This is a genomic window from Streptomyces sp. P3, assembly GCF_003032475.1.
Classification (GTDB): domain Bacteria; phylum Actinomycetota; class Actinomycetes; order Streptomycetales; family Streptomycetaceae; genus Streptomyces.
The window spans coordinates 2,521,479-2,576,584 of sequence record NZ_CP028369.1 but is presented as its reverse complement, the minus strand read 5'-3'; the positions used below and the strand labels follow the sequence as shown (position 1 = coordinate 2,576,584).

At 71.4% G+C, this 55,106-nt stretch carries 54 protein-coding genes, 1 tRNA gene and 3 pseudogenes (2 of these 58 cut by a window edge); 29 read left to right on the top strand and 29 right to left on the bottom strand.

Annotated elements, in window-relative coordinates; translation table 11 throughout:
- On the bottom strand, positions 1–78 hold the start of the coding sequence (locus C6376_RS11630) for an extracellular solute-binding protein (protein ID WP_254076365.1). It extends 1,119 nt beyond the left edge of the window; only the first 78 of its 1,197 coding nucleotides appear in the window; the start codon lies at positions 76–78; the stop codon falls past the left edge of the window.
- 255 nt (positions 79–333) lie between these two features.
- On the opposite strand from C6376_RS11630, the gene C6376_RS11625 reads away from it, so the two are divergent.
- Complete coding sequence (locus C6376_RS11625; RefSeq protein WP_107443343.1) at positions 334–1,293, top strand: ROK family protein; 960 nt, start codon at positions 334–336, stop codon at positions 1,291–1,293.
- Positions 1,293–2,501 (top strand): N-acetylglucosamine-6-phosphate deacetylase, encoded by a 1,209-nt coding sequence (nagA, locus tag C6376_RS11620; protein ID WP_107443342.1) that lies wholly within the window; start codon positions 1,293–1,295, stop codon positions 2,499–2,501. The genes C6376_RS11625 and nagA overlap by 1 nt, the downstream gene beginning before the upstream one ends.
- Positions 2,502–2,803: 302 nt before the next feature.
- Here nagA and C6376_RS11615 read toward each other — a convergent pair whose 3' ends face one another.
- Both C6376_RS11615 and cdgB read right to left on the bottom strand, forming a co-directional pair.
- Complete coding sequence (locus C6376_RS11615) at positions 2,804–3,757, bottom strand: CBM35 domain-containing protein (RefSeq protein ID WP_107443341.1); 954 nt, start codon at positions 3,755–3,757, stop codon at positions 2,804–2,806.
- A gap of 147 nt (positions 3,758–3,904) precedes the next feature.
- Positions 3,905–5,572 (bottom strand): diguanylate cyclase CdgB, encoded by a 1,668-nt coding sequence (cdgB, locus tag C6376_RS11610; RefSeq protein WP_107443340.1) that lies wholly within the window; start codon positions 5,570–5,572, stop codon positions 3,905–3,907.
- Positions 5,573–5,932: 360 nt separating this feature from the next.
- On the opposite strand from cdgB, the gene C6376_RS11605 reads away from it, so the two are divergent.
- The gene (locus C6376_RS11605; protein ID WP_107443339.1) at positions 5,933–6,496 is read left to right on the top strand and encodes a flavin reductase family protein; all 564 of its coding nucleotides are present in this window, start codon (positions 5,933–5,935) and stop codon (positions 6,494–6,496) included.
- A 74-nt stretch (positions 6,497–6,570) separates the two neighbouring features.
- On the top strand, positions 6,571–7,152 hold the full coding sequence (locus C6376_RS11600) for a GNAT family N-acetyltransferase (RefSeq protein ID WP_107448908.1): 582 nt from the start codon (positions 6,571–6,573) through the stop codon (positions 7,150–7,152).
- A 183-nt stretch (positions 7,153–7,335) separates the two neighbouring features.
- On the opposite strand, the gene C6376_RS11595 is transcribed toward C6376_RS11600, so the two are convergent.
- Positions 7,336–8,220: a sigma-70 family RNA polymerase sigma factor gene (locus C6376_RS11595; RefSeq protein WP_107443338.1), complete on the bottom strand. Its 885-nt coding sequence runs from the start codon at positions 8,218–8,220 to the stop codon at positions 7,336–7,338.
- Between the two features lie 208 nt (positions 8,221–8,428).
- Entirely contained in the window at positions 8,429–8,866 is a 438-nt protein-coding gene (gene arfB / locus C6376_RS11590; RefSeq protein ID WP_107443337.1) for an alternative ribosome rescue aminoacyl-tRNA hydrolase ArfB, read from the bottom strand.
- 177 nt (positions 8,867–9,043) lie between these two features.
- Here arfB and C6376_RS11585 point away from each other — a divergent pair, with 177 nt between their 5' ends.
- The 3 genes from C6376_RS11585 to C6376_RS11575 all read left to right on the top strand — a co-directional run bounded on the left by C6376_RS11585 (position 9,044) and on the right by C6376_RS11575 (position 12,460).
- A complete protein-coding gene (locus tag C6376_RS11585) occupies positions 9,044–9,619 on the top strand; it encodes a TerD family protein (protein ID WP_057579155.1) in 576 nt (191 codons plus the stop codon).
- A 257-nt stretch (positions 9,620–9,876) separates the two neighbouring features.
- Positions 9,877–11,472, top strand: coding sequence for a N,N-dimethylformamidase beta subunit family domain-containing protein (locus tag C6376_RS11580; protein ID WP_107443336.1), 1,596 nt, complete (start codon positions 9,877–9,879; stop codon positions 11,470–11,472).
- A 28-nt stretch (positions 11,473–11,500) separates the two neighbouring features.
- A complete protein-coding gene (locus C6376_RS11575; protein ID WP_107443335.1) occupies positions 11,501–12,460 on the top strand; it encodes a bifunctional GNAT family N-acetyltransferase/NUDIX hydrolase in 960 nt (319 codons plus the stop codon).
- A 98-nt stretch (positions 12,461–12,558) separates the two neighbouring features.
- Here the strand turns inward: C6376_RS11575 and C6376_RS11570 are convergent, their stop codons facing one another.
- Positions 12,559–13,965 carry a M1 family metallopeptidase gene (locus C6376_RS11570; RefSeq protein WP_107443334.1) on the bottom strand — a complete coding sequence of 469 codons (1,407 nt, stop codon included), beginning with the start codon at positions 13,963–13,965 and terminating at the stop codon, positions 12,559–12,561.
- Between the two features lie 58 nt (positions 13,966–14,023).
- Here C6376_RS11570 and C6376_RS11565 point away from each other — a divergent pair, with 58 nt between their 5' ends.
- The gene (locus C6376_RS11565) at positions 14,024–14,524 is read left to right on the top strand and encodes a hypothetical protein (RefSeq protein WP_107448907.1); all 501 of its coding nucleotides are present in this window, start codon (positions 14,024–14,026) and stop codon (positions 14,522–14,524) included.
- Between the two features lie 6 nt (positions 14,525–14,530).
- On the opposite strand, the gene C6376_RS11560 is transcribed toward C6376_RS11565, so the two are convergent.
- Positions 14,531–15,262: a pentapeptide repeat-containing protein gene (locus tag C6376_RS11560; RefSeq protein ID WP_107443333.1), complete on the bottom strand. Its 732-nt coding sequence runs from the start codon at positions 15,260–15,262 to the stop codon at positions 14,531–14,533.
- Between the two features lie 125 nt (positions 15,263–15,387).
- Positions 15,388–16,053: a rhomboid-like protein gene (locus C6376_RS11555; RefSeq protein ID WP_107443332.1), complete on the bottom strand. Its 666-nt coding sequence runs from the start codon at positions 16,051–16,053 to the stop codon at positions 15,388–15,390.
- Between the two features lie 21 nt (positions 16,054–16,074).
- Here C6376_RS11555 and C6376_RS11550 point away from each other — a divergent pair, with 21 nt between their 5' ends.
- Positions 16,075–16,986, top strand: coding sequence for an aminoglycoside phosphotransferase family protein (locus tag C6376_RS11550; RefSeq protein ID WP_107443331.1), 912 nt, complete (start codon positions 16,075–16,077; stop codon positions 16,984–16,986).
- Positions 16,987–17,024: 38 nt separating this feature from the next.
- Here C6376_RS11550 and C6376_RS11545 read toward each other — a convergent pair.
- Positions 17,025–17,098 (bottom strand) — tRNA-Thr (locus tag C6376_RS11545).
- Between the two features lie 379 nt (positions 17,099–17,477).
- Between C6376_RS11545 and C6376_RS11540 the strand changes: the two genes are divergently transcribed.
- The 3 genes from C6376_RS11540 to C6376_RS11530 all read left to right on the top strand — a co-directional run bounded on the left by C6376_RS11540 (position 17,478) and on the right by C6376_RS11530 (position 20,121).
- Positions 17,478–18,563 (top strand): ABC transporter ATP-binding protein, encoded by a 1,086-nt coding sequence (locus C6376_RS11540; protein ID WP_107443330.1) that lies wholly within the window; start codon positions 17,478–17,480, stop codon positions 18,561–18,563.
- 256 nt (positions 18,564–18,819) lie between these two features.
- Positions 18,820–19,290 (top strand): hypothetical protein, encoded by a 471-nt coding sequence (locus tag C6376_RS11535; protein ID WP_107443329.1) that lies wholly within the window; start codon positions 18,820–18,822, stop codon positions 19,288–19,290.
- A 99-nt stretch (positions 19,291–19,389) separates the two neighbouring features.
- Positions 19,390–20,121: a nucleotidyltransferase family protein gene (locus C6376_RS11530; protein WP_107443328.1), complete on the top strand. Its 732-nt coding sequence runs from the start codon at positions 19,390–19,392 to the stop codon at positions 20,119–20,121.
- A gap of 310 nt (positions 20,122–20,431) precedes the next feature.
- On the opposite strand, the gene C6376_RS11525 is transcribed toward C6376_RS11530, so the two are convergent.
- From C6376_RS11525 to C6376_RS11500, 6 genes are all read right to left on the bottom strand, one after another.
- Positions 20,432–22,099: a DoxX family membrane protein gene (locus C6376_RS11525; RefSeq protein WP_107443327.1), complete on the bottom strand. Its 1,668-nt coding sequence runs from the start codon at positions 22,097–22,099 to the stop codon at positions 20,432–20,434.
- 196 nt (positions 22,100–22,295) lie between these two features.
- Positions 22,296–23,237 (bottom strand): 23S rRNA (guanosine(2251)-2'-O)-methyltransferase RlmB, encoded by a 942-nt coding sequence (rlmB, locus tag C6376_RS11520; protein WP_107443326.1) that lies wholly within the window; start codon positions 23,235–23,237, stop codon positions 22,296–22,298.
- A 113-nt stretch (positions 23,238–23,350) separates the two neighbouring features.
- Positions 23,351–24,751 carry a cysteine--tRNA ligase gene (gene cysS / locus C6376_RS11515; RefSeq protein WP_107448906.1) on the bottom strand — a complete coding sequence of 467 codons (1,401 nt, stop codon included), beginning with the start codon at positions 24,749–24,751 and terminating at the stop codon, positions 23,351–23,353.
- A 193-nt stretch (positions 24,752–24,944) separates the two neighbouring features.
- Positions 24,945–25,451 carry a 2-C-methyl-D-erythritol 2,4-cyclodiphosphate synthase gene (ispF, locus tag C6376_RS11510; protein WP_107443325.1) on the bottom strand — a complete coding sequence of 169 codons (507 nt, stop codon included), beginning with the start codon at positions 25,449–25,451 and terminating at the stop codon, positions 24,945–24,947.
- Positions 25,441–26,193 carry a 2-C-methyl-D-erythritol 4-phosphate cytidylyltransferase gene (gene ispD / locus C6376_RS11505; protein ID WP_107443324.1) on the bottom strand — a complete coding sequence of 251 codons (753 nt, stop codon included), beginning with the start codon at positions 26,191–26,193 and terminating at the stop codon, positions 25,441–25,443. Before ispD ends, ispF begins: the two co-directional genes overlap by 11 nt.
- Before the next feature lie 331 nt (positions 26,194–26,524).
- Positions 26,525–27,007: a CarD family transcriptional regulator gene (locus tag C6376_RS11500; protein ID WP_003953493.1), complete on the bottom strand. Its 483-nt coding sequence runs from the start codon at positions 27,005–27,007 to the stop codon at positions 26,525–26,527.
- 673 nt (positions 27,008–27,680) lie between these two features.
- Between C6376_RS11500 and C6376_RS11490 the strand changes: the two genes are divergently transcribed.
- The gene (locus tag C6376_RS11490; protein WP_107443323.1) at positions 27,681–28,334 is read left to right on the top strand and encodes a DUF461 domain-containing protein; all 654 of its coding nucleotides are present in this window, start codon (positions 27,681–27,683) and stop codon (positions 28,332–28,334) included.
- Between the two features lie 97 nt (positions 28,335–28,431).
- Here the strand turns inward: C6376_RS11490 and C6376_RS11485 are convergent, their stop codons facing one another.
- Together C6376_RS11485 and C6376_RS11480 are read right to left on the bottom strand one after the other, a co-directional pair.
- Positions 28,432–29,112 (bottom strand): response regulator transcription factor, encoded by a 681-nt coding sequence (locus tag C6376_RS11485; protein WP_015659563.1) that lies wholly within the window; start codon positions 29,110–29,112, stop codon positions 28,432–28,434.
- Positions 29,109–30,476, bottom strand: coding sequence for a cell wall metabolism sensor histidine kinase WalK (locus tag C6376_RS11480; RefSeq protein ID WP_107443322.1), 1,368 nt, complete (start codon positions 30,474–30,476; stop codon positions 29,109–29,111). The genes C6376_RS11485 and C6376_RS11480 overlap by 4 nt, the downstream gene beginning before the upstream one ends.
- Before the next feature lie 255 nt (positions 30,477–30,731).
- On the opposite strand from C6376_RS11480, the gene phoU reads away from it, so the two are divergent.
- The 3 genes from phoU (at position 30,732) to C6376_RS11465 (ending at position 32,269) form a co-directional block, all read left to right on the top strand.
- Positions 30,732–31,442, top strand: a complete 711-nt coding sequence (gene phoU / locus C6376_RS11475) for a phosphate signaling complex protein PhoU (protein ID WP_107443321.1) — start codon at positions 30,732–30,734, stop codon at positions 31,440–31,442.
- A gap of 193 nt (positions 31,443–31,635) precedes the next feature.
- Positions 31,636–31,794 (top strand): hypothetical protein, encoded by a 159-nt coding sequence (locus C6376_RS44420; RefSeq protein WP_173985627.1) that lies wholly within the window; start codon positions 31,636–31,638, stop codon positions 31,792–31,794.
- Positions 31,795–32,020: 226 nt separating this feature from the next.
- Positions 32,021–32,269 carry an SCO4226 family nickel-binding protein gene (locus C6376_RS11465; RefSeq protein WP_107443319.1) on the top strand — a complete coding sequence of 83 codons (249 nt, stop codon included), beginning with the start codon at positions 32,021–32,023 and terminating at the stop codon, positions 32,267–32,269.
- Between the two features lie 13 nt (positions 32,270–32,282).
- Here the strand turns inward: C6376_RS11465 and C6376_RS11460 are convergent, their stop codons facing one another.
- Positions 32,283–33,125, bottom strand: a complete 843-nt coding sequence (locus C6376_RS11460; protein WP_367881041.1) for a DUF4232 domain-containing protein — start codon at positions 33,123–33,125, stop codon at positions 32,283–32,285.
- A gap of 230 nt (positions 33,126–33,355) precedes the next feature.
- Between C6376_RS11460 and C6376_RS11455 the strand changes: the two genes are divergently transcribed.
- The 3 genes from C6376_RS11455 (at position 33,356) to C6376_RS11445 (ending at position 36,773) form a co-directional block, all read left to right on the top strand.
- Positions 33,356–35,131 carry an FAD-dependent monooxygenase gene (locus C6376_RS11455; protein WP_107443318.1) on the top strand — a complete coding sequence of 592 codons (1,776 nt, stop codon included), beginning with the start codon at positions 33,356–33,358 and terminating at the stop codon, positions 35,129–35,131.
- A gap of 30 nt (positions 35,132–35,161) precedes the next feature.
- The gene (locus tag C6376_RS11450; protein WP_107443317.1) at positions 35,162–35,632 is read left to right on the top strand and encodes a hypothetical protein; all 471 of its coding nucleotides are present in this window, start codon (positions 35,162–35,164) and stop codon (positions 35,630–35,632) included.
- 535 nt (positions 35,633–36,167) lie between these two features.
- Entirely contained in the window at positions 36,168–36,773 is a 606-nt protein-coding gene (locus C6376_RS11445) for a dihydrofolate reductase family protein (protein WP_107443316.1), read from the top strand.
- Between the two features lie 372 nt (positions 36,774–37,145).
- Here C6376_RS11445 and C6376_RS11440 read toward each other — a convergent pair whose 3' ends face one another.
- Complete coding sequence (locus tag C6376_RS11440) at positions 37,146–37,601, bottom strand: helicase-associated domain-containing protein (protein ID WP_107443315.1); 456 nt, start codon at positions 37,599–37,601, stop codon at positions 37,146–37,148.
- 73 nt (positions 37,602–37,674) lie between these two features.
- Between C6376_RS11440 and C6376_RS44700 the strand changes: the two genes are divergently transcribed.
- From C6376_RS44700 to C6376_RS11425, 3 genes are all read left to right on the top strand, one after another.
- Positions 37,675–37,878 carry a hypothetical protein gene (locus tag C6376_RS44700; RefSeq protein ID WP_216825585.1) on the top strand — a complete coding sequence of 68 codons (204 nt, stop codon included), beginning with the start codon at positions 37,675–37,677 and terminating at the stop codon, positions 37,876–37,878.
- Positions 37,879–38,210: 332 nt separating this feature from the next.
- On the top strand, positions 38,211–38,516 hold the full coding sequence (locus C6376_RS11430) for a type II toxin-antitoxin system Phd/YefM family antitoxin (protein WP_216825584.1): 306 nt from the start codon (positions 38,211–38,213) through the stop codon (positions 38,514–38,516).
- A gap of 4 nt (positions 38,517–38,520) precedes the next feature.
- Positions 38,521–38,802, top strand: coding sequence for a type II toxin-antitoxin system RelE/ParE family toxin (locus tag C6376_RS11425; protein WP_107443313.1), 282 nt, complete (start codon positions 38,521–38,523; stop codon positions 38,800–38,802).
- Between the two features lie 470 nt (positions 38,803–39,272).
- Here the strand turns inward: C6376_RS11425 and C6376_RS11420 are convergent, their stop codons facing one another.
- Positions 39,273–39,680 (bottom strand): NUDIX domain-containing protein, encoded by a 408-nt coding sequence (locus tag C6376_RS11420; RefSeq protein ID WP_107443312.1) that lies wholly within the window; start codon positions 39,678–39,680, stop codon positions 39,273–39,275.
- Positions 39,681–41,548: 1,868 nt separating this feature from the next.
- Between C6376_RS11420 and C6376_RS45135 the strand changes: the two are divergent.
- A pseudogene (locus C6376_RS45135) lies at positions 41,549–41,695 on the top strand (site-specific integrase); the annotation flags it as partial.
- 110 nt (positions 41,696–41,805) lie between these two features.
- Here C6376_RS45135 and C6376_RS11395 read toward each other — a convergent pair.
- On the bottom strand, positions 41,806–42,567 hold the full coding sequence (locus tag C6376_RS11395; RefSeq protein WP_107443310.1) for a phosphoglyceromutase: 762 nt from the start codon (positions 42,565–42,567) through the stop codon (positions 41,806–41,808).
- A 173-nt stretch (positions 42,568–42,740) separates the two neighbouring features.
- Here C6376_RS11395 and C6376_RS11390 point away from each other — a divergent pair, with 173 nt between their 5' ends.
- On the top strand, positions 42,741–44,096 hold the full coding sequence (locus tag C6376_RS11390; protein WP_107443309.1) for an MFS transporter: 1,356 nt from the start codon (positions 42,741–42,743) through the stop codon (positions 44,094–44,096).
- Between the two features lie 64 nt (positions 44,097–44,160).
- Here the strand turns inward: C6376_RS11390 and C6376_RS11385 are convergent.
- From C6376_RS11385 to mshA, 3 genes and pseudogenes are all read right to left on the bottom strand, one after another.
- Positions 44,161–44,445, bottom strand: a pseudogene (locus C6376_RS11385) (DUF2000 family protein); the annotation flags it as partial.
- A 112-nt stretch (positions 44,446–44,557) separates the two neighbouring features.
- Entirely contained in the window at positions 44,558–45,073 is a 516-nt protein-coding gene (locus tag C6376_RS11380) for a YbjN domain-containing protein (RefSeq protein ID WP_107448903.1), read from the bottom strand.
- Entirely contained in the window at positions 45,066–46,400 is a 1,335-nt protein-coding gene (gene mshA, locus C6376_RS11375; protein WP_107443307.1) for a D-inositol-3-phosphate glycosyltransferase, read from the bottom strand. The genes C6376_RS11380 and mshA overlap by 8 nt, the downstream gene beginning before the upstream one ends.
- Positions 46,401–46,606: 206 nt before the next feature.
- Between mshA and C6376_RS11370 the strand changes: the two genes are divergently transcribed.
- From C6376_RS11370 to C6376_RS11360, 3 genes are all read left to right on the top strand, one after another.
- Positions 46,607–47,425, top strand: coding sequence for an SAM-dependent methyltransferase (locus C6376_RS11370; protein WP_107443306.1), 819 nt, complete (start codon positions 46,607–46,609; stop codon positions 47,423–47,425).
- A 306-nt stretch (positions 47,426–47,731) separates the two neighbouring features.
- Positions 47,732–48,829 (top strand): C40 family peptidase, encoded by a 1,098-nt coding sequence (locus C6376_RS11365; RefSeq protein ID WP_107443305.1) that lies wholly within the window; start codon positions 47,732–47,734, stop codon positions 48,827–48,829.
- Positions 48,830–49,136: 307 nt separating this feature from the next.
- Positions 49,137–50,696, top strand: a complete 1,560-nt coding sequence (locus tag C6376_RS11360) for a PP2C family protein-serine/threonine phosphatase (RefSeq protein WP_107448902.1) — start codon at positions 49,137–49,139, stop codon at positions 50,694–50,696.
- 123 nt (positions 50,697–50,819) lie between these two features.
- Here the strand turns inward: C6376_RS11360 and C6376_RS11355 are convergent, their stop codons facing one another.
- From C6376_RS11355 to C6376_RS11335, 5 genes and pseudogenes are all read right to left on the bottom strand, one after another.
- On the bottom strand, positions 50,820–51,161 hold the full coding sequence (locus C6376_RS11355) for a DUF2516 family protein (RefSeq protein WP_107443304.1): 342 nt from the start codon (positions 51,159–51,161) through the stop codon (positions 50,820–50,822).
- Positions 51,162–51,336: 175 nt separating this feature from the next.
- The gene (locus C6376_RS11350) at positions 51,337–52,035 is read right to left on the bottom strand and encodes a hypothetical protein (RefSeq protein ID WP_107443303.1); all 699 of its coding nucleotides are present in this window, start codon (positions 52,033–52,035) and stop codon (positions 51,337–51,339) included.
- A gap of 132 nt (positions 52,036–52,167) precedes the next feature.
- Positions 52,168–52,596: a helix-turn-helix domain-containing protein gene (locus tag C6376_RS11345; RefSeq protein ID WP_107443302.1), complete on the bottom strand. Its 429-nt coding sequence runs from the start codon at positions 52,594–52,596 to the stop codon at positions 52,168–52,170.
- 314 nt (positions 52,597–52,910) lie between these two features.
- Positions 52,911–53,015 (bottom strand): annotated as a pseudogene (locus C6376_RS11340) (VOC family protein); the annotation flags it as partial.
- A gap of 90 nt (positions 53,016–53,105) precedes the next feature.
- Positions 53,106–54,224: an NAD(P)/FAD-dependent oxidoreductase gene (locus tag C6376_RS11335; protein ID WP_107443301.1), complete on the bottom strand. Its 1,119-nt coding sequence runs from the start codon at positions 54,222–54,224 to the stop codon at positions 53,106–53,108.
- A 53-nt stretch (positions 54,225–54,277) separates the two neighbouring features.
- Here C6376_RS11335 and C6376_RS11330 point away from each other — a divergent pair, with 53 nt between their 5' ends.
- Positions 54,278–54,970, top strand: coding sequence for a TetR/AcrR family transcriptional regulator (locus C6376_RS11330; RefSeq protein WP_107443300.1), 693 nt, complete (start codon positions 54,278–54,280; stop codon positions 54,968–54,970).
- A 106-nt stretch (positions 54,971–55,076) separates the two neighbouring features.
- Positions 55,077–55,106, top strand: the 5' end (the start) of a protein-coding gene (locus C6376_RS46375) for an SRPBCC family protein (protein WP_319594720.1). 948 nt of this gene lie beyond the right edge of the window; only the first 30 of its 978 coding nucleotides appear in the window; the start codon lies at positions 55,077–55,079; the stop codon falls past the right edge of the window.

Genomic DNA, 55,106 nt, shown 5'->3' with positions numbered 1-55,106 from the left:
CTTCGAGCTGTTGGCGCTGCTGTCGCCGTAGTCGGCGGCGACGAGTCTGAGAGTGACGTCGCCGGAACCCGAGGCCAGTCCTCAGCCGGTGAGGACCGCGGCCAGGCCGAGGGCGGTCACCCCCGCCACGGTCGCCGTGATCGTTGCTGACTTCCGTGCCCGCCGCTGCACCGCACTGCTCCCAACTGATTGCTCATACCAATGGACCGATATTCGGATCAAGGTCTACACCACCCATGCGGACCGGACCTCTCCGGCCCCGGGTCCGGCACGCTACCCCCACAACCAGAAGTGGACTAGACCTCTCGCGGGTACTCGGTCCACACTGTCCCCGTGAGACATGTCATCGCCCTCGATGTGGGCGGCACCGGGATGAAGGCCGCCCTGATCGGCGCTGGGGGTCCCCCCTCCGGGGGAGGCACACTGCTGCACCGGGCCCTGCGGACCACCGGCCGCGAGCGCGGACCCGACGCCGTGGTCGCCGGCATCCTGGAGTTCGCCGCCGACCTGCGCGAGCACGGCGCCCGGGAGTACGGCGAGCCCGCCGCCGCGGCCGGCGTCGCCGTGCCCGGCATCGTCGACGAGACCGGCGGCGTCGCCGTCTACTCGGCCAACCTGGGCTGGCGGGACGTCCCGCTGCGCGCCCTGCTCGCCGAACGCCTCGGCGTCCCGGTCGCCCTCGGCCACGACGTGCGCGCCGGCGGTCTCGCCGAGGGCCGGATCGGCGCCGGCCGGGGCGCCGACCGCTTCCTGTTCGTGGCGCTGGGCACCGGCATCGCGGGCGCGATCGGCGTCGACGGCCGCGTCGAAGCGGGCGCGCACGGTTTCGCGGGCGAGATCGGCCACATCGTCGTCCGGCCCGGCGGCGCCCCCTGTCCGTGCGGGCAGCGCGGCTGCCTGGAACGGTTCGCGTCCGCGGCGGCGGTCGGCGAGGCGTGGGCGGCGGCCGTCGGGGACCCCGCGGCGGACGCCGCGGACTGCGCGAAGGCCTTCGCGTCCGGCGACCTGGAAGCCGTCCGCGTCTGGCAGGGCGCCGTGGACGCCCTGGCCGACGGCCTGGTCACCGCCCTCACCCTGCTGGACCCGCGCACCCTCGTCATCGGTGGCGGCCTGGCCGAGGCGGGGGAAGCCTTGTTCACACCGCTGCGGGACGCCGTCCGGCGGCGGGTGACCTTCCAGAAGCTGCCGGACATCGTCCCGGCGGCCCTGGGCGACAGCGCCGGATGCCTCGGCGCCGGCCTGTTGGCCCGGGATCTCCTCGACACGACCGACGGCATGGAGGTAACACCCTGATGGCCACCCCCCTAGGGGCGCGGGGAACTGCGCAGTCGACCACATCCCACTCGCAGGTACTGACCGGCGCCAAGGTGGTGCTGCCGACGGGTACGGTCCCCGACGGCCGCATCACCGTCATCGGCACGAAGATCGCGGCCGAAGCCCCGCACGGAACTCCGCGGGGCGCCGCCGACATGATCGACGTGCTCGACGTGTCCGGCCACTGGCTGGTGCCCGGCTTCGTCGACCTGCACAACCACGGCGGCGGCGGCGCCTCCTTCTGCGGCTCGGCCGAGGACGTTCTGAAAGCCGTCCGCACCCACCGTGCGCACGGCACCACCACACTCGTCGCCTCCACCGTCACCGACGACATGGACGTCCTGGTCCGCCAGGCCGGCCTGCTGAGCGAACTCGCCGAACAGGGCGACCTCGCCGGCATCCACTTCGAAGGCCCGTTCATCTCGCCCTGCCGCAAGGGCGCGCACTCCGAGGCGCTGCTGCGCCACCCCGACCCGGCGGAGGTGCGCAAGCTGGTGGACGCGGCGCGCGGCCACGCCAGAATGGTCACCCTGGCGACCGAACTGCCGGGCGGCCTGGACTCCGTACGGCTGCTGGCCGAGCACGGCGTGATCGCGGCCGTCGGCCACACCGACGCCACCTACGAGCAGACCGTTCAGGCCATCGAGGCCGGAGCCACCGTCGCCACCCACCTCTTCAACGCGATGCCGCCCCTGGGGCACCGCGCCCCCGGCCCGATCGCCGCCTTCCTGGAGGACGAGCGGGTGACGGTCGAGCTGATCAACGACGGCACGCATCTGCACCCGGCCGCACTCGAGCTGGCGTTCCGTCACGCGGGCCCGGGCCGGGTCGCGTTCATCACGGACGCGATGGGCGCCGCCGGCATCGGCGACGGCCGCTATCTGCTCGGCCCGCTGGAGGTCGAGGTCAGCGAGGGCGTGGCCCGTCTCGCGGAGGGCGGCTCCATCGCCGGCTCCACCCTCACCCAGGACCGCGCGTTCCAGCGGGCGGTGACGATCGATCGGCTCCCCGTCGAGGACGTCGTCGCCGCCCTGTCCGCCAACCCGGCCCGCCTGCTGGGCCTGGCCGACCGCGTCGGCTCCCTGGAGCCCGGCAAGGACGCCGACCTGGTCCTGCTGGACGAAGCCTTCGAGCTCAAGGGCGTGATGCGCAAGGGCGCCTGGGTGGTGGCCCCCGACCTGGCCTGAAACACCCGCCCGCACGACGACGGTGGCCGGCCCGAGGACTGGGCCGGCCACCGTCTCTTTGGCAGGTTCGGGCCTCCGGACGCCGCGCTGGCTCAGGTCCAGCCGTCGACGCACACCCTCCGGAGGAGGCCGGACAGGTGACGGCCCGACGGCGGGCGACCTGGACCGGTGACCTACGAGGAGCTGACGACGCGGGTGTCGGTCAGCGGCGAGGGAAGAGCGGCCAGAACCGGCCCCCGCGAGATCCCACGGGGCAGGCCGCCGGTTCCGCTGGAAGACTCACCAAGATCTTCATGAGTCTTCTAGCTCCGCCAGCCCGCCTCGAGCGACAGCTGGTCGAAGTTGGCGTCGCAGGAATTGCCCTGCTCACAGGAGATCTTGATGGTGTTGGTGCCCTTGTTGAGGGTGAGGTTCGCCCAGGTTTTGGTCCAGCCCTTGGCGTAGTCGCCCTCCGCGGCATTGGCGAAGTTCGCGAGGTTCAGCAGACGGGTCTGCGCCGTGCCGTTGATCGTGAGCGTGGCCTTGGCGTCCTTGCCGGGCACCCCGTAGTTCACGTTCAGCGTGTACTTGCCGTCCTCGGGGATGCCGCTGACGTTCCAGGTGATCGCCGCGCCGACGGCGTTGAAGTTCGTGACGTAGATCCCACCGTCGGCCTTCGCGCCCTTCACGTCGGACGCCGTGGTCGTGCCGCCCGTCAGGCTGACCGCCTTCGCGTCGACCGCCGGCAGTTCGACCTCGTTCGCGTCGCCGGTGCCGGACGCGCTGGGCGTCGGGCTCGCCGGGGCGGAGGCCGGGGCGGAGGCGCCGCCGCCCGCCTTGTCGTCGTCCGTGCCCTTGTCGCCGTTGGCCATGGCCACCGCGATGCCGATCACGACCGCGGCGACCACCGCGACCGCGCCGATCAGCAGACCCTTGGTGTTGGGCCCGCCGCCACGGCCGCCGCCCTGCACGGGCTGCCGGCCGGTCGAGGGGCCGCCGCCGGCGGCGAAGTTCTCGGGCGCGGCGTAGTGCGCGTTCGGCTGACCGTACGCGCCCTGCTGCGGAACCGTGGCCGGCTGCCCGTACTGCGCGGTCTGCTGCTGCGGCTGCTGTCCGTACTGGCGCTCGCCGACCGCACGCACCCTGCTGACCGAGTTCGGGTAGCCGTAACCACCGCCGGAGGGCGGCTGCGCGCCGTTGGCCTGGCCGTCGGCGTAGAGGTAGCCGAACGGGTCGTCGTCCTCGGGCGTGCTCGCGCCGTTATTGCCGGGCGTCATCCCTTCGTACTCCTCAACAGTGCGGGGTCGATGCGACACGCGTACGCGTATCCATACGTGTGAGAACTGCGAGCCTACCCGGTCCCCACCGACCAAACGGGTGACTCGGATCGCATCAGCGCGGCCGCGGGACCGCTGACCTGGTGATCATCCCGCACGCCTGTGCTGTTTGGGACGAGATCGTTTCTCTACGTACATGCGCTCGTCCGCGGACTTCAGCACTTCGTCCGCGGTCATCCCGCAGTGCGCCCAGCCGATGCCGAAGCTGGCGCCCACCCGCACGGCCCGCCCCTCGGCCCGGATCGGCTGGATGATCTCGTTGCGCAGACGTACGGCGAGGTCGGCGGCGTCGGCGCGGCCGAGGCCGTCGGCGAGGATCACGAACTCGTCGCCCCCGAGCCGGGCGACCGTGTCGCCGTCACGGACCTGGCGGGAGAGCCGGCGGGCGACCTCGATGAGGACCGCGTCGCCCGCGTTGTGCCCGAACCGGTCGTTGATCGACTTGAAGCCGTCGAGGTCGCAGAAGAGGACGGCGAGCCCCTTGGCGCCGTCGTCGCGGCCGTCCTCGGGGGCGGCGGTGTGCACGTGGTGGTCGTAGCCCTCGAAGGACTCGGCACCGCCGGGCCGGTAGTCGAAGCCGTGGCCGTTGGCGTCGAAGGCGGCGTGGCCGTAGGCCGTGTCCATGGCGTCGACGGCGGCGGGGTGGGTCGACAGGGGCCTCTGACAGAGCCGGGCGGACAGCCGCGAGCGCAGTTCGGCCGAGTTCGGCAGGCCGGTGAGGGAGTCGTGGGAGGCGCGGTGGGCGAGCTGCAGCTCGCGGCGCTTGCGCTCCTCTATGTCCTCGACATGGGTGAGGAGGAAGCGGGGGCCGTCGGCGGCGTCGGCGACGACGGAGTTGCGGAGACTGACCCAGAGGTAGGTGCCGTCCCGGCGGCCCAGGCGCAGCTCCGCGCGACCGCCTTCCGCGGAGGTGCGGAGCAGGGTGCCTATGTCCTCCGGGTGGACGAGGTCGGAGAAGGAGTAGCGGCGCATCGCGGAGGCCGGCCGGCCCAGCAGGCGGCACAGAGCGTCGTTGGTGCGGAGTATGCGCCCGTGCTGGTCGCCGCCCATCTCGGCTATCGCCATGCCGGAGGGGGCGTACTCGAAGGCCTGCCGGAAGGATTCCTCACTGGCACGCAGGGCCTGCTGCTCGCGTTCGAGCCGGACCAGCGCCCGCTGCATGTTCGCACGTAGACGCGCGTTGCTGATGGCGATGGCGGCCTGGAAGGCGTACATCTGGAGCGCTTCGCGCCCCCACGCGCCGGGGCGGCGTCCGTTGCGCGGCCGGTCCACGGACAGGACGCCTATCAGCTCGCCGCAGGCGTCACCGCTGCCGGCGGCGGCGGGCGTGTACATGGGGGCGAAGAGCCGGTCCGAGGGGTGCCATTCGTCCTCGAAGCGGGGCGCGGGCCCGTCGGTGTACCACTGCGGGACGTCGTCGTCGTCGAGGACCCAGCCCTCGGTGTGCGGTATGAAGATCAGGTCGCCCCAGGTCTCGCCCATGCCGAGACGGCGCTCCCAGGACTCGCGCGAGCCGACCCGGCCCGTGATGAGGGCCTCGGCCGCCGGGTTGCCGGAGAAGGCGGCGACCACGAGATCTCCGTCGGCGCGCACGAGGTTGACGCACGCCAGCTCGTACCCGAGTGCCGTGACCACGCCGTCGGCGACGGTCTGCAGTGTGTCGGCCAGGCTGCGGGCCGTGTTCATGTCGGCCATGACCTGGTGCAGCTGTCGCAGGGACGCAAGACGGACGTACGGCTCCGACTCGGTCTCCATGTGTTTCGCCCTCCCCCCGAGACTTCGCAGCGAATCAAGGGTTGTCTTCGGCGCAACGTCGTTTCTGGTGCTTCGTTGTCGGTGTGTGTCTTGTTGTGACGCCTCCGCCACTGAATCACAGCGCGCTGCTCACTCGGTACACAGGGTCAACAATTAGTACGCCTTGTGACTCAAGTCACAGATGAACGTGAACATTTGAGTGGAGTTTCCGCGTTTTTCCTGTGCGTTTCCTGAACACGGACAGCAGCCGCCGGCGCACGGAACGCGGTGATGGGTCCACGGTCCTACGACCCTACTCGGGCGGAGGTCCGATGCGCCGCGCATCGCACGGACACTAGCGTTCCGAGGGTGCCCACAGACATGATCGACACCGTGCCGAAGACCACCTCCGGGCATGCTGAGGGGGTGAGCAACGACGAGTTCCGCGCCGCCATGTCCCGGCTCGCCGACGGCGTGGTCCTGGTGACCGCCCGGGAGCCCTCCCTGGACCCGGACGACCCCCGGGCGCCGGACGGCGAGGACGTCGGCATGACCGCCACCGCCTTCGTCTCCGTCTCCCTGGACCCGCCACTGGTCATGGTCAGCCTGCGCAACGGCTCCCGGATGGACGACCTGCTCGACGAACAGCCCCGTTGGGCGGTGTCGGTCCTCACCGAGAGCCAGCGGCACATCGCCGGCCGCTTCGCCATGAAGGGCCGCATCAGCGACCGCCTCCTCTTCGACGACATCCCGTACACGCGCGGCGAGGCCACCGGCGCACCCCTGGTCGGCGGCGCGCTGGCCACCCTGGAATGCCGCACCGAGCAACGTGTCCCGGCGGGCGACCACACCCTGGTGATCGGCCGCGTCCTGACCGCCGCGACCCCGAGCGCGGACAGCGGCCCACTGGTCTACTTCCGAGGCCGCTACCGCCAGTTGGGCTGACGGCACGGGAGGTGTGCCGGGGCGCCACCGAAATGCCGTGGCCGCCCCGCGACCGGTCCGCCTACGGTGCCCGCATGCGAGCGACAGTCCGGCCCGACAGAACCGTCCGTACCGACGGGACCGACCGACCCGACGGGAGCGACGGGAGCGCCGGACCCGACGGGAGCGCCGCGACGGCTTCCGGACTGCGCCTCGCTGAGATCACCCCCGCCAACTTCGCCGCCGCGACCGGCATTAGCGTCCGCCCCGACCAGGAGTTCGCGGTCTCCCCGGTCATGAAGTCCCTCGCCGAGGCCTACGTCCACCCGCCGGGCGTCGCCTGGCCTCGCCTGATCATGGACGGCGACCGTCCCGTCGGCTTCCTGATGGCCTTCCTCGACATCGACTGGACCGGCGGAGCCGGCGACGTCCCCGTGCTCCGCTCCGGCCTGTGGCGGCTGAACATCGCCGCCGGTGAACAGGGCCGCGGCTACGGCCGGTTCGCCGTGGAGTCGGTAGCCGCGGAACTGCGTCGGCGCGACGCCCGGGAGATGTACGTGACCTGGCACGAGGGCGAGAACGGGCCGAAGGACTTCTATCTGCGGCTGGGGTTCCGCAAGAACGGCGAGAGGAGCGAGGGCGAGACGGTCGGCGTCCTGCGCCTGGACCAGCCCTGAGGCGACGCCGAGCCCCCTCGTCGCCTCACCCCCGCCCCGCGCCGCCCCTCCTCGTCGACTCCCGCCCGTCGCCTCCGCCGCTCCCTACCTCCCGCTCCCTCCCGTCCGCCTCACCGGACCGGCGTCGGCCCAGACCTGAGCCTTGCCCTCGGTCTCGGTCTCGGTCTCGGTCTCGGTCTCGGCCTACAGGAGGGTCACCTGCAACCGGGCGAGGCGTGCGGGCTCGCTCACGACGTCGATCAGGGCGATCCGCCCACCCCCCACGAACGTGAAGCGCACCACCCGTTCCACGCGGTCGCCGGCCAGCACCGCCACCGCCGCCGCGCCGTCCACCAGGGCGGACCGGATCGCGAGGTCGGGCCGGGCTTCGAGGGCGACGCGGTGGAAACTGGACGCACCCGCCGCGACCGCCGCGGCGCCGGCCGTCACCCCGGCCTCGGAACGGGACACGACGTCCGGGTCGAGAACCGCGAGCAGCCCCTCGAAGTCGCCCTCCCGCGCGGCGGCCAGGAAAGCGTCCACCACCTTGCGCTGCCGGACCAGGTCGGCCTCGGGCTCCTGCGCTCCGCGCACCCGGCGGCGAGCCCTGCTGGCGAGCTGCCGGGCGGCCTGCGGGGTCCGGTCGACGATCGCCGCGACCTCGTCGAAGGGCACCCCGAACAGGTCGTGCAGCACGAACGCCAGCCGCTCGGCGGGGGTCAGGGCATCCAGGACGACGAGAAGGGCGGCGCCCACGGAATCCGCGAGCAGGGCGTCCTGCGCCGGGTCGGGCAGGGCTGAGGAGGGCGCGGGAGACCAGTTCTCCAGCGGCTCCTCGGCACGGGAGCGGCGCGAGCGGAGCATGTCCAGACAGACCCGGCCGACGACCGTCGTCAGCCAGCCGCCGAGATTGCCGATCTCCTCGCCCCCGCTGCGGCCGTGACTGCGGCTGAGCCGCAACCACGCCTCCTGAACGGCGTCGTCGGCCTCGGCGGCGGAGCCGAGCATGCGGTGGGCCACGGCGCGCAGCCGGGCGCGGTGCGCCTCGAAGGACCGGGCCAGGAAATCGTCGTCACCCGTCGTCGTCATCGGTTGCATCCTTCGTCCCTCGTCCCGGTTCGGCAGTCGATCGCACTCGTCCTGGGAAGGACGGACGGGTCGGGCGAGATGTGACAGAACAGCGGGACGGGGGAACCGCCGGTCAGTTCGGAGTACCGGCACGACGGACCGGCACGGCGACCGGCGGAGCGGCACGACGACCGGCGGACCGGCACGGCGGGGACCTGATCCGCTTCTGTCAGGACCAGTCGCGGCCGGTCCTGCCCCGCTTGGTGTCGGAGCGCTGCTTCTTCTCCCGCAGCCGGCGCTCGTTGATGCCGCGCGGAATCCGGGTCGGCCTACGCGGCTTGGGCGGCGGGGCGGTGGCCTCGGCGAGCAGGGCGGCGAGGCGTACGGCGGCGGTCTCGCGGTTGCGCCACTGGGAGCGGTGCTCGGAGGCGCGGACGGTGACGACGCCGTCGACGAGCCGCCCGGCCAGCCGTTCGAGCGCCCGCGCCTTCCACACCTCGGGGAACGCCTCGGTGCGGGCGAGGTCGAAGCGGAGCTCCACCTGTGAGTCGCTGGTGTTCACGTGCTGCCCGCCCGGCCCCGAAGACCGCGAGAAACGCCACATGAGCTCGGCCTCGGGGAGCGAGACGGAGCCGCGGACGACATAGGGACCAGACATGCCCCCCATGTTCCCGCTCCGGCCCGGCCCGAGTCACGCGAATATCCGGTCGGTAAAGAAAGTAAAGAAACGCGGAGTGGCGGGGAACCTTGCGCACCCTTCGCTGCGTTCATAGGGATAGCTGTAGCTTCGTGCCCGTACGAAGCCCGTACGAAGCCGTACGCAACGAGGGAAGGACTCCCAACCATGGCTGTAAGCCTGTCCAAGGGTGGCAACGTCTCGCTCACCAAGGAGGCTCCGGGCCTGACCGCCGTCACCGTGGGCCTCGGCTGGGACGTCCGCACCACCACCGGCACGGACTTCGACCTCGACGCCTCCGCGATCGCGGTCAACCTCCAGGGCAAGGTCTACTCCGACGGTCACTTCGTCTTCTTCAACAACAAGCAGACGCCGGACCAGACCATCGTCCACACCGGCGACAACCGCACCGGCGAGGGCGCGGGCGACGACGAGGCGATCAACGTGAACCTGGCGGGCCTCCCCGCCGACATCGACAAGATCGTCTTCCCGGTCTCGATCTACGACGCGGAGAACCGCTCGCAGAACTTCGGCCAGGTCCGCAACGCCTACATCCGCATCGTCAACCAGGCCGGCGGCGCCGAGATCGCCCGCTACGACCTCTCGGAGGACGCGGCCACCGAGACGGCCATGGTCTTCGGCGAGCTCTACCGCAACGGCGCGGAGTGGAAGTTCCGTGCGGTCGGCCAGGGTTACGCATCGGGCCTCGTGGGCATCGCCCAGGACTTCGGCGTCAGCGTCTGATCCACCCGAACGTCACCCGGCGTTCGAACAACCGAGGCGTCCCAGGCAACCTCACCGGACCGTCCGCCCTCTATCAGGAGGGCGGGCGGTCTTCGTGTGACCAGCGGCTCGACCAGTCGCTCGACCGTCACTACCCCGAACCTGCAGCGCGACAGAGGTCGCGCCGCAGCCAAGAGGTTTGACAGTCCACACGGCCGTGCGACGAGTGAACAGCGCGTGCGCGGACCGTGTGCCGGTGCCAGGGGGGCCTGTTCCACATGTCCGTCGTCAGTCGTCGCAAGGTCATGGGTACGTTCGGGGTGGGGGCGATCGCCGCGGCCGGCGTCGGAGCGGCCTACGCCTACCGCGAGACCCCCGCGGAGCCCCCGTCCGCGGCCCCGCCGACCGTCCGCAAGGCCACCGCCACGGGCGCCAACCCGGTCGTGAACGAGAACACGCACGAGGGAACGGCCGACTGGGAAGTCCCCGCGGACGCCCGCCTCAGCACCAAGGACCATCTGGGACAGATCCACGGATACGCGTCGACGACCTCCGTCGCCCCCGGGGAACCCATCTCCTTCCACGTGTCCGTCCGGAACCCGCAGCCCTTCCGCATCTCCCTCTACCGGCTCGGCCACTACGACGGCGAGGGCGGCCGCCTGATGGCCACCGGACCGGAGCTCACCGGCTCGCGGCACCCCGTCCCCGCCCCGCACTCCGAGAGCGGCGCCATCGTGTGCGACTGGCGACCGTCCTGGACGCACCTCGTCCCCAGCACCTGGATATCGGGTGTCTACGTGGCGGTCTTCGAGGCCGAGGACGGCCACCGCAGCTGCACCCCGTTCGTCGTCCGTGAGCAGAACCGCGCGTCAGACCTCCTGGTGGTCCTCCCCTTCACCACCTACCAGGCCTACAACCAATGGCCCATGGACGGCCGCACCGGCAAGAACCTCTACCGGGGCTACCCCCGCCCCGGCGCGGTCGCGGACAGCAACCACCGCGCGTTCCAGGTGTCGTTCGACCGCCCCTACTCCGACCACGGCATGCCCCGATGGGCCGAGCTGGACGTCGCGTTCACGCGCTGGGTGGAGGCCGAGGGCCACGACGTGACGTACGCGACGAGCACCGACCTGCACGAGGGCAGGATCGACCCCGAGCGCTACACGGCGATGATCTTCCCCGGCCACGACGAGTACTGGTCGAAGCCCATGCGGGACGTTCTGGAGAAGGCGGTGGACGTCGGCACCCATCTCGCCTTCCTCGCGGCCAACAACGTCTACTTCCACATCCGGCTCACCGGCGCGGCCGGCGGAGCACCCGCCCGCACCGTCGCCTGCTACAAGACCGCCCCGGACCCGTCCCCCGACGCCAACGGCCCCACCGAGCGCTGGCGTGACCTGCAGGACAAGCACGGCAAGAAGACCGGCCGCGCCGAACAAGGTGTCCTCGGCGTCCAGTACAACGGCATCCTGGCCAAACCCGCGCCCCTGGTCGTCCGCCGGCCGGACCACTGGTTCTGGGAGGGCACCGGGCTCAAGGACGGCGAGGAGATACCCGGCCTCGTGGCCGTCGAGGCCGACGGCTACGACAGCAAGATGCCGTCCCCCAAGGACGCCACCCGCACCCTCCTCTCGGAGTCCCCCTACCGGGTCAAGCCCGTCAAGGGCAGCCCCCCCAAGCGGCGCATCCAGAACACCGGCCTCACCGAACACGAGGGCGGCACCCTCGTCTTCGCCGCCGGCACCTTCTACTGGCCCCTCGCCCTCCAGGACAAGGACCACCACGACCCGCGCGTCGAACGCGCCACCCGCAACCTCCTCGAGCGGATGCTCCTCTCCCGCGGACAGGTCGGAGCGGAATCGGTCGGGGTGTGACCAGCCGATCGGCCCTACCCTGCGGCCCATGGACCTGACTGCCCTCCCGCTCGCCGCCGGCCACGACATCCCGGGCCCCCTCCTCACCGAACTGACCGCCCTCTACGCGTCCAACCGCGAATTCCAGGCGCTCAGCGGCGACTTCCCGGATCCGCACGACATCCGGCCGGAGCAGGTGGCGGCGGGGCTCGCGGAACAGGCGGCGACCGAAGGGGTGGAGGTGCTGCTGGCCCGCAGCGGGGGAAGGCTGGTCGGGGTGGTCGTCACCCTGGCCCGGCATCCCGACCCCGCCGACCCGGACCCCTGGATCGGACTGCTGATGGTCGACGCCGCCGAGCACGGGCAGGGGCACGGCCGCCGGATCGCCGAGCAGATCGAGGAGCGGTTCCGGGCGGACGGCCGCACCGGCCTCCGGCTCGCCGTGCTCGACGCCAACCCCAAGGGCCTCGCGTTCTGGACCGCCCTCGGGTACGAGGTGATCGGCCACCGTCCGGATCTGCAGCACGGGCGCCCCTGCGCCGTGCTGCGCAAGCCGCTGCCGCGGTTGCGCCGAGCCGCGCGCGTCGCCGTCGTCGACCCCGGCGGCTCCGTCCTCCTCTTCCGGTACGTCAACCCCGACGTCGGCCCGCACTGGGCACTGCCCGGCGGCGGACTGGAGGAAGGCGAGACGCCCCGCGAGGCCGCCCTGCGCGAGCTGCGCGAGGAGACCGGCTGGAGCGAACTGGAACCCGGGCCCCTCCTGTGCACCTGGGAACACGACTTCACCCGCTTCGACGTCGTCATCCGCCAGCACGAGCACATCTACGTCACTGAGGGCCCGCACCGCGAACCTGCCGGCCCCGACCTGGCCGCCGCCCACGCCGCCGACGGCATCCTCGGCTGGCGCTGGTGGCCCCGGCAGGAACTGCATGCGTCCGCCGAGCCGGTGTGGCCGTCGGACCTCGCCCGGCTGCTCGACGCACACGACGCGGCGCACCGCACGGCCTGACCGCAACGGCAAGCCCGGCGGACGGACCGGACCGCACGCTGTCCCGCCCTCCCCACCGCTCGGCAGATGTCCAGGGAGCTCAAGGGAGATCGGGGAGCTCAGGGGAGCTCCGGCTTGCCTTCCCCGTACAGCCAGTCCGCCCAGATGTCGTCGAAGTCCGCGTCCGGCGCCGTCCTCTCGACGTACGCCGTGAAGGCGTCCGTGTCGGCGTTCGCGTGCCGGTGGGCGGCGGCCCAGCCCTGCACGATGCCGTAGAAGGCGTCGTCGCCCACGGTCTGCCGGATGCGGTGCAGCACCATCGCGCCGCGCAGATAGACCGGCTTGTCGGAGACATGGGCGGCGCTCGTCGGCTTCGCGGGCGGGAAGTCCCAGAGATCCGGGTACTCCTCGACACCGTGGTCGCAGAGCCCGGTGAACGTCTGCTCCGCCGTGGCACCGCCCTCGTCCTCCTCCCACAGCCACTCCGCGTACGTCGCGAAACCCTCGTTGAGCCACATGTCCTGCCAGCTCTTCGGCGTCACGGAGTCGCCGAACCACTGGTGCGCGGTCTCGTGCACCAGGGTCGGCAGATCGGGGGCGCCCGGGTAGACCGGACGGTTCTGGGTCTCCAGGGCGTACCCGGCGTCCTCCGGGCGGTCGACGATCGCCCCGGCCGACGAGAAGGGGTACGGGCCGAAGTTGTTCTGCGCCCACTCCATGACCTCGGGCAGCCGGGCGAGCACCGCACGGCTCGCCGCCGCCTGCGTCGGGTCGACCGCGACATACACCGGGAGACCGTCGCGTGTCGTGGAACCGGTGACCGTGAAGTCGCCGACGGCGACCGTCGCCAGATAACTCGCCATCGGCTCGGCGGTCCGCCAGAAGAACGTCGTACGGCCGTCGCCCGCCGCCTTCCGGCTCCGCAACTCCCCGTTGGAGACGGCCGTCAGCCCCTTCGGGACGGTGACGGCGATGTCGTAGGCCGCCTTGTCCGACGGATGGTGATTGCCCGGGAACCAGGCCATCGAGCCGACCGGCTCACCGAGGGCCAGGGCGCCGTCCTCGGTGCGCAGCCAGCCCTCCTTCGAACCGTCCGGATCGGTGATCGTGCGCGGGCTGCCGGAGTAGCGGATCGTCGCCTCGAAGGTCTCGCCCTCGGACAGGGACTCCGACGGGCGGACCGTCAGCTCCTGGCCGTCCCGCCGGAACTCGGCCGCCACGCCCTCGACGGTCACCCCGGCCACATCCATGCCCGCGAGATCCAGCCGGAAGGCGGAGAGATCCCGAGTCGCGCGGGCCGTGACGACGGCAGAGCCGCCGAGGCGCCCGCCGTCCGGGTCGTAGGCGAGCGTCAGGCCGTAGTGCGAGACGTCGTAGCCGCCGTTGCCCGCCTTCGGGAAGTAAGGGTCACCCACACCAGAGGCGCCGTCGGAGCCGCCCCCCGCGCCCCCGTCGCAGGCCGTGAGGACGATGCTGCAGGCCAGTAACCAGGCCACCATCGGGACACACCGCACGGATCTGGACATGCCAGTGATCTTATGGGGACGTCCGGCACGCACACGGGGCCGTGACACCATCGCCTACGTGCTCGACATCGGCTACGCCCTCTCCAACCGCTTCCCGGATCCGCCGCAGACGGACTACCGGCGCGCGGACGTCCGCGCCCTGCGCCACGACCTGTTCTGCGGGGACGTCTACCTCGCCGACACCAAGGCGGACCGCGAGGTGTCCACAGCCTGGGGATGGGTGCCGGTACTGGACTTCGCGTGGGCGCTGTGCGACATCGTCGAGCAGATCGACCAGGATCCCGCGGGCTCCCGCGCCTCCCGCCCGCAGTACGCCGAACTGGACTTCACCGAGTCCACCGACCGCATGCTCTTCGAACGCCGCTTCGGCTGGGTGGACGTCGAGGCCGACTGGATGCCGGCCGAGGAACCCCCGCTGACCTTCTCGCACACCGAACTCCGGCGCGAGGCCCGCGACTTCCTGCACGACCTGCTCGCCGACCTCATCGACCTGCACGACGACCTGGGCGAGAACCCGGCCGTCTGGACGCTCCAGGCACGCTTCCCCCGCACGAAATGACGCCGGTCACCCCTCCACTCTGATCCCCAGCTCGCCCGCCAGCACCGGGGCCAGATCCAGCAGCTGGGCCGCACTGATCACCGCGCCGGACAACCGGCCCACACCCCCCGCGATGCCGAGCTCCACCGCCCCCCGCAGATCCACGTCACTCAGTGTCGCCGCCGTGAAGTCGACGGACTTCACGGCGCAGTCGACGAACTCGACGCGCTCCAGACGCGCACCCCCGAAATCCGGCTCGACCAGGACACACCCCTCGAAGACGACGTCCCGCAACCGCGCCTGACGCAGATTCAGATAGTCGATCTTGCCGCCGCGCACCACCACCCGCTCCAGCACCGCGCCGTACAGCTGCGCACCCCCCAGACGGGCGTCGAGCACCTCGACGTCACGCAGCGTCGCCTCCGCCAGATCCGTGCCGACACCCCGCGGCCCGGTGAGGACGGAGTCCAGGAACCGGGCCTTGCGCAGCCGCGTCCCGTCCAGCGCGCACCCCGTCACCGCGCAGTCCATGAACCGGGCGCCCCCGCCGTCCTGCTCCGCCAGATCCCGCTCACGGAACTCCACGCCGTCGTAGTCCCCGTCGGGCTCCAGCTCCCCGTCCGCGAACGGCTCGAGCACCGGCAGCCGCACCTCCGGCCGCCGTGCGCCCCTCACCACGCCGGGCCGCCTGCCGCCGGCCCCGCCCGTCACCGCTCCCGAGCGCGCGCCGTCGCCTGCACCCGTGCCTGTCCTCGCCATGGCCCCATGCTGCACCCCGCCACTGACAATCGCCGTCCCCCACCGTCATCGGTCGCACCGGCGGCCGCCACGGGACGGCCCGCACCGAAGCCGCCGACGGCCGCCTCGCCCCGGCCGAACCGGCCCTACCCCCGGGGCACAGCCGCCGTCCCCTCCGGCCGGCGCGCCCTTTCCCGCCCCCTGACCAGCGGAAAACACCCCAGCCCGATCAGCACGGAGACAAAATGTCCGAAGTCCGTGAACGTCGGCGCCTCCGCCAGCGGAAGACCGTAGAAGACGAGGACCACCACGAGATACACGTACCGCCACGGCGAACGCATCCCGTGGAACAGCACCGCCACCACACCCGCCAGCGCGTAACTCACACCCACGTCCAGCGTCTCCACCGACGACCGTGGGGCGAGCCCGGCCTGGATCGCCACCGCCAGCGCCCCCTCACTGGCCAGCGTCGCCAGCACGTGCGCCGCCGCGCACACCGCCAGCCACCGCGCCGTCCCCAGCCGGCGCTCCGCCCGGGCGTGGAACACCGTGTACAGCACCGCGTACGGCACCCAGTACCCGCCGTCGATCCACATGGCACTCGCCACCAGCACCCGCACCGGATGCCGGGACAACTCATGGATGTTCGTCGACCGCTGGAGCAGAAACTCCTGCTCGAACTCCGGGGACATACGGTGCAGCGCCACCGTGGTGACGAACAGGACCGCCAGCCACACATACGTACCGGGCGCACTGCGGACGTACGCCCACACCGCCTGCCCGACCCCGGAAAACCTCCTGAGCCGTCTCACCGGCCCAGTATCGTCCCCGAGGTGATCGACGTTCCGGCCGCACTCGCCGCAGAACAGGTGAAGTACAACGGCCCGGCGGGCCAGGCCTTCGTCACCGGCCTCCCGGACCTCGCCCAGAGCTTCCTCGACCGCTGGGAACTACGGGTCGACGGCCCCTCCATGCACGGCGTGTGCGCCCTCGTCCTGCCCGTCACCACCGCCGACGGCGCGGGAGCCGTCCTCAAACTCCAGCTCCTCGACGACGAGAGCGCCGGCGAACCCGTCGCCCTGCGTCTCTGGAACGGCGACCACGCCGTACGCCTCCTCCGGCACGACGAACCGACGGGCACGATGCTCCTCGAACGCCTCGACCCGTCCCGCATGCTGTCCCACCTGGACGACGTCCACGAGGCGGTCCTCGTCATCGCCGGTCTGCTGACCCGCCTGACGGCCCTCCCGGCGCCGGAGGGCATGCGCCGCCTCGACGACATCGCCCACGCCATGCTGGAACAGACACCCCGGGCCCTGGAACACGTCCCGGACCCGACCGACCGCCGCCTGATCGCCGACTGCGCGGCCGCCCTGCGCGAGGTCGTCAGCGAACCCGGCGACCGACTTCTGCACTGGGACCTGCACTACGAGAACGTCCTCGCCGCCGACCGCGCCCCCTGGCTCGCCATCGACCCCAAACCCCTCGCCGGCGACCCCGGCTTCGAACTCCTGCCGGCGATCGCCGACCGCTACGACCCGGCGGACGTGCGCTGGCGCTTCGACGCGCTGACCGCGACCCTCGGCCTCGACCGCGAACGGGCCCGCGCCTGGACCCTCGCCCGGGTCCTCCAGGACTGTCTCTGGGAGATCGAGGACGGCCGCCCCCCGAAGACGCGAAGGCTGCGGACCGCCCGCCTCCTGCGAGGCCGACGACAACCCCGGCCGGGCGGGAAACACGAATGAAGCCCAGGTCAGAAACATCCTGACCTGGGCTTTCCATGAGCCCCCTGTCGGATTCGAACCGACGACCTACGCATTACAAGTGCGGCGCTCTGGCCAGCTGAGCTAAGGAGGCACCGCGCGTGACGACACCGCACGCGAGGGCGGCACCACTGTACACAGCCCCCGATTCCGAAGGCCACGGACTTCTCCCCGCCACGCCACTCGAACACGGTGTGCGGCCATCCGTCACGGTGCGCGACCATCCGTGCACCGTTCGTCGATCCGCCCGACGCGCTGTCCCGAGAACCGGCTCCCGGGGAGGGATCCACGGGGAGGCGGCCGCCCGGGCCCGTTCGAGAATTCCCGCGAAGTTCACATGCCTTCGGGTACTGACAGATCCGCTGAACGCGAGGTAGCGTCCTGACCCAGTTCGCTCATGTGGACTACACCAACCACCTTCCTACAACGGATCGTCCGGCACGTTCCTGCCGGTAGAAGGGGGCCTCAGAGCCATGGCCACTGTTACGTTCGACAAGGCGACCCGGATTTACCCGGGCTCCACGAAGCCCGCCGTCGACGCGCTCGAGATCGACATCGCGGACGGCGAGTTCCTCGTCCTGGTCGGCCCGTCCGGCTGCGGTAAGTCCACCTCGCTCCGCATGCTCGCGGGGCTCGAGGACGTCAACGGCGGTGCGATCCGCATCGGCGACCGTGACGTCACCCACCTGCCGCCGAAGGACCGGGACATCGCCATGGTGTTCCAGAACTACGCGCTGTACCCGCACATGTCGGTCGCCGACAACATGGGCTTCGCGCTCAAGATCGCCGGCGTGAACAAGACGGAGATCCGGCAGAAGGTCGAGGAGGCGGCGAAGATCCTCGACCTGACCGAGTACCTGGACCGCAAGCCGAAGGCCCTCTCCGGTGGTCAGCGCCAGCGTGTGGCGATGGGCCGCGCCATCGTGCGTGAGCCGCAGGTGTTCCTCATGGACGAGCCGCTGTCGAACCTGGACGCCAAGCTCCGTGTGTCGACGCGTACGCAGATCGCGTCGCTGCAGCGCCGTCTCGGCATCACCACCGTTTACGTCACCCACGACCAGGTCGAGGCGCTGACGATGGGCGACCGCGTCGCCGTGCTGAAGGACGGTCTGCTGCAGCAGGTCGACACCCCGCGCAACATGTACGACAAGCCCGCGAACCTGTTCGTGGCCGGCTTCATCGGTTCGCCGGCGATGAACCTCGTCGAGGTGCCGATCACCGACGGTGGCGTGAAGTTCGGCAACTCGGTGGTGCCGGTGCAGCGTGACGCGCTCGCGGCCGCCACCGACAAGACGGTCACGGTGGGTGTCCGCCCGGAGCACTTCGACGTCGCCACCGGCGTGGAGAAGGGTCTCGCGGTCACCGTGAACGTGGTCGAGGAGCTCGGCTCGGACGCCTTCGTCTACGGCAGCGCCCAGGTCGGCGACGAGACGAAGGACCTCGTGGTGCGCGTCGGCGGCCGTGAGGTCCCGGAGAAGGGCAGCACGCTGCACGTCGTTCCGCGTGCGGGCGAGACCCACGTGTTCTCGACGTCGACGGGCGCCCGCCTGTCGGACTGACCGGACGGGCAGGACCCGACCGGACCGGCCGACGACGGTGAATGACGCCTGATTGAACTCCGGCGATTCACTCTGGTTGGTGAAAAAGGCCTCGCAGCCTGCTGCGGGGCCTTTTTTCCGTGCGTACGAAATCCCCGGCACAGCGGACATTTCGGCACGCGGCCGTCAACGTCCTACCCGAAAAGGAGCACAGCTCCATCCCCCGTACGGGTGACTCATTGTCGCGGGGTCATTACTGCACGCTACCCTCTCACGCGTGAAGCACTCCGCGAACCACTCCACCACCCAGCGCACGCGCAGCGGCCGGGGCGGCCCAGCCCGCCGGATCGGCCGCTCGCTCGCTCTCGTCCTGCCCGTCGTCATGGTGCTCTCCGGGACCCTCGCGGTCACCCGGGTCAACTGGTCGGGGAACCCCTCGGATTCGGTGCTCACCGCCTCCGACGTCTCCGCCATGCACCAGTCCTCACGGAAGGCCGCCAAGGCCCCGCAGGACGTGCTGCGCGACCAGTTGCTGTCCGAGCTCCAGGAGAAGGACCCGGGCGTCGCCCTGACCCATCTCCAGGCCGCCGTGAACGGCAAGCCGTCGTTGGCGCGGCACTGTTCGTCGATCGCCCGCGCGCTGGGCCGCGCCGCGGTCCGGATGTACGGCCCGTCACGGGCGCAGTCGTACTCCCGCCCGGTGTGCGACACGGCCTTCGCTTCGGGCGTTCTGGCGGCCCGAGGCTGAGGGCCGCCGGGCTTCGGGCCCGTTCCGGACCGTGCGGCTCCCCTTCCGCCGGGGGAGCCGCACGCCTGCCTGCGCACGGTCGGCACGTACAGTGCGGTCATGACCGATCCGCACGCCGCGTCCCGTCCCACGCAAGCCGTCATCCTGGCCGGTGGCCAGGGGTCACGGCTGCGTCCCTACACCGACGACCGGCCCAAGCCGATGGTCGAGATCCCCGGTACGGGGACGCCGATCATCGGCCATCAGCTCGTCTGGCTCGCCGAGGAGGGCGTGACGGACGTGGTCGTCTCCTGCGGGCACCTCGCCGAGGTGCTGCAGGACTGGCTGAAGACGGCCGATCTGCCCGTCGCCGTCACCACGGTCGTGGAGACGGAGCCGCTGGGCCGTGGCGGTGGCCTGAAGTACGCGGCCGCTCGGCTCCCCCACCCCGACCAGCCCTGGTACGCCACGAACGGCGACATCTGGACCCGTTTCTCGCTGCGCGAGATGGCCGACTTCCACGCCGAGCGCGACGCCATAGCGACGCTGGCCCTGGCGCGCCCGCGGATTCCGTGGGGTGCGGTGCGGACGGACGGCTTCGGTCACATCACGGACTTCATCGAGGCGCCGCCGACGACCTACGAGATCAACGCGGGTGTGTACGTCTTCTCGCCGGCGTTCGCGGGGCTGCTGCCGGAGCGCGGCGACCATGAGCGCACGACGTTCCCACATCTGGCGCGTGAGCGGCGGCTGGCGGGCTTCCCGATTCCGCAGGGGGCGTACTGGCGGGCCATCGACACCGCGAAGGACCTGACGGAGGCGGCGAAGGAACTCGCGACGCTGGGTCGCTGAGGGTCGCCGGCAGACGTCGAGGGTGGCCGGCCCAGCGGCGCCGAAGGGCACCCCGCCGGTCCGGGCGGTCCGTGATCTGTCGCGGGCCCGGGTGGCCCGGTGCGGACCCCGCTGCTCGGCTGCCGGCCGGTGGGTCGGCCGACCGGTTCAGCGGCCCGGGGACACCGAGGCCCCGTACACCGACAAGGGTGCCGTGCGCTGTGAGCGCGCGGCACCCTTCGCGTTTCCCCGGGGGCGGGGTGGGTTCTGTCCGCGGCTCCACCGTGTGGGCGCGGTCAGAACCTCCCCGCCGGCGGCCGGGCCGATCGGTCTACCCGAGGAGGCCGCCGACCAGGCCGGGCTGGCCGGAGGAGGTGGAGCCACCGCCGTGCGAGCCGCCGTCCGAGCCACCGGAGCTGCTGGTCGAGCCACCCGAGCCGGGGCCGGAACTGGTGCTGGGGGCATGTTCCTGCGGGGCGGAGCGCTCGGGCGGGGCCTGGCCTGCGGTGCCCTGGGTCTGGCTGGGCGCTCCGGCGCCTGCGGTGCCGCTGTCGCGGGACTCGGAGGGTTCGCTGTCGGCACCGGCCGTCGGGGCGGCCGAGGTGGCGTCCTGAGTGGGCGAGGTGGAGGCGGCCGGCTCGCGGGAGGTTTTGCGCTTCCCGGACTTCTCGGGCAGGGGCGAGCCTGGCAGCTCGTTGCGAGGGGGCTCGCCGGGGCCGGGCACGACCACGCGGTCGGCGTCGCGGACCGCGCCGCCGAGCAGGGAGCCGGTCAGCAGGGTCAGGCCGACGACGATCGCGGTGACGAGGGCGCCGCGGCGCAGGACGTGGCGGCGCAGCTCCCACAGGTCGGAGCGGGGGCCGAGACGGCGCCAGGCGCCGGCGGCGAGGCGGCCGTCGATGGAGTAGACGGGGGCGCCCGCGATGATCAGCGGCGACCAGGCGGCGAGGTAGATGATGTGGGGGGTGTCGTAGACCGGGGTGGTCTTCCAGCTGACGGTGACGATGAGCGCGGCGGAGAGTCCGGCGCCGACGACCGCGACGACGCGCTGCCAGCAGCCGAGGACGGTGAGGACGCCCACGACGACCTGGAGGAAGGCGATGACGAGGCCGGAGCCGACGGGGTGGTGGAGGGCGAACTGCCGCAGGGGTTCGGCGACTTCCCAGGGGTGCAGGGTGTTCAGCCACTTCACCATGGAGCCGCGCTTGCCGCCGTCGAAGTAGACCGGGTCGCAGAGCTTGCCCATGCCGGCGTAGATGGAGATGAAGCCGAGGAAGATGCGCAGCGGGAGCAGGACCACGCCGAGGTTCATCCGGCGGCCCGGGAAGTAGGCGTGGCGGGCTGGGTCCTCGCCGTGCCGCCGGGTGCGGGGGGCCCGCGCCCGGTCCGGGTCGGGGCCGGTGCCGGTCGGGCCGAAGTCCTCGAACCGGGCGTCGTCGTAGGCGGGTTCGTCGTAGGCGCTGCCCACGGTGGGCATGTGCGGCAGGATGCGGTGTTCGCCGACGGCGGGCCGGCGCTGGGCGCCGACGACGGGGGTCTCGAGGGTCTGTGCGGCGAGGGCGCCGTCGTATCCGCGGTCGTCGACGCCGACGCGGGGGATGACCCGGGTGGCTCCGGCGTCGGCCGCGGGCGGTTCGCCGTGGCCGATGCTGCCTGCCCGCACGGCCTGGAGCAGTCGGTGGGCGCCGGTGTCGTCGGGGGCGGACTTGCCGCTCCAGACGACGGCCCGACGGCGGCCCGCGGAGGCGGCGCCCGCTCGGCCCACCGCCCCGACGGCGGCCATGCGCGCGGTGTCATCGATGGCGCTCACGTGCCGGGCGATCCGCGGGGATTGGTTACGCCGCGTCGACGCGGCCAGCTGCACGCGGAAGCTCGCGTGGCTGACGATGATCTGCGCCGGGTCGCTCGGCACCTTCACCATGCTCAGCGCGGGAGCGTCGTCGAATCCCGACGAGCGGTCCCCCGTGGGTGTGCGGGGTGTTCTGGTGTCCACACTCATCTAACCGAGTGACGTGTGGTTAGGACACTGCTTTGACCCGCCGGATCTGTCCGGACTCCGTCAAGGTTGCACTACGCGCCGGGATTAACCTGTTCGGGTGAACTCGCGGACGCGCGTTCCCCGCGTCTCCCGGCATGTCGCCGGGCACGTCACCCGGCGTGCCGCCGGGTGCGTCGCCGAGCCCACCCGAGCCGCGTCAGCTCCTGCGGCGCGCAGCCTCGTACAGCACGATGCCCGCCGCCACACCGGCGTTGAGCGATTCGGCGCCGCCCGGCATCGGGATACGGACGCGGAAGTCGCAGGTCTCGCCGACCAGTCGGGACAGCCCCTTGCCCTCACTGCCGACGACGACGACGACCGGGCCGTCCAGCGCCTTCAGCGTGCCGACCTCGTGCTCGCCGTCGGCGGCCAGGCCGACCACCGCGATGCCGGCCTTCTTGTAGGCCTCCAGGGCCCGGGTGAGGTTGGTGGCGCGGGCGACCGGGGTGCGGGCGGCCGCACCGGCGGACGTCTTCCAGGCGCCGGCCGTCATTCCGGCCGCGCGGCGCTCGGGGACGACGACGCCGTGCCCGCCGAAGGCGGAGACCGAGCGGACGACCGCGCCCAGGTTGCGCGGGTCGGTCACGCCGTCGAGGGCCACGATCAGCGGGTCCTCACCGTTGTCGTAGGCGGCCGACGCCAGGTCCTCGGGGTGCGCGTACTCGTACGGCGGGACCTGGAGGACCAGCCCCTGGTGGTTGAGACCGTTGGTCATGCGGTCCAGCTCGGGACGCGGGGCCTCCATGAGGTGGATGCCGCCGCGCTCGCCGGCGAGCTGCAGCGCCTCGCGCACCCGCTCGTCGTTGTCGATGAACTGCTGGACGTACAGCATCGTCGCGGGCACGCCCTCGCGCAGCGCCTCGACGACGGAGTTGCGGCCGACGACCATCTCGGACGTGCCCTTGCCGCCGCGGCCGCGCACCGTGGGCCGACGCACGGCCTGCTTCGCCTTGGCGTTCGCGATGCGGTTCGCCTTGTGCTTCTTGCGCATCTCGGCGGGCGGGGTCGGACCCTTGCCCTCGAGGCCCTTGCGTCGCTGGCCGCCACTGCCGACCTGCGCGCCCTTCTTGCCGGACATGCGGCGGTTGTTGGCTGCCATGTGTCTCTCGTCTCCGTGAGCTTCGTACGTGTGTCGTATGCAGTGTGCCGCCCGGAGGGCCGGGCGGCACAGTCGATCAAGGACGGGACTCCGCGGGGAGTCCCGTCGCGGCACTAGCGGGGGCCCAGTGTCCAGCGCGGACCCTGCGGACCGTCCTCGATGGACAGGCCGGACTGGGCGAGCTGGTCGCGGATGGCGTCCGCGGTCCCCCAGTCCTTGCGGGCGCGGGCCGACTCGCGCTGGTCGAGGACGAGCCGTACGAGGCTGTCGACCACGCCGTGCAGGTCCTCGCCCCGGTTCTCCTCGCCGGCCCAGCGGGCGTCCAGCGGGTCCAGGCCGAGGACGCCGAGCATGGCGCGGACCTCGGCGAGGCGGGCCACCGCGGCTTCCTTGTCGTCGGCGGCCAGGGCCGAGTTCCCCTGACGGACCGTGGTGTGCACGACGGCCAGCGCCTGCGGGACGCCGAGGTCGTCGTCCATCGCGTCGGCGAAGGCGGGCGGCACCTCGGCGGCCGGCTCGACGACTCCCCCGGCCTTCTCGACGACGCGCTGCACGAAGCCCTCGATCCGCGCGAACGCCGACTCGGCCTCGCGCAGGGCCTCCTCGCTGTACTCGATCATCGAGCGGTAGTGGGGCGTGCCGAGGTAGTAGCGCAGCACGATGGGCCGCCACTGCTTGACCATCTCGGAGACGAGGACGCTGTTGCCCAGCGACTTCGACATCTTCTCGCCGCTCATGGTGACCCAGGCGTTGTGCACCCAGTAGCGCGCGAACTCGTCGCCGTAGGCCTTGGCCTGGGCGATCTCGTTCTCGTGGTGCGGGAAGATCAGGTCGAGGCCACCGCCGTGGATGTCGAAGGCGGAGCCCAGGTACTTGTGCGCCATCGCCGAGCACTCGAGGTGCCAGCCGGGACGTCCGCGGCCCCACGGCGTCTCCCAGCTCGGCTCCCCCGGCTTGACGGACTTCCACAGGGCGAAGTCGCGCCGGTCGCGCTTGCCGGTCTCGCCGTCCCCCGAGGGCTGGAGCAGGTTGTCCAGTTCCTGGTTGGACAGCTGGAGGTACTCCGGGAAGGAACGCACGTCGAAGTAGACGTTGCCCTCGGACTCGTAGGCGTGACCGCGCTCGATGAGGCCGCGCATCATCTCGATCATCTCGGGAACGTGCCCGGTGGCGCGGGGTTCGTAGGTGGGCGGCAGGCAACCGAGCGCCTGGTAGCCGTCGTTGAACGCGCGCTCGTTCTCGTACCCGATCGACCACCAGGGGCGGCCCTGGTCGTGCGACTTGGCGATGATCTTGTCGTCGATGTCGGTGACGTTGCGGATGAACGTGACGTCGTAGCCGCGGTGGGCGAACCAGCGGCGCATGATGTCGAAGTTCAGGCCCGAGCGGATGTGCCCGATGTGCGGGGCGGCCTGCACGGTGGCGCCACAGAGGTAGATCGAGACACAACCCGGTGTGAGCGGGGCGAAGTCACGGATCTGCCGGGCGCTGGTGTCGTACAGGCGAATAGTCACCACTCCAGGGTAGTGGGCGTGGGGCGATGTCCGACACCTCCGCCGGGCGGTCCGCCTGCCGGTCGCGGGCGCCGCGGGGCGGGCGGACGACGGTGCCGGGCCCGGCGGTCGGGCCGTCGTCCCGGCGCCTCGGCCCGGAGCCTCGGCCCGGAGCCTCGTCCCGGGCATCGCTGCGGCCCTCGCCCCGGCGCGCTCACGCCTGGCGCACGACCAGGGCCGTCGCCACCGCCATGAGGCCCTCGCCGCGGCCGGGGAAGCCCAGCCCGTCCGTCGTCGCTCCGGACACGGACACCGGGGCGCCCGCCGCCTCCGACAGCAGCTTCTGGGCCTCGTCCCGGCGCTTGCCGATCTTGGGGCGGGGTCCGACGACCTGTACGGCGACGTTGCCGATGAGGAAACCGGCCTCGCGGACGATCCGGGCGGCCTCGGTGAGCAGGGTGACGCCGGACGCGCCGGACCACTCGGGGCGTCCGGTGCCGAAGTGCTGCCCCAGGTCGCCGAGTCCGGCGGCGGAGAAGAGCGCGTTGCAGGCGGCGTGCGCGACGACGTCCGCGTCGGAGTGTCCGGCCAGTCCGGGGCCCTCGCCCTCCCATCTCAGGCCGGCGCACCACAGTTCGCGGCCCTCCTCGAAGGCGTGGATGTCGGTGCCGATGCCCACCCGGGGCAGCGGAACGCCGCCGAACGGCGTCTCAGAAGCCATCGTTGAGCCTCCTGCGGGCCAGGACCGCCTCGGCGAGGACCAGGTCGAGGGGGCGGGTGACCTTGAAGGCCTCCTCGTGACCGGGGACGACGACGACCGTCAGACCGAGCTGCTCGACCATGCTCGCGTCGTCGGTGACGTTCTCCGTGACCGTCTCGTGGGCGCGGACCAGCGTGGCGCGGTCGAAGCCCTGCGGGGTCTGCACGGCCCGCAGCCGGGCACGCTCGGGAGTGGCGACGACCGGCTCGGGTTCGCCCGCGGTCTCGGCCGGCCGGACCTCCTTGACGGTGTCGGCGAGCGGCAGTGCCGGGACGACCGCCGGGGCGCCGTCGCGTACCGCCTCGATGACGGCGTCCACCGTGTCGACGGGGACGAGCGGCCGGGCGGCGTCGTGGACCAGCACGATGTCGTGGCCGGGCGGCAGCGCGTCCAGACCCAGCTTCACGGACTCCTGGCGGGATTCGCCGCCGGGGACGACCAGGAAGTCGGTGCGGTCGGGCAGCGCGTGCGCGTCGAGCAGGGACTTCACCTCCGCGGTGCCGTCCGGCGGGGCCACGACGACCACGAGGGAGACCGCGCGGGACGCGGCGAGCGCGCGCACCGCGTGGATCAGCATGGGCGTGCCGCTCAGCGTGCGGAGCGCTTTGGGGGCGCCCGGACCGAGGCGGACACCTAGCCCGGCGGCCGGAATCACCGCCGCCGTGCGGGCCGGCGCGGGGGAGGGACGCGAATCGTCAGACATCGGTTCCTGTCAGGTTTGTGTGCTGTCCTGGCGTGGGTATGGCCTGGGAAGTGCCGGGCGCGACGCCTTGACCGGACCCTTCCGTGACGTGCCGGTCAGGCGGCAGCCCGGGCCCGGCACATCAAGTATCGGGGGATCATCACCCTCGTGGGGCGGTACGGACCGGTCGACTCGTCGGGCGGTGCGCACCGGGGAGGCACACAGAGCGTGCGGCGCGCACGGCGGTGTCCGGGCGCGGACATGCCGCAGCGCCCGGCGACGGGAAATACGTCATCGGGCACCGCGGCAGTTCAGTGTTCTTCCGTGTGCTGAGGCCGGTCCAGGTCCGGCGTCAGGACGCGAGAACCTCGTCGAGCAGGGCTTCCGCCTTGTCCTCGTTGGTGTTCTCCGCGAGCGCGAGCTCGCTCACCAGAATCTGGCGAGCCTTGGCGAGCATGCGCTTCTCACCGGCGGAGAGTCCGCGCTCGCGCTCACGACGCCACAGGTCACGCACGACTTCCGCGACCTTGATGACATCGCCGGAGGCGAGCTTCTCCAGATTTGCCTTGTAACGACGCGACCAGTTCGTGGGCTCCTCGGCGTACGGCGCGCGCAGCACCTCGAAGACCCGGTCCAGCCCGTCCTGACCGACCACATCACGCACGCCGACGAACTCCGCATTGTCCGCTGGCACACGTACCGTCAGGTCACCCTGGGCGACCTTCAGGACCAAGTAGGTCTTGTCCACGCCTTTGATCTGGCGAGTTTCGATAGCCTCGATCAGCGCGGCCCCGTGATGGGGATAGACCACGGTGTCGCCAACCTTGAACGTCATGTGACAGGTACCCCTTCCGTGGCTATCCAGGGTAACACGGAAACTGCGGTTCCTGAATGGCGTTTTCGCAGGTCAGGGCATATCTCGGGGCTTGACAACTGCGACAGGAACGTGCTGCGGAGGGTCGCCGGGAGCGGGTATTCGCAGGTCGGAGCCACTCTCCGAGGGGGGCGAAACGCGTACGTTACACGCATCCGGAGGGCCGCCCGAACGGCCGAACGTCCACATATGTCCGCTTGCGCGTGTGCGACTTCCGCTACTCCGTTCGGCACGCCTGGCCGGTTACCGTTCGTTTCCGGAATTGATCATCGGGCGTTCGGCCGGCGCCGTGATCAATTACCCGGACGGCCTCGCATTCCTTCACGGAAAATCCGCGAGTGCGTGTCGGTCGCGCTTATGCGAATGACGGACGAGCAGGCGGACGACGGATGAAGCCAAAGTGACTGATGGGCTGCTTCCGACTCCTGGGATGCGAGTGACGAAAGTGACGGGGCCCACTCGGCGCGGAGAGAGACGAAGACCCACGGGCGTCCGACTGGGCCCGGGATCATCGAAGAGGCGGGTCGGGTGCGGCGGCGCGGGAACGGCTCGATAACCTGAGGTCCCTGACTGATCCTTAGGGCGGCCTTGTCCACAGAAGAGCCGTCCGTGCGTTCAAGGAGTTGCCGCCGCCGTGAGCAGCAGCCTTCGACGCGGCGCCCTCGCCGCTTCCGCCATCGCGTTCTCGATCGCCTCGCTCGCCGCCTGCGGCGCCGGAAACGACTCCCAGACCCTGGAGATCAAGCCGGACAACGCCGCCGCCCAGGTCGGCGAGATCAAACTGCAGAACGTCGTCGTGATCACCCAGCCCGACCTGGAGTCCACCGGTCCCGCCGTGGTCTCGGCGACCGTCTTCAACGCCGACGACAAGCCGCAGACGCTCGACTCCATCACCGTCGACGGCACCGGCACGTCCGCCGAGCTCAAGCCCGTCAAGGGCAAGGGCGAGCTGACGGTCCCGGCCCACGGCTCGCTCGTCATCGGCGGCGCCGGCAACGCCTCCGCCGTCCTGCCGAACAGCCGTGAGGCCGTCAAGAACGGCGACGCGCAGAACATCACCTTCACCTTCAGCAAGACCGGCGCGGTCAAGCTGGCCGCCTTCGTCGTGCCGGCCGAGGGCTACTTCTCCGGCTGGGGGCCGAGCAAGATCCCGACCGCCACGGCCTCCCCCTCCAAGAGCGCGTCGGCCTCGCCCTCGGAGTCCGCGGGCGCCGCGGAGTCCGGCTCCGCCTCCCCGTCCGGCTCGGCCTCCGCGAGCGCCTCGAACAGCGCGGCGGCGGGCCACTGAGGGCGTCCGCACCCCGGACACGCGAGGAGGGCGGCACCCCGTACCGGGTGCCGCCCTCCTCGCGTGTCCGCACGGCCGCCACCGGGCCGCCCACGGCCTACGGCTCGAACTTGTAGCCCAGACCGCGCACCGTCACCAGGTAGCGCGGCGCGCCCGGGTCCGGCTCGATCTTGGCGCGCAGACGCTTGACATGGACGTCGAGGGTCTTGGTGTCGCCCACGTAGTCGGCGCCCCAGACCCGGTCGATGAGCTGCATACGGGTCAGGACGCGCCCGGCGTTGCGCAGCAGCATCTCCAGCAGGTCGAACTCCTTCAGCGGAAGGTCGACCTTGGAACCGGAGACCGTCACCACGTGCCGGTCGACGTCCATCCGGACCGGCCCGGCCTCCAGGGCCGCCGGGGTCACCTCCTCGGGTTCGCCGCGCCGGCGCAGGACGGCCCGGATGCGGGCGACCAGCTCGCGCGAGGAGAAGGGCTTGGTGACGTAGTCGTCGGCCCCTATCTCCAGGCCGACGACCTTGTCGATCTCGCTGTCCTTGGCGGTCACCATGATCACGGGGACGTTGGAACGGCCGCGCAGCTGGCGGCAGACCTCCGTGCCGGGCAGCCCCGGCAGCATCAGGTCGAGGAGCACGAGGTCGGCGCCGTTGCGCTCGAACTCGTCGAGTCCGTCGGGCCCGGTGGTCGCGACGGCGACCTCGAAGCCCTCCTTGCGGAGCATGTAGGACAGGGCGTCGGAGAAGGACTCCTCGTCCTCGACGACGAGCACTCGGGTCACGGAAGGACCTCCGGGGCGGAAAGCGTCTGGTACGCGGTCGAATCGGGGGATGAGGCGCGGGACGGGGCCCGGTGCGAGGGGTGGGAAGAGGGGGTGGCGACCTCGTCGAGGTCGTCGACGTCGTCGACCTCGTCCGGGTCCGGGTACTGATCCGTGCGGTCACGGGCCACGCCCGCCTCCGGCAGTCGCAGGGTGAACGTGGAGCCCTGGTTCTCGGCGCTCCACACCGTGACCTCTCCGCCGTGCGAGGCGGCCACGTGCTTGACGATCGCCAGTCCGAGGCCCGTACCGCCCGTGGCACGGGAGCGGGCCGGGTCGACGCGGTAGAAGCGCTCGAAGATGCGCTCCTTGTCCTTGTCGGAGATGCCGATGCCCTGGTCGGTCACGGCGATCTCGATCTGGTCCCCGCCCGGCGCGGTCACCCGGCGTGCGGCTATGCCGACGCGGGTACGGGCGGGCGAGTAGTTGACGGCGTTCTCCACGAGGTTGCCGAGGGCGGCGGCCAGCTGGCCGCGGTTGCCCCAGACGCGCAGGCCGGCGGCGTCGTCCTCGTAGGGGCCGCCGAACGGGTCGAGCCCGTCGGGCGCGCCCACGTTCGAGGCCATGGTGATCTGCTTGGCGCCGGCCTGGTGCCGGCAGCGGTCGACGGCCTCGGCGACGAGCTCGGCCACGCCGACCGGTTCGGCGTCCTCGAGCGGGTCGTCGTTCTGCACCCTCGACAGGTCGATCAGCTCCTGGACCAGGCTGGTCAGCCGGGTGGCCTCGATCTGCATACGGCCGGCGAAGCGCTCCACCGCCTCCGGGTCCTCCGAGGCGTCCATGACGGCCTCGGACAGGAGGGACAGCGCGCCGACCGGTGTCTTCAGCTCATGGCTGACGTTCGCCACGAAGTCCCGCCGGACCGCCTCGATGCGACGGGCCTCGGTGAGGTCCTCGACCAGGAGCAGAACCAGCCGGGAGCCCAGCGGGGCCACCCGGGCGGACACGGCGAGGGCCTCGCCGCGCCCGGTCCCGCGCCGGGGGAGGTCCAGTTCGACCTGGCGTATCTCACCGTCGCGCCGGGTGTCCCGGGCCATCTTCAGCATGGGCTCCACGCTGAGCCGGCCGCCGCGTACCAGCCCGAGGGCGTAGGCGGCGGAGCTGGCCTTGACGACGGCGTCGGCCTCGTCGAGCACGACGGCGGAAGAGCGCAGGACGGACAGCACGGTGTCCACGCCGGGCGGAAGCATGGGATCCGTGTGCAGCGAGGTGCGGGTTGGGCGCTTCTGCTCGCGCTCGCTCCAGCGGAACGCCAGCATGGCGATGACACCGGTGAGCACACCGGCGATCGCTGCCGCTGCGGCGACCGCCGCGTTCACGTTCATGCCCTCAGGTTAGGCACGCCATCCGTCCCGGCCACAGCTACCGAGGTGCGACCTCGAACACTCGTCGCCCAGAGTTCACCTCGGAGCCAGTGGTGGTTCATTTGGGGTGACGGAAATCGACGCGTACGGGGCGGACCGTGGCACCGTGGGGCCCGGAGCCCGTGAAGGACCCGGACTTCAGAACGAGCGGACCCCGGCGAACCCGAGCCCGAACCCGAACCGAACCCCGAGAACGACGTACGAGAGGGAACCCTGATGCGGGACGCGTACCACGAGGAACTGGACTCGATCGGCGACAGCCTGGTGGAGATGGCCCGGCTGGTCGGGTCGGCGATCGGACGCGCCACGACCGCCATCCTCGACTCCGATCTGAAACTGGCCGAGAGCGTGATCGAGGCCGACCAGCGGGTCGACGAGCTGCAGCACGACCTGGAGGCGCGGGCCATAGCGCTGCTGGCGCGGCAGCAGCCGGTGGCGACGGACCTGCGGATCGTCGTCACGTCCCTGCGGATGTCGGCCGACCTGGAGCGGTCCGGCGACCTCGCCCAGCACGTGGCGAAGCTGGCCCGGCTGCGCTTCCCGGGCCGCGCGGTCCCGCACGACCTGCACGCCACGATCCTGGAGATGGGCCAGCTCGCGCAGCGCCTGATGGCGAAGGCGGCCGAGGTCATCATCACGAAGGACGTCGACCTGGCGCTCCAGCTGGAGCAGGACGACGACGAGATGGACCTGCTGCACCGCACGCTCTTCCAGCACCTGCTGGACGACAAGTGGAAGCACGGCATCGAGACCGCGGTCGACGTGACCCTGCTCGGCCGCTACTACGAGCGGTTCGCCGACCACGCCGTGGCCGTGGCGAAGCGTGTGGTGTTCCTGGTGACGGGCGAGCACGCGGACGAGCTCCAGCAGGATCTGCAGCCGGAGATCCAGCCGGCGGCGGGCACGGGCGCCGGGACCGAGGCGTAGTCGGGTCGGGTCGGGGCAGGTCGGCTCGGGTCGGTGCGGGGAGTGGTGCGAGCCGGGGCGCGGGCCTGGGTGGGGCGTGGGCCGGGGCGTGCCGGGTCCGGCTCAGGGCGTGCGCAAGCCACTGTGCGCCGTTGATGCGCCCAGGGGAACGGGCATGGAATGGGCACAGGCCCTACGCCTCCGGGAGGAACCCATGGCCGAGTCCCCCAGCACCCCGACGTCCGACCCCACCCAGGAACACCCCACCGAGCAGCCCGCGGAGATCAGGAACCTCATGCTGATCGGCGCGTGCGGCTGCGGCTCCGGGTGCGGCTGCGGCTGCCAGGCGGGCAGCCCCTGCCAGTGCGGCTGAGGACGACCGAGCGACGTATTGCCGGACGAGGGCTCCGGCGCCGACCGTACGGCGCCGGAGCCCTCGTCGGTGCGCACGTCCGGCCGTCGCCCGGCCTCCCGTCGCCCGGCCTCCCGTCGCCCGCGGGGCCGCCCGCCCGGGTCGCCCCGGTGAGCCGGCGGGCGCAGCATGGATACGCGGGGGCGAAGAGACCGACCGACGCGAGATCGGAAGGGGGCGGGCACTCATGACCCGCTTCATGGACGTCCACCACGGCATGCACGGCATCACGGCCGACCAACTCCTCGAGGCCCACCGGGCGGACCTCGCCATCGAGGGTGAGGAGAGCGTGCACTTCGAGCGCGCCTGGGCGGACCCGGAGTCCGGAACCGTGTACTGCCTCTCCGAGGCGCCCTCGGCGGAGGCCGTGCTCCGCATCCACGAGCGCACCGGTCACATGGCGGACGAGATCCATCCGGTGCCGCTCGAGGTGTGAGCCGGGGTAGGCGTCAGGGCTTGACCGAGGAGACGGCGGTGACGGTCACCGTGTTGTCGCACTCGGCGAACTGACCGTCGTCCAGAGCCACTTGGTGCGATCCGGAGCCCGGCAGACCGACCACGACGGTCGGGTACACGGACGGGACCGCGCCGGACTTGCAGTACCCGTCGGCCTCGCCGTGCACCTGCACGAAGGTCAGCTTCGTCCACGCCCTGCCTCCCGGGGCCACGGTGACCGACGAGGCGGTCCCGGTGGTCGTGACGGCGAGCGGGGAGTTGTGCTCGGGGGAGCCGTTGCCGGCCCCCGCGACGGACGGATGGCCCTTGAGCACGCACGCCTTGCCGGAGACGTTGACGAACTCGACGATCGCGGCACCGGTCCCGGTCCCGACGGGCCGCTCGGCGGCCTGCCACGCGGAGACCTTCAGGCTCTTCGCCGCGCAGGCCGCGACGGCGGCGGGCGCGGAGGCGGACGCCTCGGGAGCCGTGGAGGCAGAGGGGGACGGGGCGGTGGGGGCGCCGGGCGCCGAGGCGGTGGGAGTCGCGGGAGTGGTGGGGCTCGATGTGCCGGGCGTCGCGGCGGCGGTGGGCGAGCTCGTGGACGAAGAGGCAGGCGAGGCGGGCGCGGAACCCGCCGGCGCCGACTGCGCGGGCTTCGACGGCGACTCGGTCGGCCGGCACGCCGTCACGGCGAGAGCGGCCGAGATGACGACGGCGGCAGCCACGGCCTTCCTGACCCCGCCCCCGGCCCGGCCCTCACGCCGGAACCCGCTCGAAATCCCGGTGCCGGTGCCGGTCGTCCGCCGATCGCCGTTCATGCCGTTGCCGTCGTTCATGCCGTTCATGCCGTTCATGCCGTCCCCCGAGGTTTCCGGTCGGCGGGGGCGCTCACCCTCGCCGTACTGCTCAGCGGCACAGACGGAAGGAGCGGCTCACGAGGTTCGGCCGGTCGTCGATCTGTGACGCGGCGGTGACGAGACGCCCGCTCGCCGTTCCCGGGCAGCGGGGCGACCATGGGAGACGGGACGGGGGCCGGGGGTGGTTCTGTTCGGGTTCGGGCACTGCACTGCGCTGGGAGGCACCCGTGGCGGGCACCGCGACGACCGAGACAGCCGGAACGACGGACGTGCTGATCGTGGGCGCCGGCCCGGTCGGGTTGAGCGCGGCCGCGGAGCTGCGCCGGCACGGTGTGCGCTGCCGCCTCGTCGACCGCCTGCCGGAACGGCTGCCGTACGCCAAGGCGGTCGGCATCCAGCCGCGCACGCTGGAGATCTGGGACCGGATGGGCCTGGCCCGCACGATGCTGGAGGCCGCCGCCGTGCTGCGCGGTCAGCTGATCTACGTCAACGGACGGGAGCAGGCCCGCATCGACCTCGTGCTGCCGCCCGAGGTGCCCTACGAGTTCGCCGCCCTGCCGCAGTACGAGACCGAACGCCTGCTGGAGGAGTACGTGGCCGGCCTCGGCACCCTCATCGAGCGCGGCACCGAACTGCTGTCGTTCACCCAGGACGAGGACGGGGTCACCGCCCGCCTGCGCACGGCCTCCGGCGCCGAGGAGGAGCTGAGGGCGGGCTATCTGATCGGCTGCGACGGTGCGCACAGCACCGTGCGCAAGGGGCTGGGCCTCGCGTTCGAGGGGGCGGCCTTCGCCGAGGAGTACATGCTGGGCGACGTCGAGGCCGACTGGGACATGCCCCACGGCTACGGCATCCGCTCCCTGCACCACGCCGCCGACGGTTCCACGGACGACGCGCTGATCTGCGTGCCGCTGCCGGGCCACGGACGCTACCGGATGTCGATGCTGGTCCCGCCGGAGCTCTCCACGGGGGCGCGCGGATCGTCCGGACGGGCCGACGGCGGTGCCTCCGCCGATGCCGGCGCGGGCCAGGGCGGGGGCGAAGGCGGGGGCGGGGGCGCGGGCGAGGGCGCTGACGACGGCGTGGCGCACGGTCTGGAAGGCGGCCGCACGCCGGAGCTGCACCACCTCCAGGCCGTCGTCGACCGCCTCGCGCCACGGCCGGCGGTGCTCTCCCGGTTGCGCTGGTCCTCCGTCTTCCGCATCAGCCACCGCATCGTCGACCGCTACGGCGAAGGGCGCGTCTTCGTCGCCGGCGACGCCGCCCACATCCATCCGCCCACCGGCGCCCAGGGCATGAACACCGGCATCCAGGACGCCTGCAACCTCGCCTGGAAACTGGCGTCCGTCATCCACGGTGAGGCCGGTCCGGCTCTGCTGACCACGTACGACGCGGAGCGCCGGCCGGTGGGCGAGGAGGTCGTGGGGCGGACGGTCCGGCACGCCACCCGCGGCATCGAGGCCGACCCCGACGACCCCCGGACCGTGCTGCTGCGCGAGGCGCAGCTCCTGATCGACTACCGGGACGGCCCACTGGCCACCGACCCGCACGGCCCGCCCGGCGCCCCCCAGCCCGGCGACCGAGCCCCCGACTGCCGCGGCCTCACCGCCCCCGCCTCCGCCTACCCCTGGCGTCTGCTGGACGTGCTGCGCCACCGTCCGGGCCACGTGATCCTCCTGTACGGCGCGGGCCTGACGGACCTGGCGGCGATCGCCGAGGCCGGCCTGCACACCGCCGCCGTCGCGGGCGCCGTCACCGTGGCGGTACTCGACGGCGACACCGCGCCGTCCGCTCCCGACGCCCTGCCGGTGCCCGCCTACCGGGACACGGCCGACGAGTTCGCCCGCCTCTACCGTCCCGACGGCCCCACCGGCTTCGTCGTCCGCCCCGACAGCTACCTGGCGGCCCGCTTCCCCCTGAGCGCCACGAGAACAGCCCTGTCCGACTACTTCACCACCCTCTCCACCCCCGCCCCGTCCCGTTCCGTCACCTCCCGAGCCTGACGGCCCGGCCTCGAGCAGGTGAGGCACCGTATGGACGTCGAGCTGACGTACCGGAAAGGGCTGCTGCGCACCATCGGGGACGTGGAGGTCTCCTACGGCCGAAGGGAGTGGCTGGACAGCACCCCGCGCGCCTTGGGGCCATGGCCGCTCGAGTACCAGCGCTTCGGTGCGACGCTGCGCGCCGTGGGCGGTGTCGGCATCACCTACCGCAGGTGGTCCACCCTGCCGCGCACCGTCGGGCAGTGGACCTGTGGATGCAGCAGGTTCGGCGCCCGTCTGCTCAGCATCGGACCGTATGAGCTGAGGCACGACCGTGGCGGAAGCCGTGTCCGTGGCATCGGCCCGCTCGAGATCTTCTACGACCGGCTCGGCTCCCGCCCCGTTCGCGTGCGGCTGCACGACGGGAGCCGCACGCTGTCCGACGACCTCGTCCTGGCCCTCTTCCTCGTCCTGTTCTGGCAACAGCAGTCCTGGGACGCGGCCCAGCGGGCAAACAACTGAGACGGGAACCGAGAGCGGCGCGTGTGCCAGGAGTGGTACGGCGTACCGTGTTGCCGCAATCGCTGTCGGGCATAGTGCGCGAGACGCCGAGGAAGGACCATGAGGGCAGGCGATCACGAGTCGACGTCTGCGACGAGGCGTACCAGGACGGTGCTCCGTCGAGCGGCAGTGCACCTCGCCGCCATGCATCTGAGCGGAGCGATGCTGCTGCTCACCTTCCTTGTGCCACCGGCCTGGGCTCTGGACGCCTACGCGGCGGCCCCGGTCGACAATCCTTCGGCGGACGTCCCGCCGTTCGCGGATCGGGCTGAGCTGGGGCTTCGACGGAACTCGAAGCACCGTTCCCGAACGCGTGGAGATCGTTCCCGGCTGCGTGCATAGTGCAATCGTGTAGGCCTCCGGCTCTCCGAAGCAGTGCCGCCGCCACCTGATCGGCTGCACCGTCATGGGGTTTCCCCTCACTCCACAGCGCGGCCGGTGAGTTTACGGCTCCCGGCCGGTCCAAGCTCGTGACACCCCAGGAAAGGAAACCGCCATGTCGGAGCTTCTCGTCGACTTCATCACCTCCCTCGACGGCCACGCATCGGGAGAGGGATGGCCCGGATTCTGGGGCCTCGAGGGCCCGGAGTACCTCACATGGCTCGGCGAACAGCCCAAGGCCACCTATCTGATGGGAGCGAACACCTACCGCCTGATGTCGGGCTTCGCCGCAGGCGAGGTCCCGACCGGCCAAGACGAGTTCAGGCCGGAAGAAGAGGCGTCCGTCGACGAGCTCACGCAGGCGTCCAAGGTGGTGTTCTCCTCCTCACTCGAGGAGCCACTGACGTGGGCCAACTCCACGCTCGTCCGCGACGACGCCGTCGAGGCGGTCCGCGCCATGAAGTCGAGTGGCTCGGGGCTCCTCAGCACGATCGGCAGCCTCAGCCTGAGCCGGTCCCTGCTACGAGCCGGACTCGTCGACCGCTTCCGGGTCGTGATGTTCCCGGTGGTCACCGGGGCCACGGGCGAAGAACGCATCTACGACGGTTATCCGGACGTTGCCCTCGAGATGATCGAGCACCGCACCTTCGACGGCCGCATCCAGCTGGTCGAGTACAGGCCCCGCGTGCTCGAGCACCCGCCGCTCGGCACCCCTGCGTGACGTCGCCCCGTCCTCCGCCGGTCTGGACGGCCGCCAGACCGGCGCCGCGGGCGCGGAGCAAGACCTGACAGGGGACGAACGGCCGACGTCAGGACGCCCGGTCCGTCGTCCCTGTACGGCGCCCGTCTCGAACGCGTCCCTGAGCCGCGCTCGCGCCGCGGCCGTTGGTATCCCGGTGCGGCCGACCCGGCAGGCAAGCATGTGCCTCGCTGCACCCCCATCCACCAGCGGCGAGGTGCGAGGTTGATCGGTGCGCGGACGGTGATGGACGGAGGTGGATGCAACCAGAACTGCAACCCAGCGGACAGTGGGTTCCTCTTGGTCAGACCACTGACTGTGCCGGTCCGTGTGCGGTGCCCACGAGGGCGTGTGTCAGCTGACGGGGTATCCCTGGGCGAGGGCGGACCTGCGGAAGGCGGGGAGCTTGTCGAGGGGGACGGCGAGGTGGCGTTCGCCGAGGCGGGTGCAGTGGGTGCGAGTGCGGCGGTCGGTGGCGAGGAGGGCCGCGACGGCGGGGTCCGCGCACCCGATGAGGTGCACCGGTCCGGTGTCGCGGACCTGGCCGACGCGGCGGGCGGCGTCGGCCGGCAGGGTGGTGATCGTCTGCGGGAGCGGAGCGGCGGTGTTGGCGTCCAGATGGTGTCGGAGTTCGGCGAGATCGCGGCCCGCGTCGACGGCGGCGAGCAGCGAGGCGGAGGTCAGGGACCACACGCGGTCGCCGGTGCGTTCGGCGAAGGCGTCGAGGAGGAGGGTCTCGGCGGGGGCGAGTCCGTCGAGGGATGACTGGTCGGTGGCGTGGACCGGGTGCGGCTGTGAGCTGTGCGGCACCCTGGGTGCGTTTCTCGGCTCCCGGTCGCGGCGGACGCTGGAGTGGCCGCTGGCGAAGGACGGGCGGCGGCACGTGCACAGCGGGATCGCCACGGCCGAGCTGCCCGTAGGCCATCAGACCAGACGGCAGGGGCGCCCGTACACGCTGGTGCTGACGAAGACCGAGGAGCTGTTCTCGCGCGAGCGGGCGATCCGCCGTCGGGCCGGAGCCGACCTGACCTGGCTGGCCTCGGCATGGAACCTTTCCGGCGAGGTCGGAGTTGAGCCGGGGCCGTAACACGTGGCGTGGCGCCAACGGCTACTGATCCCGGCCAGGCATCGTGCGACCAGTGGTTTTTCTCGGCCCGTGTTTGCGATCTGCACACAACGGTTCGCCGACATCGCTTTACGCAGCGCGACTGGTTCGCACTTCCTGATCGGCGGCGGAGCCGTCGTGGAGTGCCCCGGAAGCGAAGCGTTTCGAGCCACGAGAGGCAGCCCTCTGACAGTCAAGGGCCGACCCGGTGTCCATGCCAGGGGGCGGGGACTCACCTCTTGCTCGAGAGGCGGATGAGAACGCCGCGGAGATCGATGTCGCCGCGGCCATCCGGCCACTTACCTTCCACATTCATGTACATCTGCTACATTCATGACATGAGTGAACCAGTGATCGAATCCATGGCGGATGTCCGCAGCCACCTCGCTGACGTCATCGATCGAGCCCGCCGGGAGGACACCCCGACGATCATCACTCGGCGGGGCAAGCAGGAAGCCGTCGTGATCGACATCCAGGAGTACCAGCGCCTACGTGAGATCGCGGAGAACACCGAAGAGGCGTGGCTCAACCGACTTGCCGACGAAGCCGAGTCCGAGGGTGCGCAGGGGTCGGTCTCGCTCGAAGAGATGGCCGCCTTGCTACGTGCCGATCAGGGCTGACCTCATGGGGTACGTCACGCGCTTCACGCCGCACGCTCAGCGGGACATGCTCAAGATCCCGCGCCCGGACGCCCTGCGCATCCTGTACCGCCTCACCGAACTCCAGAAGGCGCTGGACGCCGGGGGCGCCGCCTCCTTCGACGTCAAGGTCCTCCAGGGGCACAGCGCCCGCTGGCGGCTCAGGGTCGGCGACTACCGCGTCGTCTACACCGTCGAGGACGGTCAGCTGATCGTGTGGGTCCTGGCCGTCGGCAATCGCCGCGACATCCACCGCCAAGTTCCATAGGTCCTCCGCGGTGCAGGTTGGCGCCGACCGCTCGCCGGGGGTCGCGGTGAGTGCGCCTGTCGGCTTGTCGAGATGTCCTGAATGTCGACTGTAAACGCAACCAGAACTGCAACCGACGCACAGCGAAGAGCTGAGCCGCAATTGCGGCTCAGCTCTTCGCTTCGCCTGGTCAGGCGGGAGCGGAGGATACGAGATTCGAACTCGTGAGGGGTTGCCCCCAACACGCTTTCCAACTGTGTCGGGGGAGATCCGGGCTCGGTTCCAGGGCGTTCACTTGCGTTCATGGGCGTCTGGCCCGTGAGGCGAACTCAGCGCGCGGTCTTTGATGAACAACCGTGAACGGCGCTGAAATGAGACGGATGCTGGCCGCGACGAGCTGCCTCGAAGGCTGGGTCCCTCTCTCGCAGGAGCACGCCCTGGAGTGGTGCTCAGGGGTGCCGCTGAGCGCGGATGTCGCAGCAACCACGGGATCAGGGAAGCCACCCGGCCTCGTGAAGCGCGTCGAAAGCCATCTCGTCGACGGCGGAGACTCGGTCCCGATCGGCGTAGCGGAACCACGCCTTCTCGGCGATCTCCCTCGACGGGGTCAGCTCGCCGACGTGATCGGCGGTGTAACAGATCATCCGGAAGGGGCCGTGATCCGGATGGCCCTCGCCGATCTCGAACGTGCCGAAGCGCACCATGGAACCAGGGTCGACAGCCGCCTGCAGTTCCTCGTCGATCTCCCGCACCAGGGTCTCGCCGTCGGACTCGCCCGGCTCACGATGACCGCCCGGGAAGTAGAAGCGATCTCTGCCGTGACTACGCGTCACCAATACCCGGTCGTCCCGAACCAGGATCCACGCCACCTTCTCCGGCACACCATTACCACTCGCCATGGCCCTGGACCGTATCGGAGGGCACCGTCCTCGTCAGCACCGTCCAGCCCCAACCCGCTGCCGGCGACGTCCACATGAGGGAGCTGTGCCGACGGGAACGTGACGCCGCGCTTGGAGGACGACCGCTTCGTCCCGAAGCAACTCGGGCGAGGTTGTTGCCTTGGGCTGGAGTGACTCTCACCCGTGCTGATGGTGCGCAGACGTTCGCGGTCGTCCGCCGTTGTCCGTCGGCGTTGTCACACAGTTGGACACTCACCCGCCCACCTCGGAACCGTGAATGGTGCGTTCGATGTCGTGTCATGTCGTGCACACAGCCGAGCCGAGATCCACCTCCTGCCTCCCCTGGGCAGGCTCCGCGTTGTTGGGAGCCGCCATAGGCTGCGTCGCCTGGTCGCTGACCGTTTGGGCGCGCGCATACTGCGACGCGGGTTACGACGCCGGCGGACGCTTCGAACTCAACTTCCTGCTCCCTCTTGTCGTGGGAGGCGAGGCACTCGTTGGACTCGTGGCGCGGGCCATCGGCCGATGCCTGGTGGTTCGCGCGCCAACGGCGGTCCGAGTCTTACTGCCGACGCTGCTGGTGGTCGTCGCGACGGTGTCGTTGGCCTGGTGGCTCTTCACGACCCGAGGGACGCTGGACGGCTATCCCGGCGACTCCGGGCTCTGCCCCGTGAGTAACGTCCCTCCACAGTGGCCTGACTGGATCCCCGTCTGATCAGCCACACCCGATCACCGGCGGTCGCGCCCTGCCCGATCGATCAACTCTCTGACCGGCAAGGGCCCGGACCGTGATCGATCCGGGGCCGCTCGCCTGGTGCCGAACTCGACGATGGGGCGCATCGGTTCGAGATCGTAGGGGTTGGGAGACACCGAAGCGTTGAGTCCCCTGAGGCACTGCGCTGGATCAACGTGACTGAGACGGAGCTTCCCGAACTGCTCCCTGCTGGCGCTGAGCGTCACCAGACAGGGTGAGACCTCCTGCCCGGTGGCCCGGTCGATGGTTCTCACATGGCCGCGAACGGCTGCTGGGTGGTGGCGACGACACGTCGGCGGCCGCTCTCGCTCCATGCTGAACCCGGCGTACGGCCAACACGCCTTCCAACTTTGCGGTGGTGGGGTGTTGGGGCGTGTACAGGGGCGTTCACATGGGTTCATCGGCGGCCGGCTCGCGTGGCGAGCCGGACCGACGGTCCGCTCTGAACGGCCTTGAACGGGGGTGAATGAGACGGAAACGGAGACGGCCGCGCTCCTTGTCGCAGCATGTCAGCGCGGCCTGTCGTCGGATCCGGGCAACCCTCAGGGGCGGTCAATAACGCCGCCGGCTGGGTCGGTTCCTACTGTGCTGCCCACCGCCGCAGCTTCCTGGTGGCGTGGTCCTTCTGCAGTCGGGTTGCAGGGGATTCCCTCGCGGTCATCACGAGCGCCATGATGGGGGTCCATCGCGTACGCCCCTTGCGAGTCGTCCATCGGACCGCCGGAAAGCTCGTGATCTGCGTGACGTGCTCTCGCGCGATAACCCGAGTGCACAGGTATCCCCGGATCACCATCGTCGTGTGCTGACACGTTACGCCGAGCCGGTATCCCCTGACGGAGATGACGGCCGACCCGATCAAGGCGAGGCAAGCCGCGAATCGCGGAAGGTCGTCACTGGCCTGTACCGCATAGGCGACGGCCCCAACTGCTGGGATCGCCCCGAGGCTGCCGTTCGCGAGACGGTTCAGCCTCGACAGCGACAGCTCCATGAGACTCCTCACCCGTACCGGGGACGCGTCGGCGAGCGTACAGGCGGAAACACCCCTTCTGGAAGGTACGCCGGCAAATCTCCGGCTCCCTGACCTGGAGGTTTCGCAGGGAGCGGGTGACAACGATCCCTGAACGAGGAGGTGCGGAAGCGCGCGCTCGCGGGCGCCGGAGTGTTCCCTCAGCGGAAGCCGGGCGGCTCGTACGCCGAGTCACGCGAGAACGGCATGCACGCCCTCCGCCACTTTTACGCCTCGGTGCTCCTGGACGCCGGAGCCCGGAGAGCACACGGCCCCGTTGCCCCGACGGCCCAGAGACGGCCCAGAGACAGCGAAAAGCCCCCTCCCAGCGGAGAAACCGCAGTTCGGGGGCATGATCGCGATCTCTACTTCTTCTTGCCCTGGTTTTTCACTGCTTCGATCGCTGCTGCGGCCGCCTCGGGGTCGAGGTAGGTGCCGCCGGGGTTGAGGGGCTTGAAGGCGGCGTCGAGTTCGTAGGAGAGGGGGATGCCCGTCGGGATGTTCAGGCCCGCGATGTCGGCGTCCGAGACGCCGTCGAGGTGCTTGACCAGGGCGCGCAGGGAGTTGCCGTGGGCGGCGACCAGGACCGTGCGGCCGGCGAGGAGGTCGGGGACGATGCCGTCGTACCAGTAGGGGAGCATGCGGACGACGACGTCCTTCAGGCACTCCGTGCGGGGGCGGAGCTCCGGCGGGATCGACGCGTAGCGCGGGTCGTCCGACTGGGAGAACTCCGTGCCGTCCTCGAGGGCCGGGGGCGGGGTGTCGTAGGAGCGGCGCCACAGCATGAACTGCTCCTCGCCGAACTCCGCGAGGGTCTGGGCCTTGTCCTTGCCCTGGAGGGCGCCGTAGTGGCGCTCGTTCAGACGCCAGGAGCGGTGGACCGGGATCCAGTGGCGGTCTGCGGATTCGAGGGCCAGCTGCGCCGTGCGGATCGCGCGCTTCTGGAGGGACGTGTGGACCACGTCGGGCAGGAGGTCGGCGTCCTTCAGGAGTTCGCCACCGCGGACCGCCTCCTTCTCGCCCTTCTCGTTGAGGTTGACGTCCACCCAGCCGGTGAACAGGTTCTTCGCGTTCCACTCGCTCTCGCCGTGGCGGAGGAGGATCAGCTTGTACGGTGCGTCGGCCATGCGTCCGAGCGTAATCGACGGCTCCGTTCGGTCGTACATCCGCTCATACAGCGGACATACCGGGGGCGCGCCGACGACGATTGACCGTTTCTGTTAATCGAGTGGCCCCGCCCCCCGCTTCCCTCGTAAGTTCTGAGTACCGCCTGCGCCGCTTACATCCCGGGGGATCCGCCATGCCTGTCGCCGTCCTGAGACGCGCCGCCCGAGAGACGCTCTCCGGGCTGCCCCGCGAGTTCTGGTGGCTGTGGACCAGCACCCTCGTCAACCGGCTCGGCGCGTTCGTCGCGACCTTCATGGCGCTGTATCTGACCCTCGACCGCGGATATTCCGCCTCCTACGCCGGGCTCGTCGTCTCGCTGCACGGGCTCGGCGGGGTCGTCTCGTCGCTCGGCGGCGGGGTCATGGCCGACCGGCTCGGACGGCGGCCCACGCTGCTCGTCGCGCAGACCTGCACCGCCGCCTCGGTGGCGCTGCTCGGGTTCGTGGAGCACCCGGTCGCCATCGCCGGGGTCGCCTTCCTCGTCGGGATGGCCTCCAACGCCTCCCGCCCGGCCGTGCAGGCGATGATGGCCGACATCGTGCGGCCCGAGGACCGGGTCCGCGCGTTCTCGCTGAACTACTGGGCCATCAACCTCGGGTTCGCCGTCTCGTCCATGGCCGCCGGGTTCATCGCCGAGGTCAGCTACCGGGCCGGCTTCCTCCTCGAGGCGGGGATGACGCTGGTCTGCGCGGTCGTCGTCTTCCTCAAGCTGCCCGAGTCGCGGCCCGTGCGGACGGACAGGGACGTCCGCGACGGTGACGCGGTCGGACTGGGGACGGTCCTGCGCGACGGACGGTTCATGAGTGTCGTCGGGTTGTCCTTCCTCGTGGCGCTCGTCTTCCAGCAGGGCGGCGTGGGCCTGCCCGTGGCGATGGGCGCGGCCGGGTTCACGCCGGCCGACTACGGCATGGCGATCGCCGTGAACGGCGTGCTCATCGTCGTGCTGCAGATCCCCGTGACGCGGTTCATCGAGCACCGCGATCCGCGACGGCTCCTGGTGATCTCCTCGGTCCTCGCGGGGTACGGCTTCGGGCTCACCGCCTTCGCCGGGTCGGTCGGCGTCTTCGCGCTCACCGTCTGTGTGTGGACGCTGGCCGAGATCGTCAACGCGCCGACGCAGACGGGGATCGTCGTCCGGCTCTCCCCCACCCACGGGCGCGGGCGCTACCAGGGCATGTACACGCTGTCGTGGGCGGTGGCGTCCCTGGTCGCCCCGGTGATGTCCGGTGTCGTGATCGACCGGTTCGGCGCGGAGTGGCTGTGGGGGCTGTGCGCGGTCGTCGGAACGGCCGCGGGCGCCGGGCACGCCGTGCTGATGCGGCGGCTGCCGGACGAGGAGCCGGTCGCCGCCGACGACCCGGTGACGGGCGGCTCCCCGGCCGCAGAGAACTCGGACGCCGAGAGCCCGGCCACCGGGAACCCGGCCACCGGGAACCCGGCCACTGGGAGCCCGGTGGCCGCCGCGAAGCCCGAGGTCGGCGCCGTCTGAGGCACGGGGCCGATCTGGCGGGCGGGTGCGCGGGCGCTGGGGGTCCCCGGCGCCCGCGCGGCGGTCAGGAGTGCATCCGGGCCCCCTTCAGCGCCTTGTCCACCGCGTTCTTCGGGCCGTACACGGCCAGCCCGACCAGGTCCAGCTCACCCGTGGGGACGGCGCGCACGGCCGCGCGGTTGTCGCGGTCGTTGCCCGTGGCGAAGAGGTCGCTCGCGAACACCGCGCGCGGGAGGGACCGGGAGAGCAGGCGCGCGTGAGCGGACTTCAGGGTCTCCTTCGTGCCCTCGAAGACCAGCACCGGCTGGCGGAACATCGGCAGGCAGGGGACACCGCCCGCGTTCTCGTACCTCCGCAAGCTGGTGGGGGTCACGCCGGGGCGGTACGGAGCGGGGCGGAAGTCCTCCGGCCGCTGATCGGCGGCGTCCGGCGGGCGAGGGTCGGGCCGGCGGGCCGGCGGGTCAGGCGGGCGAGGGTCCGGCCGGCCGGCGGGTCAGGTGGGCGAAGGCGTCCAGGTTGCGCGTCGGCTCGCCCCGGGAGACCCGCCACTCGTACTCCCGGCGGATGGCGCTCGCGAACCCGAGCTCCAGCAGCGTGTTGAACGCGCCGTCGGCCGCCTCCAGGACCTGGCCCATGAGGCGGTCGATCTCGTCGGCGGTGACGGCGGCGAGGGGCAGCCGGGCGGTGACGTAGACGTCGCCGAGCTGGTCGACGGCGTAACTCACCCCGTACAGCTTGAGGTTGCGCTCCAGCAGCCAGCGGTGGACGCCGGACTCGTTCTCGTCCGGGTGGCGGACGACGAAGGCGTTCAGGGAGAGGGAGTGACGGCCGACGATGAGGGAGACGGTCGTCTTGAGCTTGCGGGCGCCGGGGAGCTGGACCACGTACGAGCCGGGCGACGGGCTCTCCCACTCCAGCTCCGCGTCCTTCAGGAAGTCCTCGATGACCTGCGCGGCCGTCTTCTCCACGTCACCCATGCTCGGAGCGTACGCCACGGCGGTGGGCCTGGGCCGCGGCCGCGTAGACGTCCGCGGTGGCGGCCGCGGCGGTGTCCCAGCCGAAGGACCGGGCGTGCGCGGCGGCGGCCGCGCCCATGCGGGCGGGGAGTTCGGGCCCGTCGGCGAACCGCTCGAGCACGCGCGCGTAGCGGGCCGGATCGTGGCCCTGCACCAGGAAGCCCGTCTCACCGTCGCGGACGGCCACCGGGAGGCCGCCGACCGCGGCCGCGAGGACGGGTGTCCCGGCCGCCTGCGCCTCTATGGCGACCAGTCCGAAGGACTCGCTGTAGGAGGGGACGACCAGCAGCGACGCCGCCCGGAACCAGTCCGCGAGCTGTTCCTGGCCGACCGGCGGCCGGAACCGCACGACGTCGGCGACGCCGAGCCGCGCGGCCAGCTTCTGCAGCCCCTCCGGCTTGGCGAGGCCGCTGCCGCTGGGGCCGCCGACGATCGGCACGACGATGCGGGAACGGAGCTCGGGGCGCTCGTCGAGCAGCACGGCGACCGCGCGCAGGAGGACGTCCGGAGCCTTCAGCGGCTGGATGCGGCCCGCGAAGAGGGGGATCAGGGCGTCCTGGGGCAGGCCGAGGCGGTCACGGGCGGCGGCGCGGCCGTCCGCGGGGCGGAAGCGGTCGAGGTTGACGCCGGGGTGCACGACGGCGACCTTGCCGGGGTCGGCGTGGTAGTGGCGGGCGAGCTCCTCGGCCTCCTCCGTCGTGTTGGCGATGAGGCGGTCCGCGGCGACGACGATCTGGGTCTCGCCGATGACGCGGGCGGCGGGCTCGGGCGTGTCGCCGTCGGCCAGGTTGGCGTTCTTGACCTTGGCCATGGTGTGCATGGCGTGCACCAGCGGGGCGCCCCAGCGCTGGGCGGCCAGCCAGCCCACGTGGCCGGAGAGCCAGTAGTGCGAGTGCACTAGGTCGTAGTAGCCGGGGCGGTGGCCGGCCCAGGCCTGCATCACACCGTGCGTGAAGGCGCACAGCTGGGCCGGCAGGTCCTCCTTGGCGAGGCCCTCGTAAGGGCCCGCGTCGACGTGCCGGACGAGGACCCCGGGGGCCAGCTCGACGACGGGCGGCAGGCCGCCGGTCGTGGCGCGCGTGAAGATCTCGACCTCGATGTTGATGGCTGCGAGGCGCTGGGCGAGCTCGACGATGTAGACGTTCATGCCGCCGGCGTCGCCGGTGCCTGGCTGGTGGAGCGGGGAGGTGTGCACGGAGAGCATCGCGACGCGACGGGGACGGCGGTGGAGCCTGAGCCGCTGCGGCGCGGTCTGAGAGCGACGCCCGAGCTTGTTGACGTAGCTCACGTGGCGGTCCTCCTCGCTGCGGGCATGCCTGACGGAGGGTGTGGGGCGCCCTCCACGGAGCTGCAACCCGGACGAGCACATTCCCATTCCGGCGTGTTCCGCGACGCCGGCGTTTTTTGCCCAGCCATTACCGTCTGTCGCTCAACCGTTCGACCGCGTTCCGTGTGCGGGAACTCCGCGCGGCCGCACCGCATACCCTCGTAGGCATGACGTCCCGCGCCCCGACCCGCCCCGTGGGCACGGTCACGCGCGGCACGACCAACCCCAACCGGCTGCGCCGCATGGACCGCTGGATCGCCGCGACGCACGGCCGCGACCTGCGCCGGGCCGCCGATCCCGTCGCCGTCGACCTCGGTTACGGGGCCGCACCCTGGACCGCCGTCGAGCTGCTGGAGCGGCTGCGCTCCGTCGCGCCGCACGCGCGTGTCGTGGGCGTCGAGATCGAACCGGCCCGAGTGGCGGCCGCCCGGCCGTACGAGCGTGAGGGGCTGGCCTTCCGGCACGGCGGGTTCGAGATCCCGACCCCCCGGCGGCCGCACCTGGTGCGCGCCGCCAACGTGCTGCGCCAGTACGACGAGGGCGAGGTCGCCGCGGTCTGGCGGCGCCTGTGCGCGCGGCTCGCGCCGGCCGACCCGGCGACCGGGTTCCGCGGCGGCCTGCTCGTCGAAGGGACCTGCGACGAGATCGGACGCCGGCACGTGTGGGTGGCGCTGGGACCGGAAGGACCTCGCACGGTCACCTTCGCGACCCGGCTGGGCTCCCTGCAACGGCCCTCGGACCTCGCGGAGCGGCTGCCCAAGGCCCTGATCCACCGCAACGTCCCGGGTGAGCCCGTGCACGCCTTCCTGCGCGACTTCGACCGCGCCTGGGCGGCCGCCGCACCGTACGCGTCGTACGGCGCCCGGCAGCGGTGGATGCGCGCGGTACGGGACCTGACGGCCGGCTGGCCGGTGACGGACGGGCCGACGCGCTGGCGGCAGGGCGAAGTGACGGTGCGATGGGCGGCATTGGCACCGCGGGACTGACGGCCCTTGTCACGGGGACGACCACCGGGCGGTCAGCGGGCGACCACCCGGCGACCACCCGGCGACCACCCGGCGACCACCCGGCGACCACCCGGCGACCATGGGGAACGATCTCCGGGCGGCCACCGGGAACGATCTCCGTGAGTCGTTCGTCACACAGGCGGGGAGAGCGAATGTCGGGGCGGGCGGGAGGGGAAGGACTGCCGATGCCGGTTCCGTCGTCACCTCTGTCGTTTTCGGCCGTGACGTGGCACGATCCCCCGAGCACGTAAGTTACTGACGGTTAATCACACATGGGGGACGGGTATGGGAACGGGGAAGCGCGGCCTGCTCGCTGCAGCTGTGACCGTGGTCTGCGCGGTCACCGTGCTGGGGGCGCCCGGCGCGGCGTTCGCCAGCCCGAACCCCACGCCGGCCCCTACGCCGAAGGCGGGTTCGTCGGCCCCCGCACTTCCCTCGACCGCCACCAACAAGGACCTCGAGGCCGTCCGCACCCAGCTCGAAGCGCTGTACCACGACGCCGCGGTGGCCACCGACGCCTACAACGCGGCCGAGGAAGCGGCGCAGAAGCAGTCCGCGGAGATCGTCGAGCTGGCCAAGAAGATCGTCGCGGGCCAGAAGAAGCTGGACGACCTCAAGGACCGCGCGGGCGCCGCGGCCCGCGCGCAGTACCGCACGGGAGGCCTGCCCGACGAGGCGCAGCTGATGCTGAGCGACGACCCGTCGGAGTTCCTCGACGGCGCGGGCCGGGTCCGCCAGGGCCAGCGCGCGACCAAGGGTCTGATCGGCCAGCTGACGCAGGTCCAGCAGGACTTGGAGCAGTACTCCAAGGACGCCTCCACCCAGTGGCAGAAGCTGGAGGCGGGCCGCAAGACCAAGGCGGCGGCCCAGAAGAAGATCGAGAAGCAGATCGCCGCGGCGGAGAAGCTCGAGTCCCGGCTGGAGAAGAAGGAGAAGGAGCGCCTCGAGCAACTGGAGGCGCAAATCGCGCAGAAGGCGCAGACCGCCTGGCTGGACACCGGCATCCTCAAGGAGATCGACAGCGCGGCGTCCCCACAGGGCAAGGCGGCCGTGCAGTTCGCCACCGCTCAGATGGGCAAGCCGTACGTATGGGGCGCCGCGGGGCCGAAGAGCTTCGACTGCTCCGGTCTGACCTCCGAGGCCTGGAAGAGCGCCGGACGGCCGATCCCCCGCACCTCGCAGGAGCAGTGGAAGCAGTTGCCGCACGTCGCCGTCCAGGACATGCGCCCCGGCGACCTGATCATCTACTTCGGCGACGCCAGCCACGTCGCGATGTACGTGGGCGACGGCGCGATCATCCACGCCCCGCGCCCGGGCCGCACGGTCACGCTCGCGGGAGCGGGCACGATGCCGATTCTCGGAGTGGTCCGCCCGGACGCGTGACCTCGCCCGTCCGACCCGCGCCGCCTCCTCCGTGCGGCCCGCCCGCGGCCTCGTCCGTGTGATCCAGGACACCTCCGTCGGCCGCCCGGACGCGTCGAACCGGGGGCGACGTGACGTTCGTCATCCCCTCCCGGGTGTCGGCCTGTCCAACTGCGGTAGGGATCGCGGCATATGACAGGGGCCAGAGATCGAGCGGCGTGCCGTACGCCATTCCGTTGCAGCGCCTTCTGCCGCTATGGTCCCCGTCGGTGGGTCGAGGTCCCTCGCCCCCGCCATGCCCTCGGGGGGAGGGAAGGAATCCAAGACGATGCCCGTACCCGTACCGCGGCAGAGAGCGATCCCGGCCGTGGAAAGTGGTCAGGCGCAGGACGTGCCCGCAGTCGGCCACCCCTCTGAGGAAGAAGCCGGGCGCCGGGAAGAGCAGGCCTGTCGCAACGAGACGACGGTGGCGAACGACGCCGTCCCCTCCGGCGCGCTCCATGACGCGCGCGGCGGAGCACACCCGCACACGCAGGGCGGCGCGCACCGCAACACGCATGACGGAGCGCTCAACGTTCCGCCCGTGGACGGCGTCCACCATGGCGTGAACACCGCAGGCGTGAGCACCGCAGGCGTGAGCGCGCCCGTCGTCGCCGTGACCGGCGTCACCGCCCCGGGTACTGGCGCGACCGGTGCGGGCGCCGCGCACACCCCCCTCACGCTGCTGCTGATCGAGGACGATCCCACGGCCGCGCCGATCTTCCGCGACCTGCCCGACTCGGACGGCAGGCCGATCCGGGTGCGCACCGCCCGCAACCTCACCGAGGCCGAGCGGCTGCTCACCGACGACGTGCACTGCATCCTGCTGGACATCGCGCTGCCCGTGCCGGGCCGCACGTCCGCGGCCGCCGGCGACGACGAACTCGCCGTGCTGCGACACGTGCTGCGGCTCGCTCCCCGGCACGCCGTGCTCGCGCTCACCGCCTCCGGCGACGCAGAGCGCGGTGCCGAGGCCGTGCGCGTGGGTGCACAGGACTACCTCTTCAAGGACGAACTGGACGGCCGTCTGCTGAGCCGCGCGATCCGGTACGCGGTCGAGCGGAAACGTTCCGACACTGCCGAGCGGCGGCTCGCCGAGGGCAAACTGCGCGCGCAGGAGAACGCCCGCCTGGAGCGCGGCCTGCTGCCCACGCCGCTGCTGGAGGGCTCTCCGCTGCGGTTCGCCGCCCGCTACCGGCCCGGTCGCTCGCGCGCCCTGCTCGGCGGCGACTTCTACGACACCGTCCGTACGCCCGACGGCACCGTGCACGCCATGATCGGCGACGTCTGCGGGCACGGCCCGGACGAGGCCGCGCTCGGCGTGGAGCTGCGCATCGCCTGGCGGGCGCTGACCCTGGCGGGCCTGTGCGGGGACCAGTTGCTGAACACACTGCAGCAGGTGCTGGAGCACGAGCGCGACGACGACGAGATCTTCGCGACGCTGTGCACGGTGGACATCGCGCCCGACGGCCGCCGGGCGGGCCTCTGCCTGGCCGGCCACCCGGCGCCGCTGATCGCCCGGCCGGACCGGCCCGCGCGCCTGCTGCCGTACGACAACAACGGGCCCGCCCTCGGCCTGCTGCCGGGCGCCCGCTGGCCGCGGACGCAGGTCGAGCTGGGCGCGGAGTGGAGCCTGATGCTGTATACCGACGGCCTCATCGAGGGGCGGATCGGCGAGGGCAGGGAACGGCTCGGCCAGGACGGCATGGTGCAGATGATCCGCCGCCAGCTCGCCGAGGGGCTCAGCGGAGAGGCGCTGCTGCGCGCCGCGGTGAGCGAGGTGCGCGAACTCAACGGGGGCGAGCTGACGGACGACGTCGCGGTGGTCCTGCTGGACCGGGTGCCGTAGGAAGGCGCGGGACGCGCGCGCCCGTTACTGCGCCGCCTGCCGCGTCTACTGCCGTGGGTGGTGCCGTGACCGGGCCGGACTCGATGACGCAGACGCGGAGGATGACGAAGACGCGGAGGAGCCCTAGCGTCCGCCGTTGTACGGGCCGTACGGGCCGTCGCTGCTGCTTCCGCCGCGCCGGCGGCCCCAGCCGCCGCCCGAGACCTGCCGGAGGGCCGGGCGGACGTCCACGAAGAAGACGATCGAGGCGACGAGGCCCGCGAGCTGCAGGAAGAGCATCGGCACCAGGAGGTTCACCGCGACCGCGATGCCGAGGATGATCAGCCAGAAGCCCTTGTTCTGCTTGTCGGCGGCACGATACGCGTCGTCGCGGAACAGCGCGGCCATCACCAGTGCCACCACGGCGAAAGCCAACATGGCGAGGTAGAGCAGCCACATCAGCCCCGCGAAGCCTGCCATCAGCACAACGCCCACCACCTGATTCGACGCGTCTCGTCCCGGACTCGACCTGCTCGTGTCCTACGCGGTCACCGTACCCGCAACCGCGCTCCCGCTACCCGTACAACGGGCCGGGCACCTCGTCAGTGCCCGGCCCGGGTCCGTATGTCGTCTTCTGCCGTGTCCGTCCCGGCCCCCGGTCTCACTTGGCGGGGGGCGTCGTCTTCTTCGCGGCGGGCTTGCGCACCGGGGCCTTCCGGGTGACGGGCTTCTTCGCCGCGGCGGTCTCGGAGCGGGCCTCGGCCGGAGCGGTCTTCGGCTCGTCGGTCCGCAGCTGGACCGGCTCGGGCTTCGGCGCCGTCTTCGGCTCGGCGTTCGGCTCGACGGCGATCGCGAGCTCCTCGATCTCCTCGGCGGCCTCGCCGCGCCAGGTCCGCACGGCCTGCTCGCCGTGCTCGGCGACCTTCTCGTAGGTCTCACGGGCCTTGACGGCGTACTCGGCGGCGACGCCGACACCGCGCAGGGCGAGGTCCTGGGCGGACTCGCCGAGCTTCTTCAGGTCGGCGTCGAGGGTGCTGCCGATCTTCTTGATGTCGCCGTCGAGGGTGGTGATGAAGTCGGTGACCTTGGCCTGGAGGGACTCCTGCGCCTCCTTGGCGCGGGCGGTCGCCTCCTTGGCGCGGGCCGTCGCCTCCTTGGCGCGGGCGTTGGCCTTCTCCTGCACGGACTTCGGGTCGGTGTTGCGAACCGCCTCGAGACGCGCCGGGGCCTCGGTGCGCAGCTGCTCCACCAGACCCGGCACCTTCTTCGCCTGCTGGAGGGCCAGGTCGGCGGTGCCCGCGGCGAAGTAGAGCGGAGTCGGGTCGCTGAGGGTCTTGCGCAGGTCGTCGGTGATGGCCATGGTGAAGGTCCTCCCGGATTCACATTCGTCTGTGTTCGTCTGTGGGTCGTGCGCGCCGAGTACGCCCGAGTACGTCGCCCTCGGCTGAGGGTCGTGCGGTTCCGCAGTGGTGCGGCCGGTCCCCTGGTCCGGTCAGCCGGCCGTCTGCTGCGGATCGACGTCGCTCCCGTGGGCCCGAGGGCCCGTTGCGTCCGTGCGGCCGTCGTCGCTCCCGATCCCGTTCTCCCTGCGGAAGGACTCGTAGATCTGGAGCAGCGCCTGCTTCTGGCCCTCGGTCAGGGTGGGATCGGCGAGGATGACCGCCCGGGTCTCGACCTCGTCCCGGTCCCGCTCCGCGTCGAGGATGCCGGCCCGCACGTACAGCGTCTCGGCGGAGATCCGCAGCGCCTTGGCGACCTGCTGCAGCACCTCCGCGCTCGGCTTGCGCAGCCCGCGCTCGATCTGGCTCAGATACGGATTGGACACCCCGGCGGCGTCGGCGAGCTGCCGGAGCGAGAGCTGCGCGTTGCGCCGCTGCTCGCGCAGGTAGTCACCGAGGTTGCCGACGTTGAGCGATGCCATGCCTCCACCTTGCACCACCCCCGCTAACTTTTGCAAGCACCTGCTTGCAAAAGTGTGCCACGCCACTTGTGACCATGTGTGACTGAGCACGACAGGTGTCCGTTCCCAGGAGATGTGGCGAGTCCCAGTGGTTCGGACTGGCCTATGGACGTCGCGCGACGAAGACGAACTCCTCACCTGGCCTGTCAGGCGGGTCGGGACTCCCACGGCCTGGCTCGGGCCAGCGGAAACCGTCAGGTCAACGGCTGCGGAGATCGAGTATCGGCTCGGCGACCCCGACGGCATAGCCACACTCATCGCCGCGGTAACACCAGTCAGCGCGTGACGATGCAGAAGGGATGCCCGGCAGGGTGTGTGAGGACCCGTGCCTTGTCCCCGTGCGGCTGGTGATCCGGCTTTCCCGCACCCAGCTCCAGCAGAAGCACAGCAGTTCAGGGCCTCCCCATGCCGACAGGTTGTCTGGGACAGGACAGGACCGCACACACTCCTGAACCGGGCGGCCGCCCGGTTCAGGAGGGCTGTACCCGGTCGAAGAGGGTGAGGGCTGCGGCGGGGTCCGGGCTCACGAGGCGCTCCAGGCCGGCCGTCGTGAGCTTGGCCCACCTGTCGGCCCGCGCCCACATCCGTTCCTCGAAGGCGCGGACGGCGTCGTCGAGATCCTCGGGGCCGGCGGCGATGGACTCCGCGAGTTCGGCGCCTTCCAGCATCGCGAGGTTCGCGCCCGCCCCCAACGGGGGCATCAGATGGGCCGCGTCGCCCAGCAGCGTCACCCCGGCGACGTGGGTCCAGGTGTGGGACACGGGCAGGACGTGGAGGGGGCGGTGGACGAAGGCGGTGCCGTGGTGGAGGAGGTCGAGGACGGGGGCGGCCCAGCCGTCGAACAGAGCAAGCAAACTCGATCGGACGGCCTCGACGTCGGCCAGGTCGAGGTGGGTGTGCCAGTCCAGCGGCGCGCGGAACTGTGCGTACACCTTGGCATGACCGCCGCTGTTGCGCTGGGCGACGAGCTTGCGGTTCTCGCCGTACACGGCCACGGAGCCGTCGCCGATCAACCGGGCGAGGTCGGGGTGCCGGGTGTCGACGTCGTCGAGGGAGGTCTCGACACCGGTGACGCCGGTGTAGTGCGGCGTCACCGGCGAGACCGCCGGTCGGGTCCGGGACCAGGCGCCGTCCGCGCCGACCACGAGGTCGAACGCCTCCTCTCGTCCGTCCGCGAGATGGACCCTTACGCCGCCCCCGGCCCCCGGCACCACCTGCGTCACGCCGTGCCCCCACTGGACGTCGAGAGGGCCGAGCAGCAGGTCACGGAGTTGCCCGCGGTCGATCTCGGGATTGGCCAGGTCATCCGGACCGGGTCGCCAGTCACGCAGGACGGTCCCGGCCGTGTCCAGGATGCGCATGGCCTGCCCCTCGGGACGGGACAGCTCCTGGAACTCCGCCAGCAGCCCCGCCTTGTCCAGCGCGAGCTGGCCCAGCCCTTCATGCAGGTCCAGCGTGCCGCCCGGGGGGCGGGCGTCGGGGGCGGGATCGCGTTCGAGGACGGTGACCGGGTGACCATGGCGGTGCAGGACACGGGCGAGGGTGAGGCCGCCGGGACCGCCCCCGACCACTGCGATTCGGTGTCTCATGTCGATACACTGTATCGATGCCAGACGTTGTATCGCAATAGTACGGTGTGACCATGACTGTGTGGGACCGGCCTGAGCCGCCGACTCGCCCCGTGCCGCTCGACCGGGAGCGGATCGTCGCCGCCGCCGTCGCGCTGGCCGACGTGGGCGGGCTGGAGGCGGTGTCCCTGCGCAAGGTCGCCGCCCGGCTGAACGCCGGCCCGATGCGGCTGTACGGATACATCTCCACCAAGGAGGAGCTGTTCGACCTCATGGTGGACGAGGTCCAGGCCGAGATCCTCCCCGAGGAGAAGCCCGACGACTGGCGGGAGACGCTGCGCGTCCTCGCCCACCGCACCAGGCAGGCCGCTCTCCGTCACGAATGGCTGGCCGACCTGCTCGGCGGCCGCCCGGCCCTGGGCCCGAACGGCCTCGCCCTGACCGAGGCCACGCTGGCCGCACTCGACGGCCTCGCCGACGTCGACACCGTCATGCGCGCCATGGAGACCGTCAGCGCCTACTTCACCGGCGCGATCAGGCGCGAGATCGCGAACCTGCGGGCCGAGCGCGCCACGGGCCTGTCCAAGCACGACTGGCAGCGCGCCTCCGGGCCGCATGTGACGAGAATGCTGGCCACGGGCCGCTTCCCGGCGCTGGCCAAGGCCGTGCACGACGGCACGGACGTGGACCCCGAGACATCCTTCGCGACCGGCCTGGACTGGGTCCTCGACGCCGTGGCCGCCAAACTCGCCCGACCGCAGGCGTGACGCCCGGATCCTGCCGAGTCCGAGCAGGACAGAGGTCGGCGCCCGGTGTCCGCGGGACTTCGACGAACCCGCGCTTCCTTTCCGGAAACGGCCCGAACGGTGACGGATGACGGATCAGGGTCGCAGGTCACGGGGC

What these genes read in the sequence shown, in the direction of transcription:
- nagA (WP_107443342.1), top strand. Translation starts at nt 1,293, where the DNA reads ATGGCCACCCCCCTAGGGGCGCGGGGAACTGCGCAGTCGACCACATCC.
- C6376_RS11615 (WP_107443341.1), bottom strand. Translation starts at nt 3,757, where the DNA reads ATGACGCCCGGCAATAACGGCGCGAGCACGCCCGAGGACGACGACCCG.
- cdgB (WP_107443340.1), bottom strand. Translation starts at nt 5,572, where the DNA reads ATGGAGACCGAGTCGGAGCCGTACGTCCGTCTTGCGTCCCTGCGACAG.
- C6376_RS11605 (WP_107443339.1), top strand. Translation starts at nt 5,933, where the DNA reads ATGATCGACACCGTGCCGAAGACCACCTCCGGGCATGCTGAGGGGGTG.
- C6376_RS11600 (WP_107448908.1), top strand. Translation starts at nt 6,571, where the DNA reads ATGCGAGCGACAGTCCGGCCCGACAGAACCGTCCGTACCGACGGGACC.
- C6376_RS11595 (WP_107443338.1), bottom strand. Translation starts at nt 8,220, where the DNA reads ATGACGACGACGGGTGACGACGATTTCCTGGCCCGGTCCTTCGAGGCG.
- arfB (WP_107443337.1), bottom strand. Translation starts at nt 8,866, where the DNA reads ATGGGGGGCATGTCTGGTCCCTATGTCGTCCGCGGCTCCGTCTCGCTC.
- C6376_RS11585 (WP_057579155.1), top strand. Translation starts at nt 9,044, where the DNA reads ATGGCTGTAAGCCTGTCCAAGGGTGGCAACGTCTCGCTCACCAAGGAG.
- C6376_RS11580 (WP_107443336.1), top strand. Translation starts at nt 9,877, where the DNA reads ATGTCCGTCGTCAGTCGTCGCAAGGTCATGGGTACGTTCGGGGTGGGG.
- C6376_RS11575 (WP_107443335.1), top strand. Translation starts at nt 11,501, where the DNA reads ATGGACCTGACTGCCCTCCCGCTCGCCGCCGGCCACGACATCCCGGGC.
- C6376_RS11570 (WP_107443334.1), bottom strand. Translation starts at nt 13,965, where the DNA reads ATGTCCAGATCCGTGCGGTGTGTCCCGATGGTGGCCTGGTTACTGGCC.
- C6376_RS11560 (WP_107443333.1), bottom strand. Translation starts at nt 15,262, where the DNA reads ATGGCGAGGACAGGCACGGGTGCAGGCGACGGCGCGCGCTCGGGAGCG.
- C6376_RS11540 (WP_107443330.1), top strand. Translation starts at nt 17,478, where the DNA reads ATGGCCACTGTTACGTTCGACAAGGCGACCCGGATTTACCCGGGCTCC.
- C6376_RS11530 (WP_107443328.1), top strand. Translation starts at nt 19,390, where the DNA reads ATGACCGATCCGCACGCCGCGTCCCGTCCCACGCAAGCCGTCATCCTG.
- C6376_RS11525 (WP_107443327.1), bottom strand. Translation starts at nt 22,099, where the DNA reads ATGAGTGTGGACACCAGAACACCCCGCACACCCACGGGGGACCGCTCG.
- rlmB (WP_107443326.1), bottom strand. Translation starts at nt 23,237, where the DNA reads ATGGCAGCCAACAACCGCCGCATGTCCGGCAAGAAGGGCGCGCAGGTC.
- ispF (WP_107443325.1), bottom strand. Translation starts at nt 25,451, where the DNA reads ATGGCTTCTGAGACGCCGTTCGGCGGCGTTCCGCTGCCCCGGGTGGGC.
- ispD (WP_107443324.1), bottom strand. Translation starts at nt 26,193, where the DNA reads ATGTCTGACGATTCGCGTCCCTCCCCCGCGCCGGCCCGCACGGCGGCG.
- C6376_RS11500 (WP_003953493.1), bottom strand. Translation starts at nt 27,007, where the DNA reads ATGACGTTCAAGGTTGGCGACACCGTGGTCTATCCCCATCACGGGGCC.
- C6376_RS11480 (WP_107443322.1), bottom strand. Translation starts at nt 30,476, where the DNA reads ATGAACGTGAACGCGGCGGTCGCCGCAGCGGCAGCGATCGCCGGTGTG.
- phoU (WP_107443321.1), top strand. Translation starts at nt 30,732, where the DNA reads ATGCGGGACGCGTACCACGAGGAACTGGACTCGATCGGCGACAGCCTG.
- C6376_RS44420 (WP_173985627.1), top strand. Translation starts at nt 31,636, where the DNA reads ATGGCCGAGTCCCCCAGCACCCCGACGTCCGACCCCACCCAGGAACAC.
- C6376_RS11465 (WP_107443319.1), top strand. Translation starts at nt 32,021, where the DNA reads ATGACCCGCTTCATGGACGTCCACCACGGCATGCACGGCATCACGGCC.
- C6376_RS11460 (WP_367881041.1), bottom strand. Translation starts at nt 33,125, where the DNA reads ATGAACGGCATGAACGGCATGAACGACGGCAACGGCATGAACGGCGAT.
- C6376_RS11450 (WP_107443317.1), top strand. Translation starts at nt 35,162, where the DNA reads ATGGACGTCGAGCTGACGTACCGGAAAGGGCTGCTGCGCACCATCGGG.
- C6376_RS11445 (WP_107443316.1), top strand. Translation starts at nt 36,168, where the DNA reads ATGTCGGAGCTTCTCGTCGACTTCATCACCTCCCTCGACGGCCACGCA.
- C6376_RS11430 (WP_216825584.1), top strand. Translation starts at nt 38,211, where the DNA reads ATGTACATCTGCTACATTCATGACATGAGTGAACCAGTGATCGAATCC.
- C6376_RS11425 (WP_107443313.1), top strand. Translation starts at nt 38,521, where the DNA reads ATGGGGTACGTCACGCGCTTCACGCCGCACGCTCAGCGGGACATGCTC.
- C6376_RS11420 (WP_107443312.1), bottom strand. Translation starts at nt 39,680, where the DNA reads ATGGCGAGTGGTAATGGTGTGCCGGAGAAGGTGGCGTGGATCCTGGTT.
- C6376_RS11395 (WP_107443310.1), bottom strand. Translation starts at nt 42,567, where the DNA reads ATGGCCGACGCACCGTACAAGCTGATCCTCCTCCGCCACGGCGAGAGC.
- C6376_RS11390 (WP_107443309.1), top strand. Translation starts at nt 42,741, where the DNA reads ATGCCTGTCGCCGTCCTGAGACGCGCCGCCCGAGAGACGCTCTCCGGG.
- C6376_RS11380 (WP_107448903.1), bottom strand. Translation starts at nt 45,073, where the DNA reads ATGGGTGACGTGGAGAAGACGGCCGCGCAGGTCATCGAGGACTTCCTG.
- C6376_RS11370 (WP_107443306.1), top strand. Translation starts at nt 46,607, where the DNA reads ATGACGTCCCGCGCCCCGACCCGCCCCGTGGGCACGGTCACGCGCGGC.
- C6376_RS11365 (WP_107443305.1), top strand. Translation starts at nt 47,732, where the DNA reads ATGGGAACGGGGAAGCGCGGCCTGCTCGCTGCAGCTGTGACCGTGGTC.
- C6376_RS11360 (WP_107448902.1), top strand. Translation starts at nt 49,137, where the DNA reads ATGCCCGTACCCGTACCGCGGCAGAGAGCGATCCCGGCCGTGGAAAGT.
- C6376_RS11350 (WP_107443303.1), bottom strand. Translation starts at nt 52,035, where the DNA reads ATGGCCATCACCGACGACCTGCGCAAGACCCTCAGCGACCCGACTCCG.
- C6376_RS11345 (WP_107443302.1), bottom strand. Translation starts at nt 52,596, where the DNA reads ATGGCATCGCTCAACGTCGGCAACCTCGGTGACTACCTGCGCGAGCAG.
- C6376_RS11335 (WP_107443301.1), bottom strand. Translation starts at nt 54,224, where the DNA reads ATGAGACACCGAATCGCAGTGGTCGGGGGCGGTCCCGGCGGCCTCACC.
- C6376_RS11330 (WP_107443300.1), top strand. Translation starts at nt 54,278, where the DNA reads ATGACTGTGTGGGACCGGCCTGAGCCGCCGACTCGCCCCGTGCCGCTC.